Source organism: Erwinia typographi (assembly GCF_000773975.1).
GTDB classification, from domain to species: domain Bacteria; phylum Pseudomonadota; class Gammaproteobacteria; order Enterobacterales; family Enterobacteriaceae; genus Erwinia; species Erwinia typographi.
This window is the reverse complement of sequence record NZ_JRUQ01000027.1, coordinates 1-57671: the sequence shown is the minus strand read 5'-3', so window position 1 is coordinate 57671 and position 57671 is coordinate 1. Positions and strand designations below refer to the sequence as shown.

General features: G+C 55.3%; 49 protein-coding genes (1 of these 49 running past the window's edge). 27 read left to right on the top strand and 22 right to left on the bottom strand.

Annotation, left to right across the window (positions count from 1 at the left end; genetic code table 11):
• Together rapZ and npr are read left to right on the top strand one after the other, a co-directional pair.
• Nucleotides 1-406, top strand: the end of a protein-coding gene (gene rapZ / locus NG99_RS07565; protein WP_034890422.1) for an RNase adapter RapZ. 449 nt of this gene lie to the left of the window's left edge; 406 of the gene's 855 nt are visible here — the last part of the coding sequence; its start codon lies beyond the left edge, outside the window; the stop codon is at nt 404-406.
• Nucleotides 403-675 (top strand): PTS phosphocarrier protein NPr, encoded by a 273-nt coding sequence (npr, locus tag NG99_RS07560; RefSeq protein WP_034890419.1) that lies wholly within the window; start codon nt 403-405, stop codon nt 673-675. The genes rapZ and npr overlap by 4 nt, the downstream gene beginning before the upstream one ends.
• A 48-nt stretch (nt 676-723) precedes the next feature.
• Here npr and mtgA read toward each other — a convergent pair whose 3' ends face one another.
• Together mtgA and arcB are read right to left on the bottom strand one after the other, a co-directional pair.
• A complete protein-coding gene (mtgA, locus tag NG99_RS07555; protein WP_034890416.1) occupies nt 724-1446 on the bottom strand; it encodes a monofunctional biosynthetic peptidoglycan transglycosylase in 723 nt (240 codons plus the stop codon).
• Between the two features lie 876 nt (nt 1447-2322).
• The gene (gene arcB, locus NG99_RS07550) at nt 2323-4653 is read right to left on the bottom strand and encodes an aerobic respiration two-component sensor histidine kinase ArcB (protein WP_034890414.1); all 2331 of its coding nucleotides are present in this window, start codon (nt 4651-4653) and stop codon (nt 2323-2325) included.
• A 1154-nt stretch (nt 4654-5807) separates the two neighbouring features.
• Between arcB and NG99_RS07545 the strand changes: the two genes are divergently transcribed.
• Nucleotides 5808-11339: a glutamate synthase-related protein gene (locus NG99_RS07545; RefSeq protein WP_034890411.1), complete on the top strand. Its 5532-nt coding sequence runs from the start codon at nt 5808-5810 to the stop codon at nt 11337-11339.
• Between the two features lie 65 nt (nt 11340-11404).
• Nucleotides 11405-13162, top strand: coding sequence for a sulfite reductase subunit alpha (locus NG99_RS07540; RefSeq protein ID WP_034890408.1), 1758 nt, complete (start codon nt 11405-11407; stop codon nt 13160-13162).
• Between the two features lie 72 nt (nt 13163-13234).
• Here the strand turns inward: NG99_RS07540 and sspB are convergent, their stop codons facing one another.
• The 5 genes from sspB to zapE all read right to left on the bottom strand — a co-directional run bounded on the left by sspB (nt 13235) and on the right by zapE (nt 16910).
• The gene (sspB, locus tag NG99_RS07535) at nt 13235-13738 is read right to left on the bottom strand and encodes a ClpXP protease specificity-enhancing factor (RefSeq protein WP_034890405.1); all 504 of its coding nucleotides are present in this window, start codon (nt 13736-13738) and stop codon (nt 13235-13237) included.
• Between the two features lie 5 nt (nt 13739-13743).
• Nucleotides 13744-14385, bottom strand: a complete 642-nt coding sequence (sspA, locus tag NG99_RS07530) for a stringent starvation protein SspA (RefSeq protein WP_034890402.1) — start codon at nt 14383-14385, stop codon at nt 13744-13746.
• Between the two features lie 320 nt (nt 14386-14705).
• The gene (rpsI, locus tag NG99_RS07525) at nt 14706-15098 is read right to left on the bottom strand and encodes a 30S ribosomal protein S9 (protein WP_034890399.1); all 393 of its coding nucleotides are present in this window, start codon (nt 15096-15098) and stop codon (nt 14706-14708) included.
• Between the two features lie 15 nt (nt 15099-15113).
• Entirely contained in the window at nt 15114-15542 is a 429-nt protein-coding gene (gene rplM, locus NG99_RS07520) for a 50S ribosomal protein L13 (RefSeq protein WP_013507644.1), read from the bottom strand.
• A 240-nt stretch (nt 15543-15782) separates the two neighbouring features.
• Nucleotides 15783-16910, bottom strand: a complete 1128-nt coding sequence (gene zapE, locus NG99_RS07515; RefSeq protein ID WP_034890392.1) for a cell division protein ZapE — start codon at nt 16908-16910, stop codon at nt 15783-15785.
• A 187-nt stretch (nt 16911-17097) separates the two neighbouring features.
• On the opposite strand from zapE, the gene zapG reads away from it, so the two are divergent.
• The 3 genes from zapG (at nt 17098) to degS (ending at nt 20118) form a co-directional block, all read left to right on the top strand.
• Entirely contained in the window at nt 17098-17499 is a 402-nt protein-coding gene (gene zapG, locus NG99_RS07510) for a Z-ring associated protein ZapG (protein ID WP_034890389.1), read from the top strand.
• 117 nt (nt 17500-17616) lie between these two features.
• The gene (gene degQ, locus NG99_RS07505) at nt 17617-18981 is read left to right on the top strand and encodes a serine endoprotease DegQ (protein ID WP_034890386.1); all 1365 of its coding nucleotides are present in this window, start codon (nt 17617-17619) and stop codon (nt 18979-18981) included.
• Nucleotides 18982-19059: 78 nt separating this feature from the next.
• Complete coding sequence (degS, locus tag NG99_RS07500) at nt 19060-20118, top strand: outer membrane-stress sensor serine endopeptidase DegS (RefSeq protein WP_034891034.1); 1059 nt, start codon at nt 19060-19062, stop codon at nt 20116-20118.
• A gap of 55 nt (nt 20119-20173) precedes the next feature.
• Here the strand turns inward: degS and mdh are convergent, their stop codons facing one another.
• Nucleotides 20174-21109, bottom strand: a complete 936-nt coding sequence (mdh, locus tag NG99_RS07495) for a malate dehydrogenase (protein ID WP_034890383.1) — start codon at nt 21107-21109, stop codon at nt 20174-20176.
• A gap of 424 nt (nt 21110-21533) precedes the next feature.
• On the opposite strand from mdh, the gene argR reads away from it, so the two are divergent.
• The 3 genes from argR (at nt 21534) to yhcN (NG99_RS07480) (ending at nt 23077) form a co-directional block, all read left to right on the top strand.
• The gene (gene argR / locus NG99_RS07490) at nt 21534-22004 is read left to right on the top strand and encodes a transcriptional regulator ArgR (protein ID WP_034890380.1); all 471 of its coding nucleotides are present in this window, start codon (nt 21534-21536) and stop codon (nt 22002-22004) included.
• A gap of 436 nt (nt 22005-22440) precedes the next feature.
• A complete protein-coding gene (gene yhcN / locus NG99_RS07485) occupies nt 22441-22704 on the top strand; it encodes a peroxide/acid stress response protein YhcN (protein WP_034890378.1) in 264 nt (87 codons plus the stop codon).
• Between the two features lie 103 nt (nt 22705-22807).
• Nucleotides 22808-23077 carry a peroxide/acid stress response protein YhcN gene (yhcN, locus tag NG99_RS07480; RefSeq protein ID WP_034890376.1) on the top strand — a complete coding sequence of 90 codons (270 nt, stop codon included), beginning with the start codon at nt 22808-22810 and terminating at the stop codon, nt 23075-23077.
• Between the two features lie 149 nt (nt 23078-23226).
• Here yhcN (NG99_RS07480) and NG99_RS07475 read toward each other — a convergent pair whose 3' ends face one another.
• From NG99_RS07475 to aaeX, 5 genes are all read right to left on the bottom strand, one after another.
• Nucleotides 23227-23490, bottom strand: coding sequence for a barstar family protein (locus NG99_RS07475; RefSeq protein WP_034890374.1), 264 nt, complete (start codon nt 23488-23490; stop codon nt 23227-23229).
• A gap of 51 nt (nt 23491-23541) precedes the next feature.
• Entirely contained in the window at nt 23542-24996 is a 1455-nt protein-coding gene (locus NG99_RS07470) for an NAD-dependent succinate-semialdehyde dehydrogenase (protein ID WP_034890372.1), read from the bottom strand.
• A gap of 127 nt (nt 24997-25123) precedes the next feature.
• Nucleotides 25124-27082, bottom strand: a complete 1959-nt coding sequence (aaeB, locus tag NG99_RS07465) for a p-hydroxybenzoic acid efflux pump subunit AaeB (RefSeq protein ID WP_198138751.1) — start codon at nt 27080-27082, stop codon at nt 25124-25126.
• A 13-nt stretch (nt 27083-27095) separates the two neighbouring features.
• The gene (aaeA, locus tag NG99_RS07460; protein WP_034890368.1) at nt 27096-28028 is read right to left on the bottom strand and encodes a p-hydroxybenzoic acid efflux pump subunit AaeA; all 933 of its coding nucleotides are present in this window, start codon (nt 28026-28028) and stop codon (nt 27096-27098) included.
• Nucleotides 28029-28035: 7 nt separating this feature from the next.
• Nucleotides 28036-28239, bottom strand: a complete 204-nt coding sequence (aaeX, locus tag NG99_RS07455; protein WP_034890367.1) for a p-hydroxybenzoic acid efflux pump operon protein AaeX — start codon at nt 28237-28239, stop codon at nt 28036-28038.
• Between the two features lie 281 nt (nt 28240-28520).
• Here aaeX and aaeR point away from each other — a divergent pair, with 281 nt between their 5' ends.
• A complete protein-coding gene (gene aaeR / locus NG99_RS07450) occupies nt 28521-29435 on the top strand; it encodes an HTH-type transcriptional activator AaeR (RefSeq protein ID WP_034890365.1) in 915 nt (304 codons plus the stop codon).
• A gap of 79 nt (nt 29436-29514) precedes the next feature.
• Here aaeR and tldD read toward each other — a convergent pair whose 3' ends face one another.
• The 8 genes from tldD to csrD form a co-directional block, all read right to left on the bottom strand.
• Nucleotides 29515-30960: a metalloprotease TldD gene (tldD, locus tag NG99_RS07445; RefSeq protein ID WP_034890362.1), complete on the bottom strand. Its 1446-nt coding sequence runs from the start codon at nt 30958-30960 to the stop codon at nt 29515-29517.
• Nucleotides 30961-31043: 83 nt separating this feature from the next.
• Nucleotides 31044-34868: an AsmA2 domain-containing protein YhdP gene (gene yhdP / locus NG99_RS07440; RefSeq protein WP_034890359.1), complete on the bottom strand. Its 3825-nt coding sequence runs from the start codon at nt 34866-34868 to the stop codon at nt 31044-31046.
• Nucleotides 34869-34887: 19 nt separating this feature from the next.
• Nucleotides 34888-36357 (bottom strand): ribonuclease G, encoded by a 1470-nt coding sequence (gene rng / locus NG99_RS07435; RefSeq protein WP_034890357.1) that lies wholly within the window; start codon nt 36355-36357, stop codon nt 34888-34890.
• Nucleotides 36347-36940, bottom strand: a complete 594-nt coding sequence (locus NG99_RS07430) for a Maf family protein (protein ID WP_034890354.1) — start codon at nt 36938-36940, stop codon at nt 36347-36349. Before NG99_RS07430 ends, rng begins: the two co-directional genes overlap by 11 nt.
• Before the next feature lie 8 nt (nt 36941-36948).
• Complete coding sequence (gene mreD, locus NG99_RS07425; RefSeq protein ID WP_034890351.1) at nt 36949-37437, bottom strand: rod shape-determining protein MreD; 489 nt, start codon at nt 37435-37437, stop codon at nt 36949-36951.
• Nucleotides 37434-38474 carry a rod shape-determining protein MreC gene (mreC, locus tag NG99_RS07420; protein ID WP_034890348.1) on the bottom strand — a complete coding sequence of 347 codons (1041 nt, stop codon included), beginning with the start codon at nt 38472-38474 and terminating at the stop codon, nt 37434-37436. Before mreC ends, mreD begins: the two co-directional genes overlap by 4 nt.
• A 72-nt stretch (nt 38475-38546) precedes the next feature.
• Nucleotides 38547-39590, bottom strand: coding sequence for a rod shape-determining protein MreB (gene mreB / locus NG99_RS07415; RefSeq protein ID WP_003855260.1), 1044 nt, complete (start codon nt 39588-39590; stop codon nt 38547-38549).
• A 310-nt stretch (nt 39591-39900) separates the two neighbouring features.
• Nucleotides 39901-41850: an RNase E specificity factor CsrD gene (csrD, locus tag NG99_RS07410; RefSeq protein WP_034890343.1), complete on the bottom strand. Its 1950-nt coding sequence runs from the start codon at nt 41848-41850 to the stop codon at nt 39901-39903.
• A gap of 220 nt (nt 41851-42070) precedes the next feature.
• On the opposite strand from csrD, the gene acuI reads away from it, so the two are divergent.
• The 9 genes from acuI (at nt 42071) to prmA (ending at nt 49989) form a co-directional block, all read left to right on the top strand.
• Nucleotides 42071-43048, top strand: a complete 978-nt coding sequence (gene acuI / locus NG99_RS07405) for an acrylyl-CoA reductase (NADPH) (protein ID WP_034890341.1) — start codon at nt 42071-42073, stop codon at nt 43046-43048.
• Nucleotides 43049-43183: 135 nt separating this feature from the next.
• The gene (msrP, locus tag NG99_RS07400; RefSeq protein WP_034890340.1) at nt 43184-44188 is read left to right on the top strand and encodes a protein-methionine-sulfoxide reductase catalytic subunit MsrP; all 1005 of its coding nucleotides are present in this window, start codon (nt 43184-43186) and stop codon (nt 44186-44188) included.
• Nucleotides 44188-44790: a protein-methionine-sulfoxide reductase heme-binding subunit MsrQ gene (gene msrQ / locus NG99_RS07395; RefSeq protein ID WP_034890338.1), complete on the top strand. Its 603-nt coding sequence runs from the start codon at nt 44188-44190 to the stop codon at nt 44788-44790. Before msrP ends, msrQ begins: the two co-directional genes overlap by 1 nt.
• Nucleotides 44791-45029: 239 nt before the next feature.
• Nucleotides 45030-45482 (top strand): type II 3-dehydroquinate dehydratase, encoded by a 453-nt coding sequence (gene aroQ / locus NG99_RS07390; protein WP_034890336.1) that lies wholly within the window; start codon nt 45030-45032, stop codon nt 45480-45482.
• A 21-nt stretch (nt 45483-45503) separates the two neighbouring features.
• Complete coding sequence (accB, locus tag NG99_RS07385) at nt 45504-45977, top strand: acetyl-CoA carboxylase biotin carboxyl carrier protein (RefSeq protein WP_034890335.1); 474 nt, start codon at nt 45504-45506, stop codon at nt 45975-45977.
• A gap of 11 nt (nt 45978-45988) precedes the next feature.
• Entirely contained in the window at nt 45989-47338 is a 1350-nt protein-coding gene (gene accC / locus NG99_RS07380) for an acetyl-CoA carboxylase biotin carboxylase subunit (RefSeq protein WP_034890333.1), read from the top strand.
• A gap of 69 nt (nt 47339-47407) precedes the next feature.
• The gene (locus NG99_RS07375; RefSeq protein WP_034890330.1) at nt 47408-47644 is read left to right on the top strand and encodes a YhdT family protein; all 237 of its coding nucleotides are present in this window, start codon (nt 47408-47410) and stop codon (nt 47642-47644) included.
• Nucleotides 47641-49092 (top strand): sodium/pantothenate symporter, encoded by a 1452-nt coding sequence (gene panF / locus NG99_RS07370; protein ID WP_034890328.1) that lies wholly within the window; start codon nt 47641-47643, stop codon nt 49090-49092. Before NG99_RS07375 ends, panF begins: the two co-directional genes overlap by 4 nt.
• Nucleotides 49093-49107: 15 nt before the next feature.
• Complete coding sequence (prmA, locus tag NG99_RS07365) at nt 49108-49989, top strand: 50S ribosomal protein L11 methyltransferase (RefSeq protein WP_034890325.1); 882 nt, start codon at nt 49108-49110, stop codon at nt 49987-49989.
• On the opposite strand, the gene NG99_RS07360 is transcribed toward prmA, so the two are convergent.
• On the bottom strand, nt 49979-50278 hold the full coding sequence (locus NG99_RS07360; protein WP_034890322.1) for a hypothetical protein: 300 nt from the start codon (nt 50276-50278) through the stop codon (nt 49979-49981). The genes prmA and NG99_RS07360 overlap by 11 nt on opposite strands.
• 101 nt (nt 50279-50379) lie before the next feature.
• On the opposite strand from NG99_RS07360, the gene dusB reads away from it, so the two are divergent.
• The 7 genes from dusB to NG99_RS07325 all read left to right on the top strand — a co-directional run bounded on the left by dusB (nt 50380) and on the right by NG99_RS07325 (nt 57293).
• The gene (dusB, locus tag NG99_RS07355; protein WP_034891030.1) at nt 50380-51345 is read left to right on the top strand and encodes a tRNA dihydrouridine synthase DusB; all 966 of its coding nucleotides are present in this window, start codon (nt 50380-50382) and stop codon (nt 51343-51345) included.
• Nucleotides 51346-51369: 24 nt separating this feature from the next.
• Nucleotides 51370-51666, top strand: a complete 297-nt coding sequence (fis, locus tag NG99_RS07350) for a DNA-binding transcriptional regulator Fis (RefSeq protein WP_000462905.1) — start codon at nt 51370-51372, stop codon at nt 51664-51666.
• A gap of 199 nt (nt 51667-51865) precedes the next feature.
• Nucleotides 51866-52786, top strand: a complete 921-nt coding sequence (gene lpxP, locus NG99_RS07345; RefSeq protein ID WP_034890310.1) for a kdo(2)-lipid IV(A) palmitoleoyltransferase — start codon at nt 51866-51868, stop codon at nt 52784-52786.
• 348 nt (nt 52787-53134) lie between these two features.
• Nucleotides 53135-54160: an amino acid ABC transporter substrate-binding protein gene (locus NG99_RS07340; protein ID WP_034890308.1), complete on the top strand. Its 1026-nt coding sequence runs from the start codon at nt 53135-53137 to the stop codon at nt 54158-54160.
• A 68-nt stretch (nt 54161-54228) separates the two neighbouring features.
• The gene (locus tag NG99_RS07335) at nt 54229-55407 is read left to right on the top strand and encodes an amino acid ABC transporter permease (RefSeq protein ID WP_034890305.1); all 1179 of its coding nucleotides are present in this window, start codon (nt 54229-54231) and stop codon (nt 55405-55407) included.
• Between the two features lie 15 nt (nt 55408-55422).
• Nucleotides 55423-56523 carry an amino acid ABC transporter permease gene (locus NG99_RS07330; protein WP_034890302.1) on the top strand — a complete coding sequence of 367 codons (1101 nt, stop codon included), beginning with the start codon at nt 55423-55425 and terminating at the stop codon, nt 56521-56523.
• An 8-nt stretch (nt 56524-56531) separates the two neighbouring features.
• Nucleotides 56532-57293, top strand: a complete 762-nt coding sequence (locus NG99_RS07325) for an amino acid ABC transporter ATP-binding protein (protein ID WP_034890299.1) — start codon at nt 56532-56534, stop codon at nt 57291-57293.
• The last annotated feature ends 378 nt before the right edge of the window (nt 57294-57671 follow it).

The window sequence follows — 57671 nt, the reverse complement described above, 5'->3', positions numbered from 1 at the left end:
CCGTCTCCTTGGCAAGCGCGAGCGCGAGCTGACCATGGTGTTCGAATCTTTTGGCTATAAGCACGGCATCCCGATTGACGCTGATTACGTCTTTGACGTGCGTTTCCTGCCTAACCCGCACTGGGACCCTAAACTGCGTCCCATGACCGGTCTGGATCGTCCGGTAGCGGCGTTCCTCGATCGCCATACGGAAGTGCATAACTTTATCTATCAGACCCGCAGCTATCTGGAACTGTGGTTGCCGATGCTGGAAACCAACAACCGCAGTTACCTTACCGTCGCCATCGGCTGTACCGGTGGTAAACATCGCTCCGTCTATATTGCTGAACAGCTGGCTGACTATTTCCGCTCCCGCGGTAAAAATGTGCAGTCCCGCCATCGCACGCTGGAAAAACGCAAATCATGACCGTCAGGCAAACCGTTGAGATTAAAAATAAGCTGGGTATGCACGCCCGTCCGGCTATGAAGCTGTTCGAGCTGGTGCAGAGTTTTGATGCGGAAGTTCTGCTGCGTAATGAGAGCGGCACCGAGGCTGAAGCCAGCAGCGTTATCGCGCTGCTGATGCTGGATTCAGCCAAGGGAGGGCACATCGAAATTGAAGCGACCGGGCCTGAAGAGGAACAGGCGCTCAAGGCGGTAATCGAGCTATTTGACGCCGGGTTCGACGAAGATTAACGCTTTTCCCGACCAGATATTCACTCGCAGCCCGCTGGAGAGGGTGGCTTACAGCAGCTTGTGCTCGCGTAAATACCCCTCTCCTCCCAGCTGCCGCATCTGACGCATTATCCACTGCTGACGCTGGCGAATATAGCCGGAAGGCGAGCTGGCTTTGAAGCGGATAGGATTCGGCAAAACGGCGGCCAGCAGAGCGGCTTCGGACAGGGTCAGGCGACTGGCCGGCTTATGGAAATAGCGCTGGGCGGCCTCCTCGACGCCGAACACGCCGTCGCCAAATTCCGCCACGTTGAGATAGACCGCCAGGATACGTCGTTTGGTCCAGACGGTTTCCAGTCCCACCGTCAGGCCAGCCTCAAGGCCTTTACGCACCCAGCTTCTGCCATCCCATAAAAATACGTTTTTAGCTGTCTGCTGCGACAGGGTGGAAGCCCCTCGAATCTGGCCTCCCTCCCCCTTATCCAGCACGGATTGAATCGCCTGCACATCGAACCCCCAATGCGTGGGGAATTTCTGATCTTCCGAGGCGATAACCGCCAGCCGCATCCACGGCGAAATATCATCCATACTCACCCAGTCCGAATGGGCTACATAGCTGAAATCACCGCTAAACCAGGCACCCAGCTGACGTTCTACCATAACAGCGGAGAACGGGACCGGCAGAAAAGAGAACAGTAGAATTCCGGCGATCCACACGCCAACCACCGTCAAAACGGCGCGCAATGCCCATGCTTTGATGCGCTGAAAACCCATTTTATTCCGCTGTTTCATATAATATTGTCCATGACTATCTTATCAATTCCTGTAACGGGAGCCGCTGCCAGCCCATTTTGCTTATAGACAACACGCTGAAGCGATTGCTGCCGCTAAAATGCGCGTGACTAATGGATCCTGTTTATTATTTAAAATGTCCTAAGCGCTTCAACTACTTCCGCACATCAGGAATCGGTTCCATTGGCTAAACGACTCCTCTTCTGCCATCAGGTTGAGCGTAAAAGCGCCTAATGCAGTTAAAAACGAATGATTTGCCGCGCTTATAAGTTAACTGACAGAGCTTTTGCAAATCATACCTTATAGCGCCTTAATCTAAGGGAAGATTCCTGTCCAGCGCTTTTCCAGGGGCCACTGAACGGCTGGTTTGTCCAGATCAGGAAAATTATTAGAATCAGCGCAATTAATCGGTAAAAGCTTGCAGCTGAGCTTTTCTTCGTCGTCCGCTAAACCGTTTGTTTTTCACTACGCTGACTACGTAAAAAAAACATGATATACAGCAAGTTAATAATTATCGGCGTTGAGCTATTTTTCATTAGCATCGCTGCTAGCCCCCAGGTGCAGAAGTAAAGCTAACACGTCAATGCGAATGCGATAAAAACCGCCACAATTGCTCAAAAAACAGCCAAATTGATGCAAAAAATCATTTCCAGCTTGACTGTGTTATCAAATTAATGTTTTCTGTCTGAAATCGTTGCTCAACATCACAGATTTTAATGAATCTGGTAACAGGTGACGGTAGATTTGCTAATGTAGTTGCTAAGCGTTTTACCCAATACCACGCCTGTGCTTTTAAACTCTTCTTCTCAGAATAGCGCAGGTTACCCTTTTCCCTGGTGTTGGCGCAGTATTCGCGCACCCCGGCCTCGGTCGGGGTCATTTTTTTCTGGCACCCGCAACCCACTCCCGCAGTACTTCCACATCGTTCCGCCACTCCTGTTTTAACTCGTCAATCCATTCCTGTACGTTGTCCCACCATGCAGGCAGCTCCGGGCTTTGAATCTGTTTTGCCAACTGCTGTAAATGAGCCAGCCCTACGGACCCGGCAGCGCCTTTGATTTTATGGCCTTCTTCCGCAATCCCTTTCATATCGCGCGCCATCATATTGGAGTCCAGCACCGCCAGATAGCCCGGCATCATCTGCTCAAACATATCCAGACTCTGAGTGATCAGCTGCGGACCGACCAGCTCGATATATTGCTCAAGCATGGTGACATCCAGTAATCCCAGTTTTTTCTCGTCCACCTGTTGTTCCTCCCCCTCATCCTGCTGAAAGTCCCAATACTTTCTGATCACCGCGGTCAGGGCCGGCACCGCCAGAGGTTTGCTCAGGACGTCATCCATCCCGGCATCCAGATACTCTTTTTTGTCCTTCAGCACGTTGGCCGTCAGGGCAACCAGCGGCGGCAGATGCTGCTTGCCATGACGCTGATGAATTTCGCGCGCCACATCCAGCCCGGTCATATCCGGCAGCTGAATATCCAGCAGCACCAGATCAAACTCGTCAGGATCAAACTTGGCCAGCGCCTCCTCACCGGTCATCGCCACCTCAACGCTGCTGCCAAGCTTCTCCAGCACCGAACGGGCAACCACCACGTTCAGCTCAATATCCTCTACCAGCAGCACATGAAGCGCGGGCAGCGGCAGATCGTCGACAGGCTGCTGGTCTTCGTGCTGCTCTGAAATACGCGGGGCATTGACGGTCAGCGTGAAGCAGGAGCCGGTTCCCGGAGCGCTGCGCACGCTGATATCGCCGCCCATGCTCTGAGCCAGGCGGCGTGAAACGGCCAGGCCAATTCCGGTTCCCGTTGCCGGTTTGCCGCCGTGCTGATCTTTCACCTGATAATACATAGCGAAAATCTTGTCCTGCTCATCCTGAGGAATGCCCATGCCGGAATCTTCCACCTCAAACCGCAGGCAGTCTTCGTCAAGATAAGCCACCCGCACGACAATGCGCCCGTTCTGGGTAAACTTCACCGCATTGCCGATCAGGTTCCACAGGATTTGCCGCAGCCGCGTGCCGTCCGTCAGGATTTTGTGCGGTAACGGCAGCTGAGGTTCCAACACGAACTTCAAATCTTTCGGCTGAGCCAGCAAACCCGAGAGATTTTCCAAATCGGCGAGGAAGCCGGTGAAGTCGACCGGCTGAATGTCCAGCTGGACTTTCCGCCGTTCAATTTTGTCCATCTCGATCACATCATTAAAAATGTTGCCGAGGGTAATGGCCGAAACGTGAATGGTTTTCAGGTATTTGAGCTGCTCCTGATTGAGGTCGGTATCCAGCAGGATGCGGCTCAGTCCGACGATGCCATTAAGCGGCGTACGAAGCTCGTGGCTGATCGTAGAGATAAATGTGGTCTTCTCCCTGCTGGCGTTCTCTAAAGCGTCCTGATAGCGCTTACGCTCCGTTATATCGCGACCAAAGCCCATCAGCCCGCTGCGCTTGCCGATCCTGTCGTAATAAGGCACCTTGCGGATCTCGAAGCAGGCCTTGCGTCCGTCGGGATACTGGAGCCATTGCTCGTAGGTCAGCGAGACGTTATGGCGGAAAACTTTATCATCAGTTTCGAGCACCTTAGTGGCCGCGTCGTTGTCGTAGACGTCGCGCGGGGACAGCCCGATAAGTTGCTTCTCGCTTTTGCCAGTCAGCAGCTCCATCGCGCGGTTACAGCCGGAGAACTGTTGGTCAATATTGCGGTAGAAAACCAGATCGGGCGAGGCGTCGAGAAACGAGCGCAGGAAAGAAGACTGCTGCTCCAGCTCAATCTGCGCTTCTTCACGCCTGGCCATCTCCTCCTTGAGCTTGTCCATGACCTGCAAACGCGCCTCTTCCGCTTTGATACGATCGGCAATTTCCTGATTGAGCTGGGTGATGTTCTCTTTCATCTGCTGGTTCAGCTCAAGATCGCGATGGCGCATCTCCTCCAGTTTATCCACCAGCTTTGCGAGACGCTGTCTCGACTCCTCAAGCTGCTCAACCACCACCGAAAGGAAATAGACCGCCCAGGGAGTGATCAGCAGACCAAAGAATACCGAACGCACCATATCAATGCTTTCGACATGCCCGCGCAGTACCATGGTCACCGCCATCTGCACGATCATCGCTAATACGACCAGCGCAGAGGCCAGCAGCAGCGAGAAGCGCACCAGCCCCAGCTTGACCATCAGGTCGACGTAATATTGTGCTAAGAGACGAATTTGTTTCATAAAGGATTCCTTCCGGGCCGATAGCCACAATCATACCGTAAAAGCGTAAAAGACCCACCTCAGCCGTACAAGATTGCAGCGCACCAGACTGGTGCAGTTCCACGCTGAATGATTGCTTACGCACTGAGTCGCTCAGCCCCTCAGGTGCAACAGGACCACTTTATGCTGCTGTCTGTCCCCGGCCGCCGCTGGCACAATCCCCTTCCTTCACCGATGCTTATGAGCGGTTCCGGCAGGTGCTAACGCTGAGAAAAACAGCCGAATCAGCCGTCCGTATAGCCATGAGTCATGGCACGGCAGGCGGCATTCCTGCTGGATCCGCCGCTAAAAAAGGATGGCCGCTATGGATGACCCTTTCGCCGGTCGGCCTGGCTGTCATTTTCCTGTCGCAATTCTGTTGACTAATTTCTATAACTGCATAACCTGTAGGTCATTCCGCCAACCTGCTTTACCTCTCTTCCGGCGGCAATGCATAGCACCGGGGCATTCCCTGCTGGCTTGCTGCACCTCCGTTACGAATAATAATTCACATTAAGTGAGAGTTTAATCACGCTCACCATGATTAATTTTACTAATAATGAGCGGCTGTTTAATTCAAATAAGCCACAAGGTTAAAAACAGTATTTTTCATCGGGTAAGCTATCACTGTCAGAATATTCTGCTACCAATAACCCCAGCACCAGCATGGTGCAGAGATTTGGCGCCTGCACTATAGTGAGACAGCTCACACTTATTCCGGTCATTGCATCCAAACGTCAGGCAGAAAAACCCCTGACAATGGCTTAAAATTCATGAATATAGCCTGCACAAAGGCAGTAAAAGCACCAGTAAGAACGCTATTTGACCTGAGTACGCTTTCCCGATAAGTTGGGGATCCGCTGGAAGCTTTCCTAACGGGCCAGTGTCTCGGCATATCTATGCAGCAAGAAGACTCCCTCGTGATGCAAGTTATCTCCATTTAAGAGATTCGGAAATTTGAGAGCAGTTCTCCTTCAAGGACGTTTGAAAAAAGTCTGAAGAGAACGTGCTCGGGGTAACGGCGTCCGCATTAAGCGGTCAGGAAAATGAGACAGAGCCTGGGAGAGTTCCCCTCAGTTGCACTCTGTGCTTGAAACAATACAGGTAATGTCAAAAAGAAGTTGAGGAGGCCCCCGATGTCCAACATAAAACCTTTTCCCTATGGCTTGTACGATCCGACTCAGGGCAGCGATAGCTGTGGCGTAGGTTTTATTACGCGTAAGGACGGCGAGCAGACTCATGAGATCCTGCAAATGGCGCACAGCGCCCTGTGCACGGTTCCTCATCGCGGGGGGATGTCGGCGGAAGGCGTTGGTGATGGGGCTGGCGTCAATGTGGATATCTCTTTGCACTTCTTCCGCAAAATCACTGGCCAGCCGCTGGAGTTGGGCCGCTTTGGCGTAGGCAACTTCTTTGTGCCTAAAGATGTCGAGCTGCGCGCGAACGCCGAGCAACTGGTTGAAGACCGGCTGGCGGCATATGGCCTGCCGGTGCTGCTGAAGCGCGATCTGCCGCTGGACGGCAGCATCCTGCGCCCGGCCGCGCTCTCTTTCCAGCTGCCTATCGTGCAGTGGGTGTTTGCCGCCCCGCAGGATGTGGACAATCAAAACGACTTCGAAAAACGCATCTACCGTGCGCTGCTGGATATCGAGGCGCGTGCCTTTACCGAAAGCCAGTTCGGCGGCCTCTATCCGCTGTCGCTTTCCTCGCGCACTCAGGTGCTGAAAGCACGCCTGAATTCCAACGAAGTGATCCCCTACTTTAAAGATCTGACCGATCCCGATCATCAGGTCCGCGGGCTGTTCTTCCACACCCGTTTCTCTACTAATACCGATCCACACACCACCATGGCGCAGCCTTTCCGCCTGATGGCGCACAACGGCGAGCTGAACACCGACCGTAAAAACCGCATTGCCGAGTCGGCGCTGGCGCTGGCTCGCGGCAAAACGATCGTGCGTCCTAAGGGACAGTCCGACAGCTCGCGTCTGGATCAGAGTATCCACAGCCGCCTGATGGAAGATAATCTCGATCTGATCAACGCAGTGGTTTCGATGATGCCACCGGCGTGGGAGAACGATCCTTCATTATCTACCGAAGTTCGCGCCATGCTGGAGTACTTCTCCTTATATGAAGAGAAGAACGATGGCCCGGCAGCGCTGATCTTCGGGAACGGCGAAGTGATTGGCGCTCGTCTCGATCGCCTGGGCCTGCGTCCGCTGCGCTCGGTTGAGACCGCTGACTATATCGGAGCCATGTCAGAAGCTGGTCAGATTGCCTTCCCGCCGGAAAGCGTCCTGCGCCGCGGCCGTATCGAAGCGGGCGGTATGCTCTATTACGATCACAGCGAGAAGCGCAGCTACACCACTAACGAAGCGCTGGAAAAGCTGGCTGCTGAGAAAGACTACCCAACGCTGCTTGAGCAGGCTCGCGTCACGCTCCAGGATCTGCCGGTTGTGCCAGCCGAGAAGCAAGGCTCGCCGCTACGCTACAGCGGTGACCTGAAAACTTACCAGCGCTTTGTGGCTTACTACTACAACCAGGAAAGCTTCAAGTTCATGATGGACCCGATGTTGACCACCGGCGCAGAGAAGATCTCCGCAATGGGTTACGGTAACGCGATCAACGGTCTGTCCGATCATGAAGGGGGGATGGCGCACTACTTTTCCCAGCGCTTTGCCCAGGTAACCAACCCACCACTGGACTCCATCCGTGAAGTTGACGGCATGACCCTGCGCGTGGCGCTGGGCGCCAAACCGCATCTGGGTCGCAGCAAAGGTCGGCAGATTATCGTACCTACGCCGATTCTGACGCATCTGGATATGCTGCAACTGCGTGAACAGGATGTCGCGCCGTACGCCCGCTTTGACATGCTTTATCAGCCGGTGATCGGCACTGAGCCGCAAAACCGACTGGATAACGCCAGCGCGCTGGAAAAAGCCATTGACGATCTGGCTCAGCAGGTGGTGGACTTCGCCAGAGAACAGGGCGGCATTGCGGTGCTGACCGACCGCCACATCTCCTCGACCCGCGCCGCGATCCCGATGCTGCTGATGGTTTCCGCCATCAACCAGCGTCTGGTGAAGGAAGGGCTACGCCTGGACGTCTCGCTGGTCGTGGAAAGCGGCCAGAGCATCTCTTCGCATCACATTGCCGCAGCGCTGGGCTTTGGGGCCTCCGCTATCTACCCTCTCGGCGTGCAGATGCGTGCGGAAGAGAAGTATGGTGAAGGTGAAGAAGGCAATAAAGCCTTTAAGCGCTATGCCAAAGCCGCTGAAAAAGCCCTGATGAAAACCATGGGGAAAGTGGGCCTGTGTACCGTTGAAAGCTACAGCTGCGGTGAGTTCTTCGAGCCAAACTTCCTCGATACCGAAGACCGCGTGCTGAAGAAGTATTTCCCGAATATCAAAACCCCGGTTGGCGGCGCAGGTTTTGCCACTATCGCGCAGATGGCCGTGGACTGGCACCAAAGCGCCCTGAAAATCCAGGGCGAGTCTGAAGTGCCGCTGCTGGGCCTGTTTAAAGAGCGTGCTGAAGGCGCGGGGCACTCCTACGGGACCATTGCCGTACGAACCTTTATTGATATGACGGAGCAGCCAATTCGCTTTGCCGATAAGCCGCGCGAAGAGGATCGCTTCATCCGCCTGCTGACGCTGGCTAAGCTGGATAATGCCTTTAACATCAAGCCGGGCTCGTTTGCCGACAGCAGCTTTGAGCGAATTCCCAATGAGGTGATTGATAACTTCACCATCACGGCGGACTATCGCGAATTCTCCAGTCTGATGCATCATGAGCGCAAACGTCGTCCGGCGGCGCTGCGTGATATTCTGGCCTTCCCTGCCGATCTGACCCATGTGGACAGCCAGGCCGAGTTCGCCCGCAAGCTGGGCCGCTACTCGCTGACCAACAACGGCTTCGCCACCAGAGGCCTGACATGCGAAGCAACAGCAGGCCGCGAAGGGCACTTTACCCTGCGTCTGACCGACACCATCGTCGGGCTGAAGCCGGAAAATGAGCGTCTTGCCGCCCTGTTCAGCGCGCTGAAAACCCGCTTCACCGATGAGATCGGAGAAAGTGAGATTGTGGCCGGTAGCCTTCAGCTCGCGGCAACGGGCAAAGCGGCAGATTATCTGTCGCGTATCTTCACCTCGGCGCCGTCTCTGCCGCTGAGCGAAATCCAGCCTGCCAGTGAAATCACCCGCACCTTCGCTTCCGGCGCGATGAGCCACGGTGCGCTGGTCGCTCCCGCACACGAGGCGGTGGCTCACGGAACCAACATGGTCGGCGGGATGAGCAACTGTGGTGAAGGCGGCGAGCACTACTCCCGCCACGGCACTATCCGCGCTTCACGCATCAAGCAGCTGGCTTCAGGGCGCTTTGGCGTCTGGGCAGCTTATCTGGCTGACCCAATGCTGGAAGAGCTTGAGATTAAAATTGGCCAGGGGGCAAAACCGGGCGAAGGCGGTCAGCTACCGGCGGCTAAGGTAACGGTAGAAATTGCCGCGGCTCGTGGCGGTACGCCGGGCGTGGAGTTGGTTTCTCCGCCACCGCATCACGATACCTATTCAATTGAAGATTTGGCCCAGCTGATCCATGACTGCAAAGCAGCACGCGTGCGGGTCATCGTTAAACTGGTCTCCTCAGAAGGGATTGGCACTATCGCGGTGGGCGTGGCAAAAGCGGGCGCGGACGTGATCAACGTCGCGGGCAACACCGGGGGTACAGGTGCTGCGTCCGTAACCAGCCTTAAATATACCGGCCGCGTGGCGGAAATTGGCATCGCCGAAGTACATCAGGCGTTGTGCGCCAACGGCCTGCGCGAAAAAGTGCTTTTACGCTGCTCCGGCGCACAGCAGACCGGCAGCGACGTGGTGAAATCGGCCCTGCTGGGCGGCGACAGCTTTGAGTTCGGCACCACCGCGCTGATGATGCTGAAATGCGTAATGGCAAAGAACTGTAACGTGAAGTGCCCGGCAGGCCTGACCACCAACGCCGAAGCCTTTGATGGCGATCCGCGCCAGCTGGCGCAGTACTTCATCAACGTCGCTCATGAAGTCCGTGAAATCCTGGCCCGTCTGGGCCTGCGCTCGCTGCGCGAGGCTCGCGGGCGTTCCGACCTGCTGCACCTGATGGACCACCCTCTGGAAGTGGGCAAGCTTGATTTCCGCGCGATGCTGACCGTGGTGCCAGAGCTGAAAATCGCGCGTCCGGTCTATCTGGAAAAAGATTTCGAACTGGACACTGACTGGGGCGATCGTCTGCAACTTGAGCTGGTCGATCGGGCTAAAACCGACATTCAGTTCGGCAACGGTATTGTCCTGAATAACCGTAATAAGAGCGTTGGCGGCCAGTTGGCTATCGATATCGAGCGCCTGCTGAACCACAAGCTGAATAGCGAGCAGTTGAATAACATCCCGGCCGCCCTGCTGGACGATCGCGGGCGTCGCTATCTGGCACCGGCCACGGTGAACATCTCAACGTCAGGATCGGCAGGTCAGTCCTACGGCGTATTCTGCAATGACGGTATGCAGCTGAAGCATTACGGCACCTGCAACGACGGCGTGGGCAAAGGTCAGTGCGGTGGCGAAATTGTCGTGATGTCGCCCGGCGGCGGCTCTCAGGACGCTGAAGGCAACGTCTTGATCGGTAACTTCGCCCTGTTTGGCGCGACCGGCGGCCGGATGTTCATTCAGGGTCAGGCTGGCGACCGTTTCGCCGTGCGTAACTCTGGCGCGACGGCAGTTGTGGAAGGCGTTGGCGATTTCTGCTGCGAATACATGACCAACGGCGCGGTCCTTAACCTCGGCACATACGGCACCGGCTTCGGGAACGGCATGAGCGGCGGGTTCGCCTATCAGTACGACCCGTACGGCACGCTGGCCGGATCGGCTGCGGGTGATTCGGTCCTGTTTGGCGGGATTACCGACGACAACGAAATGGCGCGGGTACACAAAGACGCGGTGCTGACGATGCTTAACTGGCATCTGGAAGCAACCCGTTCGCCTCGCGCAGCCTGGCTGCTTGAGCATTGGGAAACCGAGTGCCAGCACTTTGTTTACGTGATGCCACGCTCCCTGCTGCTGTACCAGGACAGTGCGGAAATCCTCAAGGCCAGAGCCCGTAAGGATCTGCTGGAAGAGCTTTCCACCGCGCTGGCCAGCCATCAGGTGGCGAAGTTTAAAGCGGCATGGCGCAGCAAAAAAACCATTGCTAACGGTGCAGTCCCGGAATACGGCGCCACCGACACGCAGGAGATGTTCGTGCTGCTGAACAACTATACCGTGCTCAGCTTTGCCCAGCAGCTGGCGCTCTCTCGCCTGCCGAAAGGAACGCCGGTTGAGGATGCCGCGGTAGAAAAAGCCGTGCGTAACCTGTTAATGACCGAGGACTTCGCCCTGATCGGCAAGCTGCAGCGTCATGCCCGCTCGGCGATTGAAAACTACAGCGATGATGAGCTGGCCAGCCTGATTGCGGCCAAGCGTATGGCGGACTACAAGGCGGCCCTGACGCAGCGTAACATCCGCTCGATGGACAGCCTGGCGACCTATGGCTGGATCATCTATCAGGATACGCGTAACCGAGAAGTGCTCGGCGGGTTACCAAACTTCGAAGAGCTGTTTGCCCGCGCCGCGCTGCCTGAAATTGCTGCTGCCGTCGGGAAATTATCCTGACGGTATAGCGAACCGAATGTGACTATTACTGAATACGACGAAACGGGATTGAGTACAGATAACCGATGAAAATTCCTTACATTCCTGAAGATGCGCCCTTTAACGGCGATCAGAAATATTGGCTGGCGGGGTTTCTCGCCGGGCTACACTCGCGCCTGATGGTGCTGGAAGACAGTAAGCAGGTTGCCAGCGGGACCAGTTCAGCAGCCACCACGCAGCTGCACATTCTGTTCGGCTCCCAGACCGGCAATGCAGAAGCTCTGGCGCAAAGCGCCGCGAAAGCAGCCCGTGCTCAGGGCCTGGTCCCGGTAGTACAGGGACTGGGCGAAGTGGATATCGACGTGTTCGCCACCATGCGTCACGTACTGGTCGTTACGTCTACCTATGGCGAAGGCGAAATGCCGGACAACGCGCAGCTGTTCTGGCAGGCCATTTCCGCCAGCACCGCACCCCGGCTGGAGCAGATGCACTTTGCCGTGCTGGCTATCGGCGATACCGGCTACGATGGCTTCTGCCAGGCCGGTAAATTCATTGATATGCGCCTGGAACAGCTTGGCGCTAAGCGCGTCAGCGACCGTATTGACTGCGACATCGATTACGAAGAACCTTCTAATCAGTGGATTGCCACCTCCATGCCGCAGTTTGCCGCGAGCGCTGGCAGCAGCGGCACCGCGCTGGAAAACCTTCCAGAAGCGCCGGTCATTCCCGGCAGCAACAAGCAGAATCCTTACGCCGCCGCGCTGGTCACCAACAAGCGCCTCTCCGGCAGCGAATCCGGCAAAGACATCCGCCATTTCGAATTCGATCTGACCGACAGCGGGCTGAAGTACGAAGCCGGCGATGCGCTTGGCGTGATCCCGGTGAACGATCCGACGCTGGTTAAGCTGCTGCTTTCCCAGCTGAACGCAGACTACGATACGCCGGTTTCAGGCTTTGACCGCAGTCTGGGCGACCTGTTGACCTACCAGTTCGAGATCTCCGAACCTTCGCGTAAGCTGATCGAGTGGGTAGGACAAAACACCACCAACCAGGAACTGCGCCACGTTCTGCAACACGACGATAAGGATACCCTCGGCATCTGGCTGTGGGGGAAAGACACGCTGGATCTGCTCCAGCTTGAGCTGACCCGCTCGCTGAGTATCCCTGAATTCGTTGCGTTACTGCGTCCGTTACAGCATCGCGCCTACTCGATCTCTTCCAGCTCGAAAGCGCATCCAAACCAGGTTCACCTGACCATCGCCACCGTGCGTTATCATAGCTCTGGCCGCACGCGTAGCGGCGTCTGCTCGGCATACCTGGCTGAACGCGTAGGCCGCGGTGAAAAACCGGCAATCTTTATTTCTCCAAACAAAGCTTTCCGCGTACCGGCCAATAACGAAGCGCCGCTGATCATGATCGGACCGGGGACCGGTATTGCGCCGTTCCGCGCCTTCCTGCAGGAGCGTCAGGCCGTCAGCGCCAGCGGTAAAAACTGGCTGTTCTTTGGCGATCAGCACCAGCAACATGACTTCATCTATCAGGATGAGCTGCTGGCCTGGCAGGAAAGCGGCCTGCTGACCCGTCTGGACCTGGCTTTCTCTCGCGATCAGTCGAAGAAAATCTACGTGCAGAACCGGATGCTTGAGCAGGGGGCCGAGCTGTTCGCCTGGCTGGAACAAGGGGCTTACTTCTACGTTTGCGGCGATGCATCGCGCATGGCGAAAGATGTGGATAAGGCGCTGTACCAGGTCGTCGCTCAGTTTGGCGGGATGTCCGTTGAGCGTGCGGCTGACTATGTTGACCAGCTCAAAAAAGAAAAACGCTACCTGCGTGACGTCTACTGATCGACCTTCTGGCTGGCCTGCTTAGCGGGCCAGCGGCTAACAGACAAAAAAATGGGCCGGAAGGCCCATTTTTTATTTCACGACGCGTAACGCCGGTCGACCACCACCGCGCGGCGGCGGCTCATCATCCGGGTTGTCATCATCGTTCTGCACGCTGTCATCAGGGCGATCGCCATCGATCACCGACATCACCGTTTCCGGCGTGTTGTTCGGTTCGGCATCCGGGTTGTACTCTCCCGCTTCTTCATAGACCGGCTCAGGCTCAAACATGGTGCCTGCACCATTCTCGCGGGCGTAAATAGCCATTACGGCCGCCAGCGGAACCGTCACCTGGCGAGGCACGCCGCCGAAACGCGCATTGAAAGTCACCTGCTCATTTCCCAGCTCCAGATTGCCTACCGCACGCGGCGCAATGTTCAGGACTATCTGACCATCACGGGCGTACTCCAGCGGCACCATCACGCCGGGTAGATTAATATCAACTACCAGATGCGGGGTGAGCTGGTTATCCAGCAGCCAGTCATAAAACGCCCGCAGTAAATACGGACGGCGAGCGGTTAGTTGCGACGTTTCCATGATAATCAGCCCCGCGTTTGCAGGCGCATTTCACGTTCTGGTTCCGTCAGGGAAGCCAGGAAGGAATCACGCTCGAAGACACGCGTCATGTAACCTTTCAGCTCTTTAGAACCTGCGCCAACCAGCTCAATGCCCATCTGCGGCAAACGCCACAGCAGCGGTGCCAGATAGCAGTCTACCAGGCTGAACTCTTCGCTCATAAAGAACGGGGTGCGGGAGAACAGCGGCGCAATCGCCAGCAGCTCTTCACGCAGCTGCTTACGCGCCGCTTCGGCTTCCTGCGCCGTACCGTTTTCAATCTTACGCATCAGGCTGTACCAGTCCTGTTCCACGCGGTGCATCATCAGACGGCTCTCACCACGGGCGACCGGGTACACCGGCATTAATGGCGGATGCGGGAAGCGCTCATCAAGGTATTCCATGATGATGCGGGATTCGTACAGCGTCAGCTCGCGATCGACCAGCGTAGGGACGGTACGGTACGGATTGAGGTCAATCAGATCCTGGGGCAGGCTATCCATTTCTACCTGCTCGATCTCTACGCTAACACCCTTCTCCGCCAGGACAATACGAACCTGGTGGCTAAAGATGTCCGTCGGACCAGAAAACAGCGTCATTACCGAACGTTTGTTGGCAGCGACAGCCATGTAAACCTCCAAGTTTATCCAGAAAATTACTGCGCAAGCCCGCCAGGTGGCGACTAACCTGCTTAATAAATTGCCATTAGCATGATGTGAAGCCGAACCAGCATCCACTCAGGATTTCATGCATCAGTGCCCTGCTAATGGGCGTAAAGTGACACACAGTTTACCAGATTTTAGACAGCTTGTGGGGGCAGGAACGTGGATTTGACCGGAAAATGCTAATCCCCGTCGCGTTTTCAACCATTATTGCCGATGGCGAAAAAGAAAAAACCCGGTGCGAGCACCGGGTTTTCCGATAATTGACTCTGCCGAAGCAGAACAAATTAACGTTTGGAGAACTGAGGACGACGACGTGCTTTACGCAGGCCGACTTTCTTACGTTCAACTTTACGAGCATCGCGAGTGACGAAGCCTGCTTTACGCAGTTCGCCACGCAGAGACTCGTCATACTCCATCAGAGCGCGTGTGATACCGTGACGGATCGCACCAGCCTGACCAGAGATGCCACCACCTTTAACGGTGATGTAGAGATCGAATTTACCGACCATGTCCAGCAGTTCCAGCGGCTGACGAACTACCATGCGGGCAGTTTCGCGACCGAAGTACTGTTCTAATGAACGCTGGTTGATAACGATGTTACCGCTACCCGGCTTGATAAAGACGCGTGCGGAAGAGCTTTTGCGGCGACCAGTGCCGTAGTTTTGATTCTCAGCCATTGCCTGTAATCCCGATTAAATGTCAAGAACTTGCGGTTGCTGTGCCGCATGGTTGTGCTCGTTGCCCGCGTAAACTTTCAGTTTACGGTACATAGCACGACCCAGCGGGCCCTTTGGCAGCATGCCTTTAACCGCGATTTCAATCACACGCTCAGGACGGCGAGCAATCATCTCTTCGAAGGTCGCTTGCTTGATACCACCGATGTGGCCAGTGTGATGATAATAAATTTTATCGTTACGCTTGTTACCGGTTACGGCAACTTTTTCAGCGTTGAGAACGATAATATAATCACCAGTATCGACGTGCGGAGTGTATTCCGCTTTGTGCTTACCGCGCAGACGACGAGCCAGTTCAGTCGCTAAACGACCTAAAGTTTTGCCTGTCGCGTCAACAACATACCAGTCACGTTGGACGGTTTCTGGCTTAGCTGTAAAAGTTTTCATCTAAAAGCTTACCCAAATTAAGTTACACGTTGGCGAGATCCCAAACGCTTGAATAAACGGTTGAGGCTCACACGACCATCTTGACCAGCAAGCCCACCCCTTCGGATAGAGTTACTGGAACACAAAGAGTTTTGGGAAAAAAACCTTTGTTGTAACGTGGGGTCGCAAGATTATAGAGAAGTCGGCCCAAAAGCGCGACTCTTTTTTTATAATAATTGCGCCCCGGCGCCCCGCCCGGCTTCAGGGCAAATGCGCCAGCCGAAGGTACTCTTCGCTTTGCATCTCCTGCAGGCGGGAGATGCAGCGCTGGTATTCAAATTTCAGCCGCGCGCCCTGATAAATCTCAAACAGCGAGGCCTCGGCGGAGACCACCAGCTTAACATGCCGCTCGTAGAACTCATCCACCAATGCCAGAAAACGTCTCGCCTGGTCTTCCGTTTTGTAGATCATCACCGGCACGTTAAACAGCAGCACGCTGTGAAAACGTCGCGACAGCTCGATATAATCGTGCTGGCTACGCCCTTCGCCGCACAGCGTCAGGAAATCCATGGCGACAACGCCCTCGGCCATCCCCTGCGTCGCCAGGGCGCGGTGGTTAATCTCCAGCACCGGCTTCTCCTCCCTTGCCTGGCCAGACAGCGCAACAAACATCCGCTCCATCTCTTTACTGGTCGCCTCGTTCAGCGGCGTCATCCACAGATGCGCCGAGGTCAGCGTGCGCAGTCGGTAATCAATACCCGCGTCAACGTTCATGACCTCACAATGCTGCTTGATCATCTCAATCGCAGGTAAAAAGCGGGCGCGCTGCAGGCCGTTACGGTAGAGATCGTCCGGCGGAATGTTGGAGGTCGCCACCAGCGTAATTCCACGGGTAAACAGCGCTTCCATCAGCGTACCCAGCAGCATGGCGTCGGTAATATCGGAGACGAAAAACTCATCGAAGCACAGCAGATCGGTTTCGCTTTTGAAACGATCGGCTACAATTTGCAGCGGATCGCTCTGCCCCTGTAGCTCGGTCAGTTCCTGGTGGACGCGCAGCATAAAGCGGTGGAAATGCAGCCGCTGCTTACGCTCTCCAGGAATTGCCTGAAAAAACATATCCATCAGCCAGGTTTTTCCCCGGCCGACTCCGCCCCACATATACAGTCCGCGGACGGCCGACGGCGTCTCCGCTTTCCCTTTGCCCATCAGCTTATTCAGCTTGCCAAAAAGCCCTTTGCCGGGCGGAGGGGAAACCGGCTGAGCGCTGGTCAGCGCCCGGTGTATCCCGTCCAGGCGGGTTATGGCTTCACGTTGCACTGCATCAGGCTGAAACTCGCCCTTATCCAGCGCCTGCTGGTAAAGGGCTAGCGGAGACATCGTTTGCATAATTTCGTCACATTCCCTGAAAAATTCGGTGCGGCAGGTGGTTGATTGTCAAAAAAAGGGCCGTTATACACTAAGCGATGCTGCCTCAGGATTCCACTTCCATCAGATTAGCGGTTATAGTGGCAGGTAGTGAACTGGCGTCGGCCAGTAGCCCATACGGAACAACGAAGACAACACGGGAGTTATTATGACCTGGGAATACGCGCTTATTGGCTTGGTAGTTGGATTAATCATCGGCGCGGTGGCCATGCGTTTTGGCAACAAAAAGCTTCGCGAACAGCGAAGCCAGCAGTATGAGCTGGAAAAAACCAAAGCGGAGCTGGCGGACTATCGTGAAGAGCTGACCAGCCACTTCGCCCAGAGCGCCGAACTGCTGGACAACATGGCCCGTGACTATCGCCAGCTGTACCAGCATATGGCTAAAGGGTCTAACGATCTGCTGCCGAACCTGCCGGGTGAAAAAAATCCCTTTGCTTATCAGCTGACTGAATCGGAAGCAGATAATGACCAGGTGCCGGTGCAGATGCCGCGCGACTACCCCGACAGTGCGTCAGGGTTACTTCGCGGCGATCGCGCAGCGCAAAAATAAGCAGTAACCTGAGGAGGGGCGCGCCGCGCCCCTTCCGTCCAACCAGGTCACCACACCCTGAGTTGTAGTCTTATATCCAGATTCCCCCCACCCTTCGGAAGCGAGAGCGTCGTAGCGATGAAGAAAAAATCCTTACTGTTAAGCGCGTTGGCATTGAGTATTGGCATGAATCTGACCGTTGCTCCCCAGGCTTCGGCTACGCTCCCCGCGCAAATCGAGGGGCAACCGCTGCCAAGCCTGGCCCCGATGCTGGAGAAAGTGCTTCCTGCGGTAGTCAGCGTGCATGTCGAAGGAAGCCAGACTCAAAGCCAGGAGATCCCGGAGCCGCTAAAACGTTTCTTCGGCCAGGAGGGCGGAGATGCCCAGCCTCAGCCTTTTGAAGGTTTAGCTTCTGGCGTGGTGATTAACGCCGGGAAAGGCTACGTGCTGACCAACAATCATGTGGTGAACGGCGCGGACAAAATTAGCGTACAGCTCAGCGATGGCCGGGAATTTGACGCAAAGCTGATTGGTCACGATGAGCAGACCGATATCGCGCTGATCCAAATCAGCGGGGCGAAGGGGCTGACCCAGATAAAAGTCGCTGACTCTGACAAGCTGCGGGTCGGAGATTTCGCCGTGGCGATTGGCAACCCGTTTGGCCTTGGCCAGACCGCCACCTCAGGCATTATCTCCGCGTTGGGGCGCAGCGGGCTGAATCTTGAAGGGCTGGAGAACTTCATCCAGACCGACGCCGCGATCAACCGCGGCAACTCCGGCGGCGCGCTGGTAAACCTCAATGGCGAACTGATCGGCCTGAATACGGCCATTCTTTCCTCGGCGGGCGGCAATATCGGCATTGGCTTTGCCATTCCAGGCAATATGGCGATGAACCTGGCCCAGCAGCTGATTGATTTTGGCGAAGTGAAGCGCGGTCAGCTGGGCATTAAAGGCACCGAGATGACGGCGGACATGGCCAAGGCCTTCAAGGTTGACGCCCAGCGCGGCGCCTTCGTCAACGAAGTGCTGCCGGGGTCGGCGGCGGCTAAGGCTGGTATTAAGGCGGGCGATATCATCACCAGCCTGGATGACAAGCCAGTCGACAGCTTTGCGGCGCTGCGCGTAAAAATCGGCACCACGCCGCCTGGCAAAGAGGTGAAGGTTGGCCTGATTCGTGACGGTAAACCCGTCAGCGTTAGCGTCAAGCTGGATGCCAGCACCCAGACAGCCGCCAGCGTAGAACAGACCACCCCAGCCTTGCAGGGCGCCACCTTCAGCGACGGCGCGGCGAAGGACGGCACGAAGGGCGTCGTGGTGGATGCCGTAGAGAAATCCACCCCGGCAGAACAGTTTGGCCTGAAGAAGGGCGACGTCATCGTGGGCCTTAATCGCACGCCGGTCGGCAACCTGGCCGAGCTGCGCAAGCTGCTGGAAGCCAAGCCGTCGCTGATCGCGCTGAACGTTATTCGCGGCGACGAAAGTATCTATCTGCTTTTACGCTAAATCATTGATGCGGACACCTGCGTGTCCGCTTAACTCGTGTTATCCTGCCCAACGTTCATTTACTCACCTTTTAAAGCCATGTTTCCTAAACTTTTGCGTTCAGTGCTTCTTGGCCTTGTGGTTGCGGGTCTTCTGCTGGTAGCCCTGCCGGCACTGAGGATTGGCAGTGACTTTATCTCGCACCAAGATGACAGCGCTAATGAAACGCCAGTCAGCTATAACTCCGCCGTCAGACGCGCGGCTCCCGCCGTGGTAAACGTCTATAACCGAAGCGCCAATGCTTCGGCCGATAATCTTGAGATCCGCACGCTGGGATCCGGGGTGATCATGGACGAGCGCGGCTACATTCTGACCAATAAACATGTGATCAACGATGCCGATCAGATTATCGTCGCCCTGCAGGATGGCCGTATCTTTGAAGCCATGCTGGTCGGTTCAGACAGCCTGACGGATCTTGCCGTACTGAAGATCACTGCTTCCAGCCTTCCGGTGATCCCTATCAATCCTAAGCGTATCGCCCATATTGGCGATCTGGTGATGGCTATCGGCAATCCCTATAACATCGGCCAGACCGTGACCCAGGGAATTATCAGCGCGACGGGGCGCGTAGGATTAAGCCCGTCCCGCTACCAGAATTTCCTGCAAACGGATGCCTCGATCAACAAAGGCAATTCGGGCGGCGCATTGATTAACTCACTTGGCGAGCTAATGGGGATTAACACGCTGTCGTTTGATAAAAGTAACGATGGTGAAACGCCTGAGGGAATTGGCTTTGCCATCCCTACCGCGCTGGCGGCGAAAATTATGGATAAGCTCATTCGTGACGGCCGGGTGATCCGCGGCTTTATCGGCATCAGCGGCCGGGAGATCCCGCAGATGCACGGGCAGAATAGCAGCCTCGACCATATCCAGGGCATTGTGGTGACCAACGTCGCTCAGGGTGGGCCCGCCGCGAAAGCCGGTTTACAGGTGAATGATGTGCTCACCAGCGTCAATCATAAGCCTGCCGTTTCTGCCGTAGAAACGATGGATCAGGTGGCTGAAATCCGCCCAGGCACAGTGATCAATGTGGATATCATTCGCAATGACAAAAAAATGTCGCTGCCTGTTACGGTGCTGGAATATCCGGGGAATTAAGCAGGAAGGGGTGGTACGAGGTACAGGGCCAGACGAAGCTGGCCCTTCGGCAGGCTTATTTAACGAATTCTTCGCCCAGCGTAATATCTTTCTTCAGCGTATCCAGCATACCGTCCAGCGACTGCTGTTCAAACGCGCTCAGCGTGCCAATCGGCTTGCGCTCAATGATGCCGTTTTTGCCCAACAGCAGCGGCTGTGAGAAGAAGCGGGCATGTTCACCGTCGCTTTCCACGTAGGCACACTCCACCACGTTGCTTTCGCCATTTATCGCCCGCACCAGTGAAAGGCCAAATTTTGCCGCGGCCTGACCCATTGACAGCGTAGCCGAGCCTCCGCCCGCCTTCGCTTCGACCACTTCAGTACCCGCATTCTGAATGCGTTTAGTCAGATCGGCCACTTCCTGCTGCGAGAAGCTGACGCCGGGGATCTGAGACAGCAGCGGCAGGATGGTCACGCCCGAATGCCCGCCGACAACCGGCACGTTCAGCTCCGTCGGGTTCTTACCTTTCAGCTCGGCAACGAAGGTGTTGGAACGGATAATATCCAGCGTGGTCACGCCAAATAGCCGATTTTTGTCATAAACCCCAGCTTTTTTCAGCACTTCAGCCGCGATAGCGACCGTGGTGTTGACCGGATTGGTGATGACGCCGATCAGCGCTTTCGGGCAGGTATTGGCAACCTGTTCAATCAGGTTACGTACGATCCCGGCGTTGACGTTAAACAGATCGGAACGATCCATGCCTGGCTTACGCGCCACGCCAGCTGAAATCAGCACCACGTCGGCCCCTTTCAGAGCTGGCGTCGCGTCTTCGCCGCAGAAACCTTTAATATTGACGGCGGTAGGGATGTGGCTCAAATCGACGGCTACGCCAGGCGTAACGGGAGCAATATCGTAGAGAGAGAGGTCTGAACCCGCCGGAAGCTGGGTTTTTAGCAGAAGTGCGAGAGCCTGGCCAATACCGCCAGCTGCGCCGAGAACTGCAACTTTCATCCTGAACTCCTTATTATAGTGAGCGTAAAGTGCGGTGAATCCATCTGGTTACAAACATAGACGACCTGAAGGGTCTTTGCGATTGCTTACGACCCGATCTGGGCGCTCACGCCCAAAATCGTTGAAGCGGGTGAGATTGGCCGCATTAAGTGGCACGCTGTTCTTAGCCGTATGCAGACAACATGATTCGGCGTTACATTACACCCTTAGCGCTAAACTGAACAACACCAATTTTATAACAAATCGTTTACTTTTTGATCAGGACTCAGCTCAGCGCGGCCGATTATTCGCCGTCGTACTCACGCCCTTATCCTTCATGCGGGCAAAAACTCACGCTGCCATTGCATAAAAATTCATTTAATTGCATAATAATGGCATATCCCTGCGAGGATCTCCTTTTATTCTGACATTTTATCGGAAGCCTATGCGTAATCCATCAAAACAAGAAGATCTGATTAAGGCCTTTAAAGCCTTGTTAAAAGAAGAGAAGTTCAGCTCGCAGGGTGAGATTGTCGCCGCGCTGCAGGAAGATGGCTTCGATAATATTAATCAGTCAAAAGTCTCGCGCATGCTGACCAAGTTCGGCGCGGTGCGCACTCGCAACGCTAAAATGGAGATGGTCTACTGTTTGCCCGCCGAGCTGGGCGTGCCCACCACCACCAGCCCGCTGAAGAACCTGGTGCTGGACATCGACTATAACGATGCGCTGATCGTGATTCATACCAGCCCCGGCGCCGCCCAGCTGATTGCACGCCTGCTGGATTCGCTGGGTAAGGCAGAAGGTATCCTCGGCACCATCGCGGGTGACGATACTATCTTTATCACGCCTGCCCGCACCTTTACGGTAAAACAGCTGCGTGACGCCATCCTGGTTCTCTTTGAACAAGAGTTATAAGCACCGGCTATATCCGCATAAATATTAACTTCTGGATAACCTGACGGTATCCTCACCCTCTCGGTAAGCCGGCCCCCGCCGGCGCTGCCCTTCGCTTAAACACGCGCGCAACAATCAGCATGATGAACTGCCTTAGCGGCTTATATGCAGCTATAAAGTCTGGATACTCTCGTCTCGCAAAGCGATCGACCATAAACTAACGCACAAATGGTTAAAGTCGCCTATCCGTATGTTTTTACATGAATTTAACATGGAAAGGGTAAAATATAAGCATTTTTTATAACCACTGGTTATTAAAACCCCTTTTAAGGTTAAAGTATCCCAACAAAAGATTATTAGCAGACTATTAATTTTTTACGTTATCAGATCTATACTTCTTTTCGTGATGAAAATCACACTATGCAAAAAGATAAAAACATACTCCGAGGAAATAACCATGAACATTAAAAATAGTATTGCGGCTTTATCCGTCCTTTCCGCGCTGTCATTTGGTGCTTTTGCAGCTGAATCTGTCAACGCGGATCAGGCGCAAAATCTGCAATCAGTCGGCACGATCACCGTTAGCGGCACAGCAGGTTCACCGATGGAAATTAACCAGCAGCTGAACCAGAAAGCGGACGCGAAGGGTGCGAAGGCTTACCGCGTTATAGAGGCTTATAACGAAGGTAACTACCATGCGACGGCAGAACTGTACAAATAAGCAATAAAGACGCAGCAAGAAACGAAAACAAGGGTAACCCCAAGAATAATAATCGCTTTTTAGCCCTTTCGGTTACCCCTCAACCCTATATGGAGCATCGATCATGAAAACCAAATTAGCTATCGCAGTACTGGGCCTGGCCTCCGTTCTCTCTTTCGGCGCCAGCGCCGCGAATCTCGTAACCAACCAGCAGGCTACAGAACAAAATCTGCAGTCAATGGGCACCATCAGCGTCAGTGGGATTGACGGCGTCCCTACCGATATCCGTCAGGAGCTTTCTCAGAAAGCGGATCGTCAGGGCGCCAGCTCTTATCGTGTGATTGAGGCCTATAACAACGGCAACTACCACGCAACCGCAGAGCTGTATAAATAACAGAAACAATAAAAATGCCGGTGAATGCGTGTAGTCGACGCGCATACCCCCTCCACCGGTTTTTGCCACTGCTACATCTGTAAGCTATTCCTCGTCAGTATGACGAACCCTTTGGCCCCGCTCGCCGGGGCCTTTTTTTATGCCTGCGGTTAGCGAACGTTAAAGCGGAGCTGCCCTTCCAACTCTTCCTCTGCCTCATCGAATAGCAGGATTAGCGCCCCGTAACGCCGCTTCTGTCCCGTTCCCAGATGAATAAACTCCACCTCAAGCGGTAACGGCAACGCGGTTACCGCTTCCCACAAGCTGTCCAGATCCGTCACGTTCAAATCGGCCAGAGCAAAGCGTTCGCTGAACTGGCGGTAGAAATGCGCCCGATCGACAATTTCATCAAAATCAAAAGTCTCTGTTCTCATGCTGGCCGCTCCACGAGGCACATGGTTGGGCGGCGTGCGCCGCCCATTACGTTACAGCCCCCCGATGTGCAGGGCTTTCACTTCTAAAAATTCCTCCAGGCCCAGTACCGAGCCTTCGCGCCCCAGGCCGGACTCTTTCACGCCGCCGAACGGCGCCAGTTCGGTGGAAACGGCACATTCGTTGATCCCGACCATGCCACTCTCCAGAGCGGCCGAAACGCGGAACACTCGCTGAAGATTTTGCGTATAAAAATAGGCAGCCAGGCCAAACTCGGTGTCGTTCGCCCGGCGAATGACCTCATCCTCTTGCTCAAAACGGAAGCAGGCCGCCACCGGACCGAACGTTTCCTCTTTCGCCAGCTTCATCTGCTCATTGGCTTCCGCTATCACCGTCGGCTGCCAGAAATTGCCGCCAAGCGCGTGTCGTGCGCCGCCAGCAACGATTTTACCCCCGTGCGCCACCGCATCTTTAACGTGCTCTTCCACCTTCTCAAGCGCAGAAGCTTCAATCAGCGGCCCGACGATAACGCCCTCTTCCACGCCATTTCCCACCTTCAGCCTGTTCACTTCCTCCGCCAGCTGGCTGACAAAGCGGTCATACACGCTGTTGTGGATGTAGAAGCGGTTAACGCTGACGCAGACCTGCCCGGCATTGCGGAATTTATTGGCAATGGCCCCCTTCACTGCAGCATCAATATCAGCATCTTCAAACACGATATAAGGTGCATTGCCCCCCAGCTCCATCGACACTTTTTTCATCGTCTCCGCCGCATTTCGCATCAGCAGCTTGCCGACGGCTGTCGAGCCGGTGAAGGAGATTTTTCTGACCGTTTTACTGGCCATAATCGCCTCGCTGATCGCCTGGGTATCGCCCGCGACGGCATTTAATACGCCGTCCGGGACGCCAGCTTTCTTCGCCAGCGCCAGCAGCGCAAAAGCCGACAGCGGCGTATTGTTGGCCGGTTTAATCACCCCGGTACAGCCCGCCGCCAGGGCCGGACCGAGCTTACGAGTCAGCATGGCCATCGGGAAGTTCCAGGGAGTAATGGCCGCGACCACCCCAACAGGCTCGCGCGTGGCGAGGATGCGGGACCCCGCTTTCGCAGGCGGAATAATTTCCCCATTGGCGCGCTTGGCCTGCTCAGCGAACCACTGAATGAAGCTGGCCGCGTATTCAACTTCGCCTTCGGCTTCCTTCACTGGCTTGCCCTGCTCGGCGGTCATCAGCTGCCCCAGCCAGGTCTTATTGTCGATTATCAGCTGATACCAGCGGTTGAGGATTTCGCTGCGCTCTTTCGCCGTTCTGGCGCGCCAGGTGGGGAACGCTTTCGCGGCGGCGGCAATTGCCTTTTCCGTTTCCTCTTTACCGGCCTTTGCCACCTGAGCAATGACTTCGCCCGTGGCGGGGTTGAGTACGTCAAAAGTGGACGAGCAGCGTTGCCACTGGCCATCAGCAAAATAGCCAGTCTGAAATAGTTCGTGATCCTGAAGCAATAAGGTACTCATCGTCGTCTCCTGAGTGGTTTGCCATCCTGATACAATAAGTATAGATGGCACACTTTATCCCTGTATGAACCCGTCAGAGAGAAACGTGAATGGGAAAGCGCTGATAGCGTAACGTATCAGCGTAAAGTCAGATTTGGACGAGCGTGTTCTGGTACTTTTTCAGCATTAGCGCCAGTCGGTGAACCGGTTCGGTCACGCTTAGCGGCGCTTCGTAATCGCGGAGTTTTTGCTGGTAAATGTCCAGCTCGGCCAGCAGCCGCAGGAAGTAGTGCAGCCGTCTGGCATCACTTCTGGCGGCAATCACCCGGTCGGCAGTATGGCGCAGCTGCTTATGGTAAGCGGACAGGTCAGCATTAACCGGGATCTCCGCATTGCGCAGGCGCTGATGACCAATGATCAGCGTCAGGGCAATGCGGTACTTATTGATGTCGCCAGGGAACATATTCAGCAACATAAAAAGCTGATGATAGAGGACGGGTAAATGGTTTTCGCGGCGGCGCGCCTGATTGGTGGTCATCGCTGACACCGCCGCATACATAAAGCGGTTAAGCAGGATACGACCGGTACGGGCTTTCGATTTGTCGCGGATTAATAAAATCACCATCAGCGCGAGGAAGCAGCCAATGGCCTGCCCCAGCGCATTATCCAGAAAGGTGCTGATGTTGAAGGTCATCGGGTTATCGAGGGTAAGAATGTTAATGGTGCCCACCAGCGCACCCAGCGTGCCGATCTGGCGGCGCTGAATAAGAATCCCGCCAATAAACGCCATCACGCCAAGCGCAATGCAGAGCAGCAGCATACTTTGCTGGGTGCTGGGCATGATCACCACGTAATAGAGCGATCCTAACGGGATCGCCACGGTCATGCCGTAAAGGAAATCCTTAGCCATCATTAACGGGTTGGGCATACGCATCGCCAGCGCGGTGATCACCGCCAGCATGACCACCACGCCGCTGCCCGAGTTCCACCCGGTCCACAGCCAGAAAAGTGAACCAACGGCCGTGGCGACAAAGGTTCTGACCCCATTGATCACTGCGTGACGAGATTCGGCAGAACGCATTTTTACCACCGGCTCTTCGTCCAGCACCTCCTGCTCGATACGGCTGATGCTGCTGTTGGTGTGGATCCCCTTGAGCAACAGAAGGTAGCGCGTGGCGGCAACCACCCAGTTCTGGATGGTCACCGGCGTGTTTTTACTGCCGCTGCTGGTGATAACCCGCCGCATGATCTTCATCCGCTTATGCATGTCGCCGATGTTCTGCACCGGCTTGTCAAAGAAGATATGAAACTGCGACGGCACATACTCCTTGCGGCTGTTCTGGATCAGAAACGTTTCGGCCGCCTGGGTAATGAGCGTCAGCGAAAGGGTATTCAGCGCGCGCATACGCCGATCAATCTTTTGCCAGCGGCTGGATTCCATCATCAGGTTGCTGCGCATACCGTTCAGCGCGGAGGTACGGCGAACCAGTCCCGTCCAGACTTTGTCGACCTCTTCCCTGTCAGCACGCGCGACGCAAAGCTGCATCAGCTTGTACTGATCGACCAGCAGCGTGTCGATTTCCCGGTCGATGTCCTGCTTGATGGAGCGAGGCGAAAACAGCATATCGGCAAGGATAGCGCAGACGATACCGATGATAATTTCACTGCATCGCTCAACCGCAAACTGCGGAGCCAGCAGAACCGATCCGTTGGCATCCACGCTGACCACAATAATCAGAGCCGTATAGCCAGCCAGGCCCAGCGCATAGGAGTTTTCGATTTTAATCAGGGAAGAGAGCCAGACGCAAAACCCGGCCCAGAGGCAGCAGAGCAGCAGCATCACCACCGGCGCCCTGATGGTCGCGATCATAATAACCAGCGCGGCGAAACAGCCCAGGAAGGTGCCGATGATACGCAACATCCCACGATAGCGCAGCGCCCCTGAGAAGGGATCGCCGCCCGCGGCAAAAGCGGTTCCGCCTGCCACGATACAGGCGGTCATCACCGCCCAGCGGGGCGTTTCAAGATTAAAATGGAAGCCGACCAGCAGCGACAGCACGATGGCGAAGGTCAGCTTGATCGGGAACCGCAAACGGTGCCACTGCATCATGGGCCCCAGCTTAGCCAAACTCGCGCAGGCGATGCATCAGCTTCATTAGCGGCGACATATTTTCAGGCTTGCGATCTTCCGCTCCGGTCACCACGACCGTAGCCGTAGTCCCTGAAGGATAGAGGTTGCCCTGCTGCGCATCCAGACGGATACGCACCGGCACGCGCTGGGCCAGACGCACCCACTCAAGGTTGGAATCGATAGTCGCCATACCCTTGCTGTCGATAGTGCTGCTGCTGTTGGTAACCCCGGCCGCGATGCTGTCAACCGTGCCGTGAAGCACGCGGTTGCTGCCCAGCGGGGTAATTTCCACACGGTAGCCAGGGCGCACGCCTTCCAGCTTGGTCTCTTCCATATAGGCCAGCACGTAGAAGGTATGCTGCTTAACCAACGCAACCGCCGTCGATCCCCGCGTAATAAATTCCCCGCGATAGACGTTGAGGTTGGTGACCCAGCCGTCCGATGGCGCTTTCACCACGGTACGCTCCAGATCCAGTTTGGCGGTAGCCTCAGTGGCGACGGCCTTTGCCAGCTGATGAACCGAGGTCTGATAATCATTGTTGGACTGATCGATGGCTTCACGGGACATGGCGGACACGCCCAGCTGGTTACGGCGCGTCGCTTCCTTACGCTTCTCGTTTACCAGTGCCTGGTAATAAGCCACATCCGCTTCCGCTTCATCTAAAGCCTGCTGGTAGCGGGGTTGATCGACCACAAACAGCACCTGGTCTTTTTTCACCAGTTGGTTGTCCTGAACGCGTACATCGGAAATCAGACCGCTGACGTCAGGGGCAATCGCCACCACGTCAGCCGTGAATTTGGCATCGCGCGTCCAGGGGGATTCGGTATAGAACACCCACGCGCGGAAAATAACGATTACGGCGATGATAACCAGAATAAAAGTTATGGCGTATCGGGCAATTTTTGTTGTTAGCGCTTTCACTATGACCTCAGACGAACAATCGGGAAACCAGGTAAAACAGGCAGCAGTAGAGTGCCGTATTAAACAGTGCAGGATGCCAGACCAGGTCATAGATCCCGGTGGGCGTTAGCAGGCGACGCACCAGCCAGAACAGCATCAGTGACACAATGATTTCAAAGAATATGGGCGGAAAGGAGAGCCCAAATATCACAATAACCGGAAGCACACTCATCTTTTTTCCTTGTCGATCCCTCTTATCGGATGGACACCTTCTGGCAGACTTAAGCCACCTCCCTTCACTGGGGGGTGCTGTTTTACAGATTGATGATGATAGAGTATCAGACATGCTGTCAGATAATCATAACCGACGCCCATTGAATAATAGCGTATTCAGTAGCCAGCATGCTGGCGAGTTGAGTTACGGAAGGGTAACCCGGCAACGCTATAGTAACGCGCCTGACTATGTGTTTTCTACCTAATGTGATCTAAATCACTTTTAAGCCAGGGTTAATAATGGAAAGACTGAAGGGCATGTCCGTCTTCGCACGGGTGGTGGAACTGGGCTCCTTTACCGCGGCGGCCCACCGGCTACAGATGAGCGTCTCGGCGGTAAGCCAGACTGTCGCCAGGCTGGAAGATGAGCTCCAGGTAAAATTATTAAATCGCAGTACCCGCAGTATCGGGCTGACGGAAGCGGGAAGGATCTACTTTCAGGGTTGCCGCCGAATGATGTCTGAAGCTCAGCATGTTCATGAACAACTTTATGCCTTTAATAACACGCCGGTAGGAACCTTACGCATCGGTAGCTCGTCGACCATGGCGCAGAACGTGCTGGCCAATATGACGGCGGAGATGCTGAAAGAGTATCCGGGGTTGACGGTGAACCTGGTGACCGGCAGCCCGGCCCCCGATCTGATCGCCGACGGGCTGGATTTGGCGATCCGCGTTGGCGTGCTGCAGGATTCCAGCCTGTTTTCTCGTCGGCTCGGGTCGATGCCGATGGTGGTCTGCGCAGCGAAAAGCTATCTGGCGCAGCACGGCACGCCGGAGAAACCCGCCGATGTCAGCAAATTCTCCTGGCTGGAGTATAGCGTCCGCCACGATAATGATTTTGAACTGACCTCCCCGGAAGGCATTTCCATCCGCCTCTCTCCGCAGGGACGCTTCGCCACTAACGACTCGCAAACGCTGATTCGCTGGCTGGTTGCAGGTTCGGGCATTGCTTACGTGCCGTTGATGTGGGTGATTGATGAGATTAACGCCGGACGGGTCGAAATCCTGTTTGCCCGCTATCAGTCCGCGCCCCGACCGGTTTATGCGGTGTACACGCAGAAAGATAAGCTGCCGCTGAAGGTTCAGGTGTGCATCAATTATCTGACGGAGTATTTCGCCAAAATGACGGATATTTATCAGGAATCGCGGCAATAGCCGTGGGAGACAGAAAGGCTTTAACTCAGTTCTGTGGGGATGTTAAAAACGGGGCAAAACATTTTGCCCCGTCCTGCCATCAAGCCGTGCCGCCAACCGTCAGCCGATCCAGCTTCAGCGTTGGCTGACCCACCCCAACCGGCACGCTCTGCCCCTCTTTGCCACAGACGCCAACGCCCTTATCCAGCGCCAGATCGTTACCAACCATTGAGATCTGCTGCATCGCTTCGATACCGGAGCCAATCAGCGTAGCGCCTTTCACCGGCCGGGTGACTTTCCCCTTCTCAATCAGATAAGCCTCTGAGGTAGAGAATACGAATTTTCCGGAAGTGATATCCACCTGGCCGCCGCCAAAGTTCGGCGCATACAGGCCATACTCCACGCTTTCGATAATATCCTGCGGCGTGGATTTACCGGCCAGCATGTAGGTATTGGTCATGCGCGGCATCGGCAGGTGCGCGTAAGATTCACGGCGACCATTTCCGGTTGGGTTTACACCCATCAGCCGCGCATTGAGCTTGTCCTGCATATAACCTTTGAGAATACCGTTCTCAATCAGCACGTTATATTGACCCGGCACGCCTTCATCATCCACGGCCAGCGAACCGCGTAAACCTTCAATCGTGCCGTCGTCTACCACCGTGCACAGCTCAGAAGCCACCAGTTGCCCCATCTGCCCGCTGAAGACCGAAGTACCGCGTCGGTTGAAATCGCCTTCCAGCCCGTGGCCTACCGCTTCATGCAGCAGCACGCCCGGCCAGCCAGCGCCCAGCACAACCGGAATGGTCCCTGCCGGGGCCGCTACGGCGCTCAGGTTGACCAATGCCATGCGCACCGCTTCACGCGCCCAGGCTTCCGCCCGCGTTTCACCAGACTCATCGGCCAGGAAAAACTCATAGCCATAGCGGCCGCCGCCGCCGCTTGAGCCCCGTTCGCGCTTGCCGTCTTCTTCAACCTGAACGCTAACGGAGAGGCGAACCAGCGGGCGAACGTCGGTTGCCAGCGTGCCGTCGGTGGCGGCAACGAGGATCAGCTCATAAACGCCGGTCAGGCTGGCGCTGACTTCCTGCACGCGCTTATCTGCCGCGCGAGCCGCGCTATCCACCCGGTGCAGCAGGGCAATTTTTTCTTCACGGCTCAGGCTTTGCAGCGGATCGAGCGTGGAATACAGAGAACGATGCACCACGGCGCCCAGGGTGTGTGATTTACCATTCCCCTGCTCACGAACGATGCTGCGGGCCGCCGTTGCGCTCTGGGTCAGGGCATTGAGCGTGATCTGATCCGCGTAGGCAAAACCGGTTTTCTCACCGCTGACGGCGCGCACGCCGACGCCCTGGTCGATATTCCACGAGCCATCTTTAATGATGCGGTCTTCCAGCACCCAGGATTCGTGATAGCTGGACTGGAAATAGAGGTCGGCGTAATCCAGCTTACGTTCAGATAACTGGCCGAGAAGGGAAAAGAGATCCTGTTGATTAATGCTGTTAGCAGTTAGTAACTGCTCACTTACCAGATTCAGACTCATGTATTCTCGCTCTGTTTGAATGAGCCAGTCACTGCTGGCATCGCATTGCTATAGCCTGAGGCAATTCCCCGGTCACGTCAAATTCACTTCGCGCTCTTTTCCGCCGGTTTACGCAGGACTTCGTCGATCTGCGGTTTATCGACAGGGCCGGAAATATGGTAACGCAGCACCGAAATTTTGTTCCACAGGGGACCAAGAACTTTGCTGGCAGCAAACACGGCAGCCCCCACCACCGGGTTAACGGCAAAGGCGGCGGCAACGCCAACGGTGGCCGAAATTTCCGGCGCTACCACGGCTTCCATATCGATCTGCCGCTTCACGAGGTCCACCTTGCCTTTCATCGCGATATCGGCCTCCAGACCATCCACCAGCAGGTTGTCGGTATGCATCACGCCTTTATCAATCCAGGCGGTGCCGCCGATGGAGTCGTAATAGAAGCCCTGACTGAATGTATCGCTGAAGTCCAGCCGAAGCTTGCGCAGCAGCGCATCAAAGCTGACCAGACGCAGCAGCTGGCCCGCCCGTCCGGTGTTCACGTCGGCAATCTGCCCCGCGCCAAAATGCGTTTTCAGCACGCCGCTCAGGGTAGCCTCGGAAGGCTGCCACGGCGCGGACTGCCAGTGAAGATCGTATTCGGTTCTGAACGAAGAGTCGCGTAGCGGGGTGTTAATGCCAAACCAGTTGGTCGCATCATTGATTTTCTTGCCGCTCAGCACGCCTTTCAGCGCGGTACGCTGCGCTCCAGCGCGATTAACCCATTCGCCTTCCACCGTCAGGCGGGAATTTCCGCTATCGATCAGGCCATTTTTCAGGGTCAAGGTATCGCTGGTATGGCTGAGATTGGCCGCCATGCGGCCAAACTTCTGCCCGCGCAGCCAGCATTCATCGCAGGTTAACGTCAGGGCTGGCCAGTGGCTGAAATCAATCGCCGCGTCACCGGCAGGCAGAGGTGAACTGCCTGCCGAGGCCGCCCACTCAGGATTGTAATAGAGGTAATTGAGGTGAGCAGTCCACGCCGAGCGTTGGTTCATTTTCAGCGTGCCGTTAATTTCCTTACCTTTGGCCTGAATCTGGGTCTCTCCCGATACGCCTTCGCTAAGCGTGGCTTCCAGATCCTGCCATTGCTGCCCTCCCAAGGTCAGGGATGGCGTACGCAGGGTGATATTGCCGGGAATATAAGCCGGGCTTTTGGGGTTTTGCACCGCTGACGAGACGCCAGTATTTTTGCCAGCGCCCTGGCTATTCATCAGGCTCAGCCAGGCTTCGCCATCCAGCGGCGGCAGATTCAGCACCATGCCGTTGGCGGCAGGAAGTGCAGGCGTACTTTTTGCGTCGTTCTCCCAGATGCCGCGATCGACCCGTAGCTGTTTGCCCAGCAGCCACTGGCTGTTGAAACGATGGCTATTGCCCACTACGCCACTCAGGGTAAAGCTACTGAGGTTTCCTTTGGCAGCCACCTTGATTGGCATTGCCGTACTCCGCTGTTTATCAAGCGGAGAAGGTAAGTGACTACTTACATTTTTCAGATCGCCGTCCAGCGAGACCTGGTAATCAGCGCTGCCGTTATGCGGTAAATTGATCGCAACGTTGCTCTTCCAGCTGGCGGTTCCCTCCAGTTTTTGCCGCAGCGGCGCAGGAATAACGTCCATTTTCCCCGGCTGCCAGTCGCCTTTCAAATCGACAGCAATCTGATAGTTCTTCTCGCCCTCAAGAGTATTGAAGCTGACGTCCAGCGGCTGACCGAACCAGTTTCCTGTCATCGGGCCACTTTTAAGATCGCCATTATCGTAGGTGAAACGCCCGCTCAGCTGCCTGATAGTGCTTTCCAGCGGCTTGATGAACAGGGTGTTATTGTTCATATTCACATCGCCAGTCGCCCTGACCAGCTCGCCATCCAGCGGGATATCCAGATGTAAGTGACCACTCACATCTCCGCCGACCTGGAGTTCATCGAGTGCGGCACCGAGCGAATGCTTAAGCGGCGTCTGATTGAAGTAGTCGCCGACGTCCTTTCCTGCGCCGCTGATATCGCCATCAATAATCAGCTTCTCTTTCAGGTAATCCGGGATAACGGCGGAGATATTTTTACCCTCAACCTGCCCCAGCCTGGTCCGTTCAGCCTTCATAAACAGCCCGTCGTTAACAAAATCGAGATTAATATCGAGATTTTGCAGATCGGGCCAGCCCGGCTGGAACTGATAGGTGGACTGCTTGAGCGGCACCCAAACCTCAAACATCCCCTCATTATGCTTGAACGGGAAAAGATGCGGGTTGCCGGCAAAAATCAGCGAGGCATTTTGCACCTGGCCCCCTTTGATCGCTCCGCTAAGGTAGTCCACCAGCGACTTGCCCATCAGCGGTTCGGGGAAGTAGCGCCAGGCATCCCCGGCGTCAGTAACGTTGATACCGGCGAGGATGTCCAGCCGGGGGGGCGAATCTTTAGGCTGGGAGTAGGTAAAGTCGCCTTTGGCCCACAGCGAGCGGGCCTTCACGTCAAGCTGGCGCCCTGCGAGGGTAAAGTGGTCGTTGGCGTACTGCCAGTTAAGCGCCCCGCTGGCCTGCTGAATCTCTAACGGCGCGCGGAACATCGTCCCGTAAGGCAGGCTGGCATCGCTGACGTTAAAATCTACCCGTCCGTTAGCCACACCGCCGGACAGAGTGCCGTTAAAATGCGCCATTCCCGGCAGCAGCTCCCAGTGTTGCCAGCTCAGATCCTGCCATTTTGCCAGGAAGCGGCTCTGCTCGGGCTGCTCCACTGGAATATCCACCGCCAGCGCGGTCAGTCGGCCTTTCGGCTGTAGCTCGCGCCAGTTTTCCAGCAGCGTCGGCGTCAGCTTCGCAAACAGGGGAAGCAGCGGATCGAGACGCTCCAGATCCAGCTGCGTGGCGCGAACGCGAACCTCTTCGTTGTGGTTCGGACCAGGCAGGATACCGTTTTCCGGCTGCCACAGGATCGAGAGCTGCCCTTTCGGCCAGGCCTGTCCATCGGTCACCAGGTTGGTTTGCGGCAGTTCGATACTCCAGCCGCTGTTAAAGCGGGCGATATGCGCGGTAACGTCATCAACGGTAAGGTGGTGCTGCTGACTGTCGCCCTGCCAGCTCGCCCCGCCTTTTTTCAGTTGAATATCGCCGTCATAGATTTCCCCCTCTTTCAGGCTCATCCATGCCGCCAGACTGAACCGCGCGCTGCTGAGGCTGGTATTATCCCGCATCCACTGCCCCAGCCACGGCTTCACGTCCACATCGTCAGCCTGCATCCAGACGCGGCCGGTATCCAGATAGCCGTTGCTGTCGCTCAAATCGAGGCGAACCTGAACTTCGCCATGCTGGCCGGTGAAGCTGGAAAGATTAACCAGCCCTTCCGCGCGGTGGCGGTTCTTTTCATTAAGCCAGGTTAGCTGAGGGATATCCAACCTGGCCCGCTGCCCGGAGAGGGTGACAAAGCTGATTTGGCTGTCACGCAGATCGAAATGATCGAACTGACGCAGGAAAAGATCGCTGAATTTGCCCGGTTCCAGCTGCAATTTCTCGCCATCGCCCGAGGTCAACGGCTGGCTGGTCGCCAGGTTAAGCTGATAAAAAGTGAGGTTGCGAAACTGCCAGCGCAAATGCAGCATCGACTGCCAGATATCCAGCGCCAGAGTAATGCGGTCGGCCTTGAGGTCGTCACCCTCTTTCAGGCTGACGTGCAGACCTTTAATCTCCAGCACCGGACCGAAATTTTCCCAGCTGCCGTTGATCGCGCTCGCCTGAACCGGCATCCCGGCTAGCGCAGAAACCTTATCGAGCAGCGGCTGACGCCAGCTGTTGAGGTGAGGCATCGCCAGACGCAACCCGCTGACCAGCAGCGCAATCACCACTACGATGGTTGCGCCAGTTAGCAGAAGGATTCCCGGCAGTCTCCTCACGCACTTCTCCTGGTGCCAGTCACATCATGACCACGTCAAACTGCTCCTGGGTATAGAGCGGTTCAATCTGAATTTTAACCTGCTTACCGACAAAAATTTCCACTTCGGCCAGCGCATGTGACTCGTCGGTCTTCAGCGCCTCGCCCACCGCTGGCGACACGTAGACCAGGAAACGATCCGAGTCGTAGGCATGATGCACGCGAACAATCTCACGCATGATTTCGTAGCAGACGGTTTCTACCGTTTTCAGCGTGCCGCGCCCTTTACAAACCGGGCAATCCTGGCAAAGAACGTGCTCGATACTTTCCCGCGTGCGCTTGCGCGTCATCTCCACCAGCCCAAGCTGGGAAAAGCCGTGGATGCCGGTTTTTACCCGATCCTTGCTCAACGCCTGCTCCAGCGAGTGCAGCACTCTTCGACGGTGGTCTTCATTGGTCATATCAATGAAGTCGATAATGATAATTCCGCCGAGGTTACGCAAGCGTAGCTGCCGGGCAATCGCCTGCGTGGCCTCAATGTTGGTGTTGAAGATGGTCTCATCAAGGTTACGGTGGCCGACAAAGGCCCCGGTATTGATGTCAATGGTGGTCATCGCTTCGGTTTGGTCGATGATCAGATAGCCGCCCGACTTCAGCTCAACTTTACGATCCAGCGAGCGCTGGATTTCGTTTTCAACGTCAAACAGATCGAAGATCGGCTGCTTGCCCGTGTACAGCTCCAGTTTTGCGGTCATTTCCGGGATATATTCGCCGGTGAATTCCACCAGCTGCTCATAGGACAGGCGGGAGTCAATGCGGATACGATCCAGCGCCGCGCCAGCAAAATCACGCAGGATACGCTGGGATAACGCCACTTCGCCGTACAGGCGGCAGCGGGTCTGATTGCGCTTTCTGCGCTCAATAACCTTGGTCCACAAGCGCTTAAGAAAGGCCGCGTCGGAAGCCAGTTCACCTTCCCCAACGCCTTCAGCAGCGGTGCGAATAATATAGCCGCCCAGCTCGTCGCAGTAGGAAGAGACCACTTTTTTAAGGCGATCGCGCTCGGCTTCACTTTCAATGCGCTGAGAGACGCCCACATGCGAGGCGCCGGGCATAAACACCAGATAGCGGGACGGAAGGGTAATGTCGGTAGTCAGGCGCGCGCCTTTAGTACCCAGCGGATCTTTCACCACCTGAACCACCAAATCCTGGCCCTGGCGAACCAGCTCGGAGATATCGCGCACCGAAAAGTTTTTCTGTTCGTCGCCCGCAACGCATTCCGTATGGGGCATGATATCGGAGGCATGCAGGAATGCCGCCTTCTCAAGACCTATATCGACAAAGGCGGCCTGCATTCCCGGCAGCACCCGGCTAACGCGCCCTTTGTAGATATTGCCTACGATCCCCCGGCGGGCCTCACGCTCAATATGGATTTCCTGCAGTATGCCGCCATCAATATAGGCAACCCGCGTTTCCGAAGGAGTGATATTTACCAGCAGCTCAGCGGTCATGTTGCTCCCTTACTTCCCGCAGTGATTGAAAATGGCTGAACAACTCGGCGGTTTCCACCAGCGGCAGCCCGACAACGGCATGATAGCTTCCGTTAATTTTGCGGACAAAATTGCCGCCCATCCCCTGAATGCCATAGGCTCCGGCTTTGTCCATCGGCTCACCGCTGGCAACGTAGGCGGCGATATCCCCGGCGGTCAGGGTACGAAAAGTGACTTCCGTCACCACCAGGCAGTCAAGCGTGCGCCGGGTATCGGCCAGCGCGACGGCGGTCATCACCAGATGTGTCTGTCCGGAGAGTTTAGCCAACATTTCCGCTGCGGCAGTCTCATCGGCCGGTTTTTCCAACACGGCATCATTTAGCACGACTATAGTATCAGCGCCCAGCACCGGAAGGTCCTGAGCGGCCACAGCGACCCCGGCCCGGGCTTTTTCGCAGGCGAGGCGGCGAACGTACTGTTCGGCCCGTTCGTCCGGTCTTTTTTGTTCTTCTACTTGAGTGGAAAGGCGTTCAAAGCGCAGGCCAAGCTGCGTAAGCAGCTCGCGACGACGAGGAGAACCAGAGGCCAGATAAAGGGATACCATAATCTTCCTTATTGTACGGCAAACTGGCGGCGTATTTTTCTCATCAGTAAGAACAGCCAGGGCCAGAGGATACCGTCTATTACGCTGCTCCAGAAAATTTCAGGGCGGAACGAGACGTTTATCACTAAAAACTCAACCCAGAATACAATGACATCCATAGCCAGGGACAGCACCATTACCATCAGCGCCTGCTGCCAGAGCGCAAGGTTACGGAACAGCTGGAATTTGAACGCCACCAGATAAGCCACGATGCTGAATGCCAGAGCACGCACGCCCAGCGTCGAACCAGAGATGAGATCCAGTATAGATCCCATCACAAAGCCCGTGCCAACATTCGCGCGATGAGGCAGCGCCAGCACCCAGTAAATCAGGATCAGCAGCAGCCACGAGGGCCTGAACATGTAGATTTGTTCCGGCCAGGGCATAATTTGCAGAACCAGCGCGACCAGGAACGAGAGCCAGATAACCCAACGTCCATGGCTGCGATAGTTACTCAAGGCTGGCCTCCGCGGGCGGCAGGATCGGCCTGACGAGGGGAAGCTGGCACCACGGCGGGCGCGATCTGGCCTTGCGTAGCCTGACCAGCAGGCTGCCCCGGAGCGGGCGGCCCCATCAGTTCGCTGGCGGCAGGCAATACCTGCGGCATCATCTGCATCAAACGCTCGTTTGCCACGCGATGCACTTCATTTGGCGCCATGGGCATGGTGCCGTTACGATCGGCTCCCCACAGCAGAAGCAGGTAGCGCAGGCGCTGCAAACCGGCGGCAGGTCGGGCCTGAATAACGGTATACGCGCGCTGGGTGTCCAGCTTGACCGAGGAAACTACGCCAACCGGGTAGCCTTCCGGGAAACGGCCGCCCAGCCCGGAAGTCACCAATACGTCGCCCTCGCGGATATCCGTGTTGCCAGGCAGATGCTCCAGCTGAAGATCTTCGGTGCAGCCGTTGCCCGCCGCAATCACGCGGATGTCATTACGCAGCACCTGAATGGGTAAAGCATGGGAAGAATCACAAATCAGCATCACGCGGCTGGTGATTTTACCGACGGCGACCACCTGACCGACCACGCCCTTATCGCTGATGACCGGCTGGCCTTCGTAAACGCCGTTCATACTGCCTTTATCAATCACCACCTGATCGGTGTAGGGATCGGTCCCCGTAGAGATCACCTGAGTGACCATCTTATGCTCGTCCTGACGCAGCGGTGAACCGAGGAGCTCGCGCAGGCGCGCATTTTCCTGCTTAAACTGCCCCAGCATTAACAGTTCGCTGTTCTTCAGCATCAGCTCGCGCTGCAGGCCTTTATTTTCCAGTTCTAGCTGCTGGCGGGAGGCCAGTGTTTCAGAAACACTGTCCAGAATTTGACGTGGCCCGTTGGCCAGAAAATAGAATGGGCTGACCGCCGTGTCCATATAGGTGCGTATCTGGCTGAAAGCGCCCATACGACTGTCGGCGATAATCACGCCTATGGCCACAATAACCGCTAAAAATAAGCGTAATTGCAGGGAAGGCCCCCTGCTGAAGATCGGCTTCATAAACTCGGCGTATTCCTCGACATCTTGAAAAAGGAGTGTAGAACCAGGCTTGCCCACACTCCTTAAGGCAAATTATTCTTCGCTGAACAAATCGCCGCCGTGCATGTCGATCATTTCCAACGCTTTACCGCCACCGCGTGCAACGCAGGTCAGCGGATCTTCTGCGACCACAACCGGAATTCCGGTTTCTTCCATCAGCAGACGATCGAGGTTACGCAGCAGGGCGCCACCACCGGTCAGGACCATGCCGCGTTCGGAGATGTCAGATGCCAGTTCTGGCGGACACTGTTCCAGAGCAACCATCACGGCGCTGACGATGCCGGTCAGCGGCTCCTGAAGGGCTTCCAGAATCTCGTTAGAGTTTAAGGTAAAGCCGCGCGGCACTCCTTCAGCGAGGTTACGGCCACGGACTTCAATTTCACGCACTTCGTCGCCCGGATAAGCAGAGCCGATTTCGTGCTTAATACGCTCAGCGGTAGCTTCACCAATCAGCGAACCGTAGTTACGGCGCACATAATTAATAATAGCCTCATCAAAGCGATCGCCACCAATACGTACGGAAGAGGAATAAACCACCCCGTTAAGAGAGATCACGGCGACTTCAGTCGTACCGCCACCGATATCCACCACCATCGAGCCAGTCGCTTCAGAAACGGGCAGGCCTGCGCCAATGGCGGCAGCCATCGGCTCTTCAATCAGGAACACTTCACGCGCGCCTGCACCCTGTGCGGATTCACGAATAGCACGGCGTTCCACCTGAGTAGCGCCTACCGGCACACAGACCAGCACGCGCGGACTTGGGCGCATGAAGCTGTTGCTGTGAACCTGCTTAATAAAGTGCTGCAACATTTTTTCGGTGACAAAAAAGTCGGCAATTACGCCGTCCTTCATTGGCCGGATAGCGGCGATATTACCGGGGGTACGCCCCAGCATCTGCTTTGCATCATGACCGACTGCCGCAACGCTCTTAGGGGAACCGGCACGATCCTGACGGATGGCAACGACGGAAGGCTCGTTCAACACGATACCCTGCCCTTTCACGTAAATCAGGGTATTGGCGGTACCCAGGTCGATGGACAAGTCGTTAGAAAACATGCCACGGAATTTTTTAAACATACTAAAGGATAATCCTGCAAGCTGGGGGCGAAAAATAAAATCCGCTTACTTTACCAACCACACGAAGCAGCGGCAAGGCGCAAAAACGTTCTACTTCGGTGAAAAATCACGCTATCCGGCGCCAGCGTCGCGCCAGTTAAACCGCGTTACAAACCAGCCAGCATTAAGGCCAAACGCGAAGCGCTGAGAGCCGACGGACGACTATTACGTACATAAAATTTAACATTTCTGGGTCACTGGCTGACCAGTAGCCCAATGCCGGCACCACAGCCGCGCGGCTATTCTACGTGAAATCCAGCATAACGGCAGATTAAACTTGATATCTTTGCGAATATTTTTTCATGCTGGTATTAAGCGGTTGTGAGGACGCGATAAAATCGCCCTGACCGCCCGCCACACCTAGGTCCATAAGGATTTGCCACTCCGATCGACTACGGACGCCAGCGGCAAAAACCTGGGTAGAAGTCCTGGTACAACTCTCCAGCAAACTCCTGACAAAAAGCTGATTCTCCGTGCGGCGCTCAATATTTCTCACCAGCGCGGGGTGAAGCTTGATCAGTTCCACCTCAAGCTGGCGGATATAGGCGGTGCTCACTACCGTTAATCCAGCCTGATTGATGGCGATTCGACAGCCAAATCCCTTAAGCAAACGAAAAGCATTACCCAAACGGCTGATGTGTTGACACACATCAGCTTCAGCAAGTTCAAATAAAATGTGGTTTCTTTGAAATTTAGTGCATTGCAGCAACATATCCCTGAGCCAAATCTGGAAAGGACGCTGCAATAGCGCGTCGACGGTCAGCGGAACGGCCAGCGTCTCCTCAGGCCAGATCGGCAGCAGGGCCAGAATTCGGCTGACCAGTCGGCGATCGTAACCTTCAGCCATACCCATCTGCTGAATAAAAGGCAGGTACTCTGCGGCCAGCAGCTCTTTTTCGCCATCAAAAATCCGCGGCATCATTTCCCGATGATGGACGCGGCCTTCCCTGGTCACCGCCGGTTTCTGATAGAGCCTTGGGCCGCCACGGTGCAGCGTATGCTCCAGCAGCGTTCGCCATTTCACGCTACCGCGAGCAAGTTCCTGCTGCGGGGCTTCCCCCACCGACCAGTTATTGCCTCCCAGCAGCGCCGCATGACGCGTCGCCAGCTCAACATTCTCCATCACCTGCTGCGTTGCCTGCCCGCTGTGCCAGGCGCTGATGCCAATGTGGATCATATCTTCCCGATCCAGCATCCGCGTGGGCGGCAGCGCATCCACGGCGGTGATCAGCTGGGAGGCGATACTGTCGGCATCTTTCAGGCTGCGGTGAGGAAGGAGTACGGCAAAATCGCTGCGGAAATAGCGCGCCAGCAAAGCGCCGGGATAGCGCATCACGAAGGTTGACAGCAAATTGACCATCGCAAACAGATAGTCTTTGGTCTGGTTATGCCCCCAGTTGTCCCGCAGCGTGTCGAAATCGGGCAGGCGGATCATCATCACCATGCCGTGTGAACCGCCGGTGTCGTTCTCTTCCAGCATGGTCGCCAGTTGATTATCAAAGAACAGCCGGTTATTCAGGCCGGTTTTCGCATCCTGTGCGGTAAAAGTGCGGATCAGCGTATCAATCCGGATGCGCTGTTCTCCAGCTTCATGCAGATCGGCCAACAGCAAATCAATGGCGCTGCTGGCTTTGGGGGGCCACTCAAGCACGGTTCCAGGCTTAACCGTGCTTCTTTCGCCCTTAATCACTTTGCCCGCTCTGGATTCGAGACGCTCCATCCCCTCCAACTGACGGTACAGCCAGCGATGGGTCATAAAAAGGATAATGGCGAGCATGGCGACGACCACGATCACCACGCTGAGAATGGAGGCGCCAATAAAGGATTGCACCCAGGTCTTGGTCGAGTCGACCCACTGAATTTGCAGCGAATAGCCGGGATGATTTTGCAAAGGGAGGATCGTTTCACGGTACTGGTTCGGCTCATCATTCAGCACCGGCCCCTGATAATGTACGACGGTAAGCTGCGGCTGATTATCCTTAATCAGTTCCGTGCGGACAACTTGCAGCGGCCCCATAACATTGCGTAGCCATTGAGAAATCTGCTCCGGTGATTCCGTTATCAGCGCCGTGTCCACTTCTTCCGCCATCAGTTCCAGGCGGTTTTCGGATCGCTGCATACTGAGGTAAAAAAAACTGACAATGCAGCCCACCAGCATCAGTAACATTGCCAGTGCGCTAAAAAGGGTGATCATTGTAGAAAGCTTGGTGGTTAATCGCATCCCTGTGCCCATTCTGTGGTTTGAGAACCGCCGTCGCGAGCTCAACCAGTGCCGTTAAAAATGGTTGTATCTTTTCCGCCCAGAAAACAGGCTGCCGCTGAAAATACCACATCCTGCCTGACGTTTACTTGTCGGATCTCAGAATAGTCACCATTATCGGGAGTATAGTTGTCAGTCACTTTACCTCTCAATTTGCTGACTTCACTTTCAGGAGATTCTCATGCAAGCGTTGGTTCTTGAACAAGCAGAAGGTAAGACCGTAGCCGCCATCAGGCAACTCTCTTCCGACGATCTTCCCGCTGGCAGCGTTACCGTCGATATCGACTGGTCAAGCCTGAACTATAAGGATGCGCTGGCCATTACCGGCAAAGGAAAAATTATCCGTCAGTTCCCAATGGTGCCGGGCATCGACTTTGCCGGTAAGGTACACCACAGCGAAGACCCCCGCTTCCACTCCGGGCAAGCGGTGTTGCTCACCGGTTGGGGAGTGGGCGAAAATCACTGGGGCGGCCTTGCAGAGCAGGCGCGGGTGGACGCTGACTGGCTGGTGTCCATGCCGGAAGGGCTGGACGGGCGCAAAGCGATGATCGTCGGCACCGCTGGTTTCACCGCGATGCTTTGCGTGATGGCGCTCGAAGAAGGCGGCATTACGCCGGAGAGCGGCGAAATTTTGGTGACCGGAGCGAGCGGCGGCGTAGGCAGTACCGCCGTTGCGCTGCTTAGCGCGCTGGGCTATCACGTTGTTGCCGTGAGCGGACGACAATCAACCCATGACTACCTCCGGCAGCTTGGCGCAAAAGAGATTCTCTCCCGCGATGCGTTCAGCGGTGAGCCACGGCCGCTGGATAAACAGCGCTGGGCTGGCGCTGTAGATACCGCCGGTGACAAGGTATTAGCCAACGTGTTGGCACAAATGCATTACTCAGGCGTGGTTGCCGCCTGCGGGCTGGCGGCAGGCTTTGCCTTGCCTACCACCGTCATGCCTTTTATATTGCGCAACGTGCGCCTGCAGGGCGTTGATTCCGTCAGTACGCCATCGGCGCGCCGGGCAGAAGCCTGGAAACGCGTGGTAAAAACGCTGCCTGCTTCCTTTTATCAACAGGCCGCGTTGGAGATCTCTCTCGCAGAAGCGCCGTCAAGCGCAGCCCGGCTGCTCAATAACGAGATCCAGGGGCGAACGCTGGTAAAAATCCGCTAGTCCTCCTCCCTTCCTTCCTGGAGGAAGGGGGTCTTTCTTCCAGGAAATTTCATATTTTCCGGCCTTAACTCGCAGAAAAGTGAGTCAGTAGTCATGCTGAAGGGAAGAGAAGAAAGAGCCTGTGGAGGCCGCCTGATGAAACCCTTTGATAAACTCACTGAAAACGATGTCACTCCCGAAAGCATTTTTAATACCCGCCGTCGCGATATGCTAAAAACGCTTGGCATCAGCGCAGCAGCCCTGGCGCTGCCCTCCGTGGCCCATGCCGATGTCCTTTCCTGGTTCAAAGGCAACGATCGCCCCAAAGCGCCGTCAGGCAAGCCGCTTGACTTCAGCAAGCCTGCCAAATATCAGGCTGATTTGACCCTGACGCCGGAAGATAAAGTGACCGGCTACAACAATTTCTACGAATTTGGTCTGGATAAAGCCGATCCTGCTGCTAACGCCGGGACGTTAAAAACGACGGACTGGAAGATCGAAATCGGTGGAGAAGTTGCCAAACCGATGACGCTGTCGATGGATGACATTTTTAAGCGCTTCCCGCTGGAACAGCGTATTTATCGTATGCGCTGCGTTGAGGCCTGGTCGATGGTAGTACCGTGGGTAGGTTTTGAACTGGGCAAGCTGCTGAAGGCGGCTGAGCCCACCAGCAATGCACGCTACGTGGCGTTTCAGACGGTCTATGCGCCCGATGAAATGCCGGGACAGAAAGACCGCTTTATCGGCGGAGGGATTGATTATCCCTATGTTGAAGGCCTGCGTCTTGATGAAGCGATGCACCCTCTGACCCTGCTGACGACCGGCGTATACGGTAAGGCTCTGCCACCGCAGAACGGCGCGCCAATTCGCCTGACCGTGCCGTGGAAATACGGCTTCAAAGGCATTAAATCGATTGTCAAAATCACGCTGGCGAAAGATATGCCGCCAACGACCTGGAATCTGCTGGCGTCTAACGAATATGGTTTTTACGGTAACGTGAATCCGCATGTCGACCACCCCCGCTGGTCACAGGCAACCGAACGCTTTATCGGGTCCGGCGGCATTCTCGACGTTAAGCGCCAGCCGACGCTGCTGTTTAACGGCTATGCTGAACAGGTAGCCTCGCTCTATCGTGGCCTGGACCTTCGGGAGAACTTCTAGTGGTACGCTTAAGCGCCAGGCAAATTACCTGGCTGAAGGTTGCCCTGCATCTGGCGGGCTTTTTGCCGCTGCTGTGGCTGTTGCTGTCGATAGATCAGGGCTGGTTCAGCGCCGATCCGGCAAAAGATATACAGCATTTTACCGGCAGAATGGCGCTTAAATTCCTGCTCGGCACGCTGCTGGTCACGCCGCTGGCGCGCTACGGCAAACAACCACTGTTGATTCGCGTGCGCCGCCTGCTGGGCCTGTGGTGTTTTGCCTGGGCGACGCTACATCTGGTCAGCTACTCCGTGCTGGAGCTGGGTATCAGCAATCTCGGCCTGCTCGGCTCGGAACTGATCTCGCGTCCTTATCTGACGTTAGGCATCATCAGTTGGCTGGTATTGCTGGCGCTGGCGCTGACCTCCTTCCAGAGAGCACAGCGCAGGTTGGGAAGACGCTGGCAAACCTTACATAACGGCGTCTATCTGGTGCTGATCCTTGCTCCCATACACTATCTGTGGTCGGTGAAGACTTTCTCTCCCCAACCGTGGATTTACGCGCTAATTGCGGCGATCTTGCTGGTATGGCGCTACAAAAAATTTCGCCAGTGGCTACGCTGAATCACCGCCAGGAGTGTGTCCTGCCCCACAACTCCGACAGTAAATCACCTGCCCGTTTGGCCAGGTGGTTGATAATCTTCGCTGATAAGACCAGTATTTAGCTGCTAATTGCCACGAAATCGTTATAATGCCCGACCTCATACTGGCAGAAAGGCCAAATTTCACCAGGAAGGGTGACAAATGGCTTTTCGCGTTGTATTTTGTGCGATGCCTCAATTATCGCAGGAGATAGCAGCAAGATGACTGATAAGTTTCACATACTGCTCTTGAACGGTCCCAATCTGAATCTTCTCGGCACGCGTGAGCCGGAAAAGTACGGAAGTACGACCCTGGCAGAAATCGTCAGCGATCTTAGCTCGCAGGCTGATGCGCTTAACGTGCAGCTGAGCCATCTTCAGTCCAATGCGGAACATGCGTTAATTGACCGCATTCATGAAGCAAAAGGCAATGTCGATTACATCGTTATTAACCCGGCGGCATTCACTCACACCAGCGTTGCGCTTCGGGATGCTTTGTTAGCCGTAAGTATCCCATTCATTGAAGTTCACCTGTCGAATGTGCATGCTCGCGAGCCTTTCCGCCACCATTCTTATCTTTCTGATATTGCTGCCGGCGTAATCTGTGGACTTGGTGTCGACGGTTATTCCTGGGCTTTACAGACGGCGGTTAAACGCCTGTCACAATCTAATTAAACAGAGTACGGAACCACACTCATGGATATTCGTAAGATTAAAAAACTGATCGAACTGGTTGAAGAATCGGGCATCGCTGAACTGGAAATTTCTGAAGGTGAAGAGTCCGTTCGCATCAGTCGTGCGCCTGCCAACCCTGGCTACCCAATGATGCAGCACTATGCCGCGCCTATGATGCAGCAGCAGCAGCCAGCCCTGGCTAACGCCGTTGCGCCGGCTACCGCACCGGTAATGGAAGCCCCGGCTGCCGCAGAGATCAGTGGTCACATCGTACGTTCACCGATGGTTGGCACCTTCTACCGCACGCCAAGCCCGGACGCTAAGGCGTTTGTGGAAGTGGGGCAGAAAGTGAATGCTGGTGACACTCTGTGCATCGTTGAAGCGATGAAAATGATGAACCAGATCGAAGCCGATAAATCCGGCGTTGTGAAAGCGATTCTGGTCGAAAGCGGTCAACCCGTTGAATTTGACGAACCGCTGGTAGTCATCGAATAACGAGGCGAACCATGCTGGATAAAATTGTAATAGCTAACCGTGGTGAAATCGCGCTGCGCATTCTGCGTGCGTGTAAAGAGCTGGGCATCAAAACTGTCGCCGTTCATTCCACCGCGGACCGCGATTTGAAACATGTGCTGCTGGCAGATGAAACCGTCTGTATCGGTCCTGCCCAGTCAGTGAAAAGCTACCTGAACATTCCTGCCCTGATCTCTGCTGCCGAGATCACTGGCGCCGTCGCCATTCATCCAGGCTACGGCTTCCTGTCCGAAAATGCGGATTTTGCCGAGCAGGTAGAGCGTTCCGGTTTCATCTTCATCGGTCCTAAAGCCGAAACGATTCGCCTGATGGGTGACAAAGTTTCCGCTATCAACGCGATGAAAAAAGCAGGCGTCCCCTGCGTACCGGGATCGGATGGCCCGCTTGGCGATGACATGGAGAAAAACCGTGCCTTCGGCAAGCAGATCGGCTACCCGGTGATTATCAAAGCTTCCGGCGGCGGCGGCGGTCGTGGTATGCGCGTTGTGCGCAGCGAAAAAGATCTGGAACAGTCCATCAATATGACCCGTGCGGAAGCCAAAGCGGCTTTCAACAACGATATGGTCTATATGGAAAAGTACCTGGAAAATCCACGCCACATCGAAATTCAGGTGCTGGCTGACGGCCAGGGCCACGCGATCTATCTCGCCGAGCGCGACTGCTCCATGCAGCGCCGCCATCAGAAAGTGGTCGAGGAAGCGCCAGCGCCGGGGATCACCGCAGAGATGCGTCGCTTTATCGGCGATCGCTGCTCTAAAGCCTGTATCGAAATTGGCTACCGTGGCGCAGGCACCTTCGAGTTCCTGTATGAAAACGGTGAGTTCTACTTCATTGAAATGAACACCCGTATCCAGGTTGAACATCCGGTTACCGAGATGATCACTGGCGTGGATCTGATCAAAGAGCAGCTGCGTATCGCTGCCGGTCAGCCTCTGTCGATCAAACAGGAAGATGTGGTAATCCGTGGCCATGCGGTTGAATGCCGTATCAACGCCGAAGATCCGAACACCTTCCTGCCAAGTCCTGGCAAGATCACCCGTTTCCACGCGCCCGGCGGCTTTGGCGTGCGCTGGGAGTCGCATATCTACGCTGGTTATACCGTGCCGCCGTACTACGACTCGATGATTGGTAAACTGATCGCTTACGGCGAAACCCGTGAAGTAGCTATCGCCCGCATGAGAAATGCGCTGGCGGAGCTGATCATCGACGGCATCAAGGTCAACGTTGAGCTGCAGATGAAGATCATGTCCGACGAGAACTTCCAGCACGGTGGCACCAATATCCACTATCTGGAGAAGAAACTCGGCCTGCAGGAAACCTGATCGGGCTGACGTCTGAAAAAAGGCCGGTCTGACCGGCCTTTTTCTTTGGTTTTTTAGCTGAGGTAGTAGATGGATAACCGTTTCGTTCAGGCTCATCGCGAGGCCGGCTGGTCATTCTGGCTGGCCGTCGCCTATCTTGCGGCCTGGTCGCTGGTGCCCTTGCTGGCGGATGATAAGCAGGGCATTACCGGCCTGCCGCACTGGTTTGAGTTAGCCTGCCTGCTGGTTCCAGCGCTGTTTATTGTGCTCTGCTGGCTGATGATCAGGCTGGTATTTCGTGATATCTCTCTGGAAGATGAACAGTGAAGCTTGAAATCATCCTGCCCCTGATTGCCTATCTGCTGCTGGTTGCCGGCCTCTCGGTGTATGCCATGCGTCAGCGCAGCGAAGGCAATTTTTTGACCGAATATTTCCTTGGTAGCCGCTCAATGGGAGGCTTCGTGCTGGCCATGACGCTGACGACCACCTATATCAGCGCCAGCTCCTTTATTGGTGGCCCGGGCGCCGCCTACAAGTACGGCCTTGGCTGGGTCCTGCTGTCAATGGTGCAGGTGCCTGCCGTCTGGCTCTCACTCGGCATCCTGGGCAAGAAATTCGCTATCCTCGCGAGGCGTTATAACGCCGTCACGCTGAACGACACCCTGTACGCCCGCTATCGCAGCCCGCTGCTGGTGTGGTTCGCCAGCCTCAGCCTGCTGATTGCGTTTATCGGCGCGATGACCGTGCAGTTTATTGGCGGAGCGCGCCTGTTAGAAACGGCTGCGGGCATTCCCTACGACACGGGCCTGCTGATTTTTGGCGGCACAATCGCGCTGTATACCGCATTTGGCGGCTTCAGGGCCAGCGTGCTGAATGATGCCATGCAGGGGCTGGTGATGCTGGCAGGCACGTTCCTGCTGCTGTTTGCGGTGATCCATGCCGCTGGCGGGATGCACAGCGCGGTACATAAACTTCAGCAAATTGACCCGCAGCTGGTATCGCCTGAAGGCGTTGATAATATTCTCAGCCCGACCTTCCTTGCCTCATTCTCGGTGCTGGTCTGCTTTGGCGTTATTGGCCTGCCGCATACCGCCGTGCGCTGCATCTCGTACAAAGACAGCAAGGCCGTCCACCGGGGGATCGTGCTGGGAACCATCGTGGTGACGGTCCTGATGTTTGGTATGCACCTGGCTGGCGCGCTTGGCCGGGCGGTGATGCCGGATCTGGCCATTCCCGACCAGGTGATCCCAACGCTGATGATCCGCGTTCTTCCGCCTGTCGCCGCCGGGATTTTCCTTGCCGCGCCGATGGCGGCGATCATGTCGACGATCAATGCCCAGCTTCTGCAATCATCGGCGACCATCGTCAAAGATCTCTTTTTACGGCTGCGTCCTCAGCACATGGATAACGAGCCTTTATTGAAGAAGATGTCCGGGGCGATCACCCTGATACTTGGGCTGCTGCTGCTGCTGGCCGCATGGAATCCGCCGGAGATGATTATCTGGCTGAACCTGCTGGCCTTCGGCGGCCTTGAGGCGGTTTTCCTCTGGCCGCTGGTGCTGGGGCTATACTGGGAAAAAGCCAACGCCACTGGCGCGCTTAGCAGTATGATTATCGGCGCCGGTTGCTATACCCTGCTGGCCAGCCTTTCGCTACAGCCGTGGGGCTTCCACCCGATTGTGCCGTCGCTACTTCTTAGCCTGATTGCTTTTGCGATCGGTAATCGTTTTGGCCATGACGCTGCCCCGGCAGCGCAGGCCGTCCCCCCTGTTTGAATAAAGAGAATTGCCATGCCCTGGATACAGATGAAAATTAATACCACCGGCGCCCAGGCTGAAGAGCTGGGCGATGCGCTGATCGAGAACGGGGCTGTCTCGGTCACGTTCCAGGATACGCACGACAATCCGGTTTTCGAACCTCTGCCCGGCGAAACGTTGCTATGGGGAGATACCGATGCCATCGGTTTATTCGATGCCGAAACGGATATGGCGCTGGTCATTGCTGGCCTGGAAGCTTGTCCCCTGCTGGGTAGCGGCTTTGCGCATAAAATCGAACAGATTGAGGATAAAGACTGGGAACGTGAGTGGATGGATAACTTCCACCCGATGCGCTTTGGTCAACGCTTGTGGATCTGTCCAAGCTGGCGCGACGTGCCGGACCCTAATGCCGTCAACGTTATGCTGGACCCCGGTCTGGCCTTTGGCACCGGCACGCACCCTACTACCTCACTTTGTCTGAGCTGGCTTGACGGGTTGGATCTGGAAGGCAAAACGGTGATCGATTTTGGCTGCGGCTCCGGGATCCTGGCCATTGCCGCACTGAAGCTGGGTGCCGCCAGCGCCATTGGGATCGACATCGATCCGCAGGCGATCCAGGCCAGTCGCGATAACGCGCAGCGTAATGGCGTTTCGGACCGTCTTTCGCTCTATCTGCCGCATGAGCAGCCCGAAAACCTGAGCGCCGACGTGGTTGTTGCCAATATCCTCGCTGGCCCGCTGCGCGAGCTTGCGCCTTTGATCGGCGTGCTGCCAGTCAAAGGGGGTCATCTCGGCCTGTCCGGCGTGCTGGCAAGCCAGGCAGAAAGCGTGTGTGAAGCCTATCAGGCGCTGTTTACGCTCGATGCGGTGGCGGAGAAAGAAGAGTGGTGCAGGATCACCGGCGTTAAGCTTTAGAAACGTCGTGTTGCCAGCGCCCAGGGTCAGCAAAAATAACCGGCCGGTGCAGCCCATTAACGGCTGCATAATCGTAAGCTAACCTTTCAGCCGCCTGAAAGGTGGGATCGTCTGGTTTTAGGAATTTCATCCGCCGCATGTCCCGTAAATCGGGGTATGCGGTGTCTTTTATCCGGTCAGAAAGCCCATAAAAAAAGAAAAAAATTAGTTTGTATTTTAATCGACTTTCATTAATCAATTGAAAAACAACAACAAAAAAAGACAGTCTAAAAGACTTGCCACTTAACATTGATCTTCCGCAGTGAATTGTTCAAAGTTTGTCCTTTCATCTTCTTCGAAAAATGCGTAATATACGCCGCCTTGTGGATACACTATGGTCACTTTTTTTTCATGCGCATTGGAAACCACCAGCTTCGTAATCGTTTGATTGCAGCACCAATGGCCGGAATAACCGACAGGCCTTTCCGGACCCTGTGTTATGCAATGGGCGCTGGTATGACCGTTTCCGAGATGTTGTCGTCTAACCCTGAAGTCTGGGCCACCGACAAATCCCGGTTGCGTATGGTTCACAGTGAAGAGCCCGGTATCCGTACCGTGCAAATTGCCGGTTGTGACCCTCATGAGATGGCTGAAGCCGCACGCATCAATGCTACATCTGGCGCGCAGGTGATTGACATCAACATGGGATGTCCGGCTAAAAAGGTGAATCGCAAGCTGGCAGGCTCGGCCCTGCTGCAACATCCGGAGCTGGTGAAGTCTATCCTCTCTGCGGTGGTGAATGCGGTGGACGTTCCCGTCACGCTGAAGATTCGCACCGGCTGGGATCCAGACAACCGGAATTGTGTTGAGATTGCCCAATTGGCTGAGCGCTGCGGTATTCAGGCCCTGACCATTCACGGACGCACTCGCGCGTGTTTGTTCAACGGCGAAGCTGAATATGACAGCATTCGGACAGTTAAGCAGAATGTTTCCATTCCCGTTATCGCGAATGGCGACATCACTGACCCGCATAAAGCCAGAGCCGTACTTGACTATACGGGGGCTGATGCCCTGATGATAGGACGTGCGGCTCAGGGAAGACCGTGGATCTTCCGGGAAATCCAGTATTATCTGGACACTGGGGAGCTGCTGGCACCGATGCCATTGGCTGAAGTTAAGCGCTTGCTCATCGGGCACCTACGGGAACTGCACGACTTTTATGGTCATCGCAAGGGATACCGTATTGCCCGGAAGCACGTCTCCTGGTATCTCCAGGAGCATGCCCCAAACGACCAGTTTCGGCGCACATTCAACGCCATAGAGGATGCCAGCGAACAGCTGGAGGCGTTGGAAGCATACTTCGAAAAACTTGCCTAATAGAAATAAAGAGCTGACAGAACTATGTTCGAACAACGCGTAAATTCTGACGTACTGACCGTTTCAACCGTTAACTCACAGGATCAGGTGACGCAAAAGCCACTGCGTGATTCGGTCAAACAGGCACTGAAGAACTATTTTGCTCAACTGAATGGTCAGGACGTCAATGACCTGTATGAGCTGGTTTTGGCTGAAGTAGAACAGCCTTTGTTGGACATGGTGATGCAATACACCCGTGGCAACCAGACCCGTGCGGCCCTGATGATGGGCATCAACCGTGGCACTCTGCGTAAGAAACTGAAAAAATACGGCATGAACTAAGTTTCGGTTCATTGTGATGAAGGCGCTACCCTATCGATAGCGCCTTTTTTATTGCCTTACAGGGCCAGAATTGTCTTGATCGTGTAAAATATCAACGTCTGCTTCAACTTCCTGTCGATAATGTTGTCAGATCCTATGTACCGCTGCTGATTAACGTCTCTATGCGCTACATACCCCATGCACGCTTAAAGAGAGAATTATGAAGTCTTCACCCCGATTCACCCGCAGCTTAATGCACCCACGTTACTGGTTAACCTGGGCCGGACTGGGACTTCTGTTTTTGCTGGTTCAGATGCCCTTCCCGCTTCTGCAAAAGCTGGGCACATGGATGGGCCGGACCTCTATGCGGTTTTTGAAACGCCGCATCCGTATTACTCGCCGGAATCTTGAGCTCTGCTTCCCGGAGATGCCTGCCGATCAGCGCGAAATGCGCATCGTGAAAAATTTTGAGTCACTGGGTATGGGCCTGCTGGAAACGGGCATGGCCTGGTTCTGGTCGGATCGCCGGGTGAAACGTTGGTTTACCGTTAACGGGCTGCACAACCTGAAAGCGGCACAGGAACAAGGACGTGGCGCTCTGATCATCGGCGTCCATTTCATGTCTCTGGAGCTGGGGGGACGGGCGATGGGCCTGTGCCAGCCGATGATGGCCATGTACCGTCCCCACAACAACAAGCTTATGGAGTGGGTGCAAACCAAAGGCCGTATGCGCTCCAACAAAGCGATGATTAACCGCCGCGACCTGCGAGGAATGGTGCAGGCGCTGAAGCAGGGAGAGGCCGTCTGGTTCGCTCCCGATCAGGACTATGGCCCCAAAGGCAGCGTGTTTGCGCCACTGTTTGCCGTACCCCAGGCCGCAACAACCAGCGGCACCTGGATGATTGCCCGCATGGCTAAGCCCGCAATGATCACCGTGGTGCTAATTCGTAATGAAGACGGCAGCGGCTACGAGCTGGTCATCCAGCCGGAACTCAAAGACTATCCTATCGGCGATGAGCAGCTGGCCGCGGCCTACATGAACAAGGTGATCGAGCGTGAAATCATGCGGGCGCCGAATCAGTATATGTGGCTCCACCGTCGTTTTAAGACCCGCCCAACCGGTGCTAACTCTCTTTATTAATTCCTGCCCTCTCCTTTTCTGAAGCCAGCTCACATTTTTGGGAGCTGGCCGCGCCCGTTTCATTACATATCCATAACATAATCTGCGCTTTTGCTCACATTGCTTTCATATAGTGAAACACCTTGCACCGTTTGTGACCAATCCATCTATTTTTGCCCCCCTGTAGTGCGCGACATTAGGCAAACTTTCAAAGTGCTACTAATTATTAGCAACCCTTTCCAACAAATTCAGGGCTCTGCAATTTTGGCATTACCTTTGCAGTGTCGTGGATGGCTCAGGCCACAGACAGGAAAAGTGCACCACAGCGTGCGTTAAACATAAAAATGATTTCGCCACACAGGATGCTTTATGAAAAAAATGATGCTCTCCACTTTGGTTGCCGCTGCAGCGCTGTTTGCCGTTGCAAATCAGGCACATGCCGGCGCCACCCTGGATGCCATTAAAAAGAAAGGCTTTGTTCAATGCGGTATCAGTGATGGCTTGCCTGGCTTCTCCTTTGCCGATGCCAGCGGCAAGTTCAGTGGCATTGATGTGGACGTGTGTCGTGCGGCAGCGGCGGCCGTGTTTGGCGATGCCACCAAGGTAAAATATACCCCGCTGACGGCAAAAGAGCGTTTCACCGCGCTACAGTCAGGCGAAGTGGACATTCTGTCTCGTAACACCACCTGGACCTCTGCGCGCGATGGCGGCATGGGCTTTATCTTCGCTGGCGTGAACTACTACGACGGCATCGGTTTCCTGACTCACCAGAAAGCCGGGCTGAAAAGCGCTAAAGAGCTGGATGGCGCAACCGTTTGTATCCAGGCCGGTACTGATACCGAACTGAACGTAGCGGACTACTTCAAAGCTAACAATATGCAGTACACCCCGGTAACCTTCGACCGTTCTGACGAATCCGCGAAAGCGCTGGATACCGGCCGTTGCGATACCCTGGCTTCCGACCAGTCACAGCTGTACGCGCTGCGCATCAAACTGGGCAAACCTGACGAATTCATCGTGCTGCCAGAAGTGATCTCTAAAGAGCCGCTGGGGCCAGTGGTGCGTCGTGGCGATGATGACTGGTTTACCATCGTGAAATGGTCCCTGTTCGCCATGCTGAATGCCGAAGAGATGGGTATCACCTCTAAGAACGTTGATCAGATGGCGGCTAAGCCAACCACTCCTGATATGGCTCACCTGCTGGGCGCCGAGGGTGATTTTGGTAAAGACCTCAAGCTCGACAACAAGTGGGCGTATAACATCGTTAAGCAGGTTGGCAACTATCAGGAAGTCTTTGACCGTAACGTCGGTAAAGACAGCCAGCTGAAAATTGCTCGTGGTCAGAACGCCCTCTGGAACAAAGGCGGCATCCAGTACGCTCCGCCAGTACGTTAATTCCCACCGTTAACAGGGCACCGGCCTGCCGGTGCCTTCGCCAGAATTTTCGTCACTGAGGTTTCAACATGTCTCAACGCCCAACCGTAAAAAGGGATTTTTCATTCAGCAATCCTGCGGTGCGCGCCTGGCTGTACCAGATCATTGCGATTGTCGCTGTTTTAGCCGTGGCGGGGTATCTGATCCACAATACCGTCATCAACCTGGCAAGCCGCGGCATTACTTCCGGTTTTGGTTTCCTTGAACGTAGCGCTGGCTTTGGTATCGTTCAGCATCTGATCGAGTACACAGAGGGGGATACTTACGCTCGCGTGTTTCTCGTCGGCCTGACCAACACGCTGTTGGTTTCTGCTCTTTGTATCGTTTTCGCGTCTTTCCTGGGCTTTTTCATCGGCCTGGCGCGTTTGTCAGACAACTGGCTACTGCGAAAAATCTCCAATATCTATATCGAAACGTTCCGTAATATCCCCCCGTTACTACAGATCTTCTTCTGGTACTTCGCGGTGTTACGCAATCTGCCAGGCCCACGCCAGGCAGTGAACGCCTTTGATTTAGCGTTTGTCAGTAACCGGGGGCTCTATATTCCCTGGCCGCAGTACGCTGCCGGTACCTGGCCATTTATCATTGCTATTGCCCTGGCCGTACTGGGAATGGTCGCGCTGTTTCGCTATAACCGAGCCTACCAGCTGAAAACGGGTCAGCTCCGCCGGACCTGGCCTGCCGCCCTCGCGATGCTGATCGTCTTTCCGCTCATTGCCCAGATGGGGTTTGGTGCGGCTATGCACTGGGATGTCCCTGAGCTTCGTGGCTTTAACTTCCGCGGAGGCTTTGCCCTGATCCCCGAACTGGCGGCGTTAACCCTGGCACTGTCGATCTATACGTCGTCTTTCATTGCTGAAGTTATCCGTTCCGGTATCCAGTCGGTTCCGCACGGACAGCACGAAGCCGCACGTTCGTTGGGCTTGCCAAATCCGGTCACGCTGCGTCAGGTTATCATTCCGCAGGCCATGCGCGTCATCATCCCACCGTTAACCAGCCAGTACCTGAATATCGTGAAAAACTCATCGCTCGCCGCAGCGATTGGCTACCCCGATATGGTGTCGCTGTTCGCCGGGACGGTACTGAACCAGACCGGTCAGGCAATAGAGACCATCGCTATTACGATGGGTGTCTATCTGATCATCAGCCTGCTGATTTCGCTGTTAATGAATATCTATAACCGCAAAATCCGCCTGATTGAGCGTTAAGAGAACGGGATCACTATGACTTTAGCTACTCACGAAACGCCGCCCGTGCCGACGACTGCCTTTTCACGTACCGTCAGTTGGGTAAGAAAAAATCTGTTCTCCAGCTGGGGGAACTCGCTGCTGACCCTGTTCTGTCTCTGGGTCATCTGGACGGTTATTCCCCCTGCGCTAAATTGGCTGGTCTTCCAGGCTAACTGGATTGGCACAACGCGAGCGGATTGCACTAAAGAGGGTGCCTGCTGGGTGTTTATCCACGCACGCTTCGGCCAGTTTATGTATGGCCTTTACCCGCACGAGCTGCGCTGGCGCATCAATCTGGCGCTGGTTGTTGGCCTGCTATCCATTTTGCCGATGTTCCTGAAAAGTATGCCTCGCCGTGGGCTGTATATCGCCGTTTGGGCCGTGGCCTATCCGGTGATTGTCTGGCTGCTGCTGTATGGGGGATTCTTTGGGCTGGAGCGGGTTGAGACCCGTCAGTGGGGCGGTCTGACTCTGACGCTGATTATCGCCTCTGTCGGCATTGCCGGTGCGTTGCCTCTGGGCATTTTACTGGCCCTGGGACGGCGTTCAACCCTGCCGGTCGTACGCTCACTGTCGATCATATTTATTGAGTTCTGGCGTGGCGTCCCGCTGATCACCGTGCTGTTCATGTCTTCGGTCATGCTGCCGCTGTTTATGTCTGAAGGCAGCAGTATTGATAAACTGATCCGCGCGCTGGTTGGGGTCATTCTCTTCCAGTCAGCCTATGTCGCTGAAGTGGTAAGGGGTGGGCTCCAGGCCCTGCCAAAAGGTCAGTATGAAGCCGCCGAATCGCTGGCGCTGGGTTACTGGAAGACGCAGGCGCTGGTTATCCTACCGCAGGCGTTAAAGCTGGTTATTCCGGGGCTGGTGAACACCATCATTGCCCTGTTTAAGGATACCAGCCTGGTGATCATCATCGGCCTGTTTGACCTGTTCAGCAGCGTACAGCAAGCAACGGTTGACCCTACCTGGTTAGGGATGTCAACAGAAGGCTATGTCTTTGCCGCGCTGGTTTACTGGATTTTCTGTTTTAGCATGTCGCGCTATAGCCAGTATCTGGAGAAGCGTTTTCACACCGGGCGTACACCGCACTGAGGCTTAAAATGACCCAAACTATGATCCAATCCGACGACGCGATGATGATTACGCTCGAGAACGTGAATAAATGGTACGGACAGTTCCACGTACTGAAAGATATCAATCTGCACGTAAAACCTCGCGAGCGCATCGTGCTTTGTGGCCCTTCCGGGTCAGGTAAATCGACAACTATCCGCTGCATCAATCACCTTGAAGAGCACCAGCAGGGCCGGATCGTGGTCGACGGCATTCACCTGAATGACGACCTGCGTAATATTGAGCGCGTACGGACTGAAGTGGGCATGGTTTTTCAACACTTTAACCTGTTCCCCCATCTGACCGTGCTGCAAAACTGCACGCTGGCCCCCGTCTGGGTGCGTAAAACGCCGAAGAAGGAAGCTGAAGCGCTGGCGATGCATTATCTTGATCGAGTTCGCATTGCTGAACATGCGCACAAATTCCCCGGTCAGCTCTCCGGCGGCCAGCAGCAGCGAGTGGCGATTGCCCGCTCGCTGTGCATGAAACCTAAAATCATGCTGTTTGATGAGCCAACTTCCGCGCTGGACCCGGAAATGGTGAAAGAGGTGCTGGATACCATGATAGGTCTGGCAGAAGATGGCATGACCATGCTATGCGTCACGCACGAGATGGGCTTTGCCCGTACGGTAGCGGACCGGGTGATCTTCATGGATCGTGGGGAGATCGTTGAGCAGGCACCGCCACAAGAGTTCTTCTCTAATCCGAAATCAGAACGTACCCGTGCCTTCCTTTCTCAAGTTATCCATTGATGTGAGTTAATTGATAACAACCTGTAGCAAGGTCAAGCCCCGGTGAGTAACCGGGGCTTTTTTATTACCAAAGGAAAATACGCTTACTGCGCTGAACATGCCGAAGATCTCGCGACATATCAGTCCAGACGCTGAGCATCCTGTGGATTCAGGAGGCTTTAAACGCAAAAAGGCCACCCTTCCGGGTGGCCTTCTTACTTGTTTGATGCCTGGCAGTTGATGAACTCACGTTCACCCTCCGGGCCGTTGCTCTGCAACGTTCAGACTGCACCTCCCGGTTTGTCTGTCCTACTCTCTGAGAGTAGCGAACTGCCCCGGATAACCCGTTACTGCTTTCCGGGGATTCGGAATGACCTGTACGCAAAAAGGCCACCCTTC

What these genes read in the sequence shown, in the direction of transcription:
- rpsI (WP_034890399.1), bottom strand. Translation starts at nt 15,098, where the DNA reads ATGGCTGAGAATCAAAACTACGGCACTGGTCGCCGCAAAAGCTCTTCC.
- NG99_RS07545 (WP_034890411.1), top strand. Translation starts at nt 5,808, where the DNA reads ATGTCCAACATAAAACCTTTTCCCTATGGCTTGTACGATCCGACTCAG.
- NG99_RS07360 (WP_034890322.1), bottom strand. Translation starts at nt 50,278, where the DNA reads ATGTTAAGTGGCAAGTCTTTTAGACTGTCTTTTTTTGTTGTTGTTTTT.
- yhcN (WP_034890376.1), top strand. Translation starts at nt 22,808, where the DNA reads ATGAAAACCAAATTAGCTATCGCAGTACTGGGCCTGGCCTCCGTTCTC.
- argR (WP_034890380.1), top strand. Translation starts at nt 21,534, where the DNA reads ATGCGTAATCCATCAAAACAAGAAGATCTGATTAAGGCCTTTAAAGCC.
- aaeX (WP_034890367.1), bottom strand. Translation starts at nt 28,239, where the DNA reads ATGAGTGTGCTTCCGGTTATTGTGATATTTGGGCTCTCCTTTCCGCCC.
- mdh (WP_034890383.1), bottom strand. Translation starts at nt 21,109, where the DNA reads ATGAAAGTTGCAGTTCTCGGCGCAGCTGGCGGTATTGGCCAGGCTCTC.
- tldD (WP_034890362.1), bottom strand. Translation starts at nt 30,960, where the DNA reads ATGAGTCTGAATCTGGTAAGTGAGCAGTTACTAACTGCTAACAGCATT.
- lpxP (WP_034890310.1), top strand. Translation starts at nt 51,866, where the DNA reads ATGAAGTCTTCACCCCGATTCACCCGCAGCTTAATGCACCCACGTTAC.
- aaeB (WP_198138751.1), bottom strand. Translation starts at nt 27,082, where the DNA reads ATGCAGTGGCACCGTTTGCGGTTCCCGATCAAGCTGACCTTCGCCATC.
- sspB (WP_034890405.1), bottom strand. Translation starts at nt 13,738, where the DNA reads ATGGAAACGTCGCAACTAACCGCTCGCCGTCCGTATTTACTGCGGGCG.
- NG99_RS07330 (WP_034890302.1), top strand. Translation starts at nt 55,423, where the DNA reads ATGACTTTAGCTACTCACGAAACGCCGCCCGTGCCGACGACTGCCTTT.
- npr (WP_034890419.1), top strand. Translation starts at nt 403, where the DNA reads ATGACCGTCAGGCAAACCGTTGAGATTAAAAATAAGCTGGGTATGCAC.
- aaeR (WP_034890365.1), top strand. Translation starts at nt 28,521, where the DNA reads ATGGAAAGACTGAAGGGCATGTCCGTCTTCGCACGGGTGGTGGAACTG.
- acuI (WP_034890341.1), top strand. Translation starts at nt 42,071, where the DNA reads ATGCAAGCGTTGGTTCTTGAACAAGCAGAAGGTAAGACCGTAGCCGCC.
- NG99_RS07375 (WP_034890330.1), top strand. Translation starts at nt 47,408, where the DNA reads ATGGATAACCGTTTCGTTCAGGCTCATCGCGAGGCCGGCTGGTCATTC.
- mtgA (WP_034890416.1), bottom strand. Translation starts at nt 1,446, where the DNA reads ATGAAACAGCGGAATAAAATGGGTTTTCAGCGCATCAAAGCATGGGCA.
- degQ (WP_034890386.1), top strand. Translation starts at nt 17,617, where the DNA reads ATGAAGAAAAAATCCTTACTGTTAAGCGCGTTGGCATTGAGTATTGGC.
- aroQ (WP_034890336.1), top strand. Translation starts at nt 45,030, where the DNA reads ATGACTGATAAGTTTCACATACTGCTCTTGAACGGTCCCAATCTGAAT.
- arcB (WP_034890414.1), bottom strand. Translation starts at nt 4,653, where the DNA reads ATGAAACAAATTCGTCTCTTAGCACAATATTACGTCGACCTGATGGTC.
- zapG (WP_034890389.1), top strand. Translation starts at nt 17,098, where the DNA reads ATGACCTGGGAATACGCGCTTATTGGCTTGGTAGTTGGATTAATCATC.
- NG99_RS07540 (WP_034890408.1), top strand. Translation starts at nt 11,405, where the DNA reads ATGAAAATTCCTTACATTCCTGAAGATGCGCCCTTTAACGGCGATCAG.
- NG99_RS07340 (WP_034890308.1), top strand. Translation starts at nt 53,135, where the DNA reads ATGAAAAAAATGATGCTCTCCACTTTGGTTGCCGCTGCAGCGCTGTTT.
- mreC (WP_034890348.1), bottom strand. Translation starts at nt 38,474, where the DNA reads ATGAAGCCGATCTTCAGCAGGGGGCCTTCCCTGCAATTACGCTTATTT.
- degS (WP_034891034.1), top strand. Translation starts at nt 19,060, where the DNA reads ATGTTTCCTAAACTTTTGCGTTCAGTGCTTCTTGGCCTTGTGGTTGCG.
- yhcN (WP_034890378.1), top strand. Translation starts at nt 22,441, where the DNA reads ATGAACATTAAAAATAGTATTGCGGCTTTATCCGTCCTTTCCGCGCTG.
- zapE (WP_034890392.1), bottom strand. Translation starts at nt 16,910, where the DNA reads ATGCAAACGATGTCTCCGCTAGCCCTTTACCAGCAGGCGCTGGATAAG.
- sspA (WP_034890402.1), bottom strand. Translation starts at nt 14,385, where the DNA reads ATGGCTGTCGCTGCCAACAAACGTTCGGTAATGACGCTGTTTTCTGGT.
- prmA (WP_034890325.1), top strand. Translation starts at nt 49,108, where the DNA reads ATGCCCTGGATACAGATGAAAATTAATACCACCGGCGCCCAGGCTGAA.
- accC (WP_034890333.1), top strand. Translation starts at nt 45,989, where the DNA reads ATGCTGGATAAAATTGTAATAGCTAACCGTGGTGAAATCGCGCTGCGC.
- mreB (WP_003855260.1), bottom strand. Translation starts at nt 39,590, where the DNA reads ATGTTTAAAAAATTCCGTGGCATGTTTTCTAACGACTTGTCCATCGAC.
- NG99_RS07335 (WP_034890305.1), top strand. Translation starts at nt 54,229, where the DNA reads ATGTCTCAACGCCCAACCGTAAAAAGGGATTTTTCATTCAGCAATCCT.
- rng (WP_034890357.1), bottom strand. Translation starts at nt 36,357, where the DNA reads ATGACCGCTGAGCTGCTGGTAAATATCACTCCTTCGGAAACGCGGGTT.
- accB (WP_034890335.1), top strand. Translation starts at nt 45,504, where the DNA reads ATGGATATTCGTAAGATTAAAAAACTGATCGAACTGGTTGAAGAATCG.
- rplM (WP_013507644.1), bottom strand. Translation starts at nt 15,542, where the DNA reads ATGAAAACTTTTACAGCTAAGCCAGAAACCGTCCAACGTGACTGGTAT.
- dusB (WP_034891030.1), top strand. Translation starts at nt 50,380, where the DNA reads ATGCGCATTGGAAACCACCAGCTTCGTAATCGTTTGATTGCAGCACCA.
- csrD (WP_034890343.1), bottom strand. Translation starts at nt 41,850, where the DNA reads ATGCGATTAACCACCAAGCTTTCTACAATGATCACCCTTTTTAGCGCA.
- NG99_RS07325 (WP_034890299.1), top strand. Translation starts at nt 56,532, where the DNA reads ATGACCCAAACTATGATCCAATCCGACGACGCGATGATGATTACGCTC.
- NG99_RS07470 (WP_034890372.1), bottom strand. Translation starts at nt 24,996, where the DNA reads ATGAGTACCTTATTGCTTCAGGATCACGAACTATTTCAGACTGGCTAT.
- fis (WP_000462905.1), top strand. Translation starts at nt 51,370, where the DNA reads ATGTTCGAACAACGCGTAAATTCTGACGTACTGACCGTTTCAACCGTT.
- NG99_RS07430 (WP_034890354.1), bottom strand. Translation starts at nt 36,940, where the DNA reads ATGGTATCCCTTTATCTGGCCTCTGGTTCTCCTCGTCGTCGCGAGCTG.
- msrP (WP_034890340.1), top strand. Translation starts at nt 43,184, where the DNA reads ATGAAACCCTTTGATAAACTCACTGAAAACGATGTCACTCCCGAAAGC.
- NG99_RS07475 (WP_034890374.1), bottom strand. Translation starts at nt 23,490, where the DNA reads ATGAGAACAGAGACTTTTGATTTTGATGAAATTGTCGATCGGGCGCAT.